The 56,185-nt window shown below is 69.1% G+C and carries 53 protein-coding genes and 1 pseudogene; 25 read left to right on the top strand and 29 right to left on the bottom strand.

The window, feature by feature from the left end:
- Positions 1-334: 334 nt before the first annotated feature.
- From OP79_RS37500 to OP79_RS37515, 4 genes are all read right to left on the bottom strand, one after another.
- Positions 335-2,443, bottom strand: a complete 2,109-nt coding sequence (locus tag OP79_RS37500) for a PTS fructose transporter subunit IIABC (protein ID WP_033326888.1) — start codon at positions 2,441-2,443, stop codon at positions 335-337.
- Positions 2,444-2,753: 310 nt separating this feature from the next.
- Positions 2,754-3,701, bottom strand: a complete 948-nt coding sequence (gene pfkB, locus OP79_RS37505) for a 1-phosphofructokinase (protein ID WP_033326889.1) — start codon at positions 3,699-3,701, stop codon at positions 2,754-2,756.
- Complete coding sequence (locus tag OP79_RS37510) at positions 3,698-4,459, bottom strand: DeoR/GlpR family DNA-binding transcription regulator (protein WP_033326890.1); 762 nt, start codon at positions 4,457-4,459, stop codon at positions 3,698-3,700. Before OP79_RS37510 ends, pfkB begins: the two co-directional genes overlap by 4 nt.
- A 242-nt stretch (positions 4,460-4,701) precedes the next feature.
- Complete coding sequence (locus OP79_RS37515) at positions 4,702-6,219, bottom strand: MFS transporter (RefSeq protein ID WP_033326891.1); 1,518 nt, start codon at positions 6,217-6,219, stop codon at positions 4,702-4,704.
- A 106-nt stretch (positions 6,220-6,325) separates the two neighbouring features.
- Between OP79_RS37515 and OP79_RS37520 the strand changes: the two genes are divergently transcribed.
- Positions 6,326-7,318, top strand: a complete 993-nt coding sequence (locus OP79_RS37520) for a helix-turn-helix transcriptional regulator (RefSeq protein WP_033326892.1) — start codon at positions 6,326-6,328, stop codon at positions 7,316-7,318.
- A 323-nt stretch (positions 7,319-7,641) separates the two neighbouring features.
- On the opposite strand, the gene OP79_RS37525 is transcribed toward OP79_RS37520, so the two are convergent.
- On the bottom strand, positions 7,642-8,634 hold the full coding sequence (locus OP79_RS37525; protein WP_033326893.1) for a sigma-70 family RNA polymerase sigma factor: 993 nt from the start codon (positions 8,632-8,634) through the stop codon (positions 7,642-7,644).
- Between the two features lie 167 nt (positions 8,635-8,801).
- Here OP79_RS37525 and OP79_RS37530 point away from each other — a divergent pair, with 167 nt between their 5' ends.
- Positions 8,802-9,320 carry a GNAT family N-acetyltransferase gene (locus OP79_RS37530; RefSeq protein WP_033326894.1) on the top strand — a complete coding sequence of 173 codons (519 nt, stop codon included), beginning with the start codon at positions 8,802-8,804 and terminating at the stop codon, positions 9,318-9,320.
- 27 nt (positions 9,321-9,347) lie between these two features.
- On the opposite strand, the gene OP79_RS37535 is transcribed toward OP79_RS37530, so the two are convergent.
- Entirely contained in the window at positions 9,348-10,154 is an 807-nt protein-coding gene (locus OP79_RS37535) for a dioxygenase family protein (protein WP_033326896.1), read from the bottom strand.
- A gap of 132 nt (positions 10,155-10,286) precedes the next feature.
- Here OP79_RS37535 and OP79_RS37540 point away from each other — a divergent pair, with 132 nt between their 5' ends.
- Complete coding sequence (locus tag OP79_RS37540) at positions 10,287-10,790, top strand: MarR family winged helix-turn-helix transcriptional regulator (protein WP_033326897.1); 504 nt, start codon at positions 10,287-10,289, stop codon at positions 10,788-10,790.
- A 138-nt stretch (positions 10,791-10,928) separates the two neighbouring features.
- Here the strand turns inward: OP79_RS37540 and OP79_RS37545 are convergent, their stop codons facing one another.
- Together OP79_RS37545 and OP79_RS37550 are read right to left on the bottom strand one after the other, a co-directional pair.
- Positions 10,929-12,470 carry an MFS transporter gene (locus OP79_RS37545; protein WP_033326899.1) on the bottom strand — a complete coding sequence of 514 codons (1,542 nt, stop codon included), beginning with the start codon at positions 12,468-12,470 and terminating at the stop codon, positions 10,929-10,931.
- Positions 12,471-12,646: 176 nt separating this feature from the next.
- Entirely contained in the window at positions 12,647-13,291 is a 645-nt protein-coding gene (locus OP79_RS37550; protein WP_033326900.1) for a TetR/AcrR family transcriptional regulator, read from the bottom strand.
- 266 nt (positions 13,292-13,557) lie between these two features.
- Between OP79_RS37550 and OP79_RS37555 the strand changes: the two genes are divergently transcribed.
- A complete protein-coding gene (locus tag OP79_RS37555) occupies positions 13,558-14,838 on the top strand; it encodes a M6 family metalloprotease domain-containing protein (protein ID WP_051745217.1) in 1,281 nt (426 codons plus the stop codon).
- Positions 14,839-14,969: 131 nt separating this feature from the next.
- The gene (locus tag OP79_RS37560) at positions 14,970-16,757 is read left to right on the top strand and encodes an IclR family transcriptional regulator domain-containing protein (RefSeq protein ID WP_033326902.1); all 1,788 of its coding nucleotides are present in this window, start codon (positions 14,970-14,972) and stop codon (positions 16,755-16,757) included.
- A gap of 96 nt (positions 16,758-16,853) precedes the next feature.
- Here OP79_RS37560 and OP79_RS52595 read toward each other — a convergent pair whose 3' ends face one another.
- Genes OP79_RS52595 through OP79_RS37570 form a run of 3 tightly spaced genes read right to left on the bottom strand, consistent with a single transcriptional unit; the run spans position 16,854 to position 19,888 of the window.
- Positions 16,854-17,777 carry a glycine betaine ABC transporter substrate-binding protein gene (locus OP79_RS52595; protein ID WP_051745220.1) on the bottom strand — a complete coding sequence of 308 codons (924 nt, stop codon included), beginning with the start codon at positions 17,775-17,777 and terminating at the stop codon, positions 16,854-16,856.
- A gap of 28 nt (positions 17,778-17,805) precedes the next feature.
- Positions 17,806-18,738, bottom strand: coding sequence for an ABC transporter permease (locus tag OP79_RS52600; protein ID WP_051745222.1), 933 nt, complete (start codon positions 18,736-18,738; stop codon positions 17,806-17,808).
- Positions 18,731-19,888 carry a quaternary amine ABC transporter ATP-binding protein gene (locus OP79_RS37570; protein ID WP_245685589.1) on the bottom strand — a complete coding sequence of 386 codons (1,158 nt, stop codon included), beginning with the start codon at positions 19,886-19,888 and terminating at the stop codon, positions 18,731-18,733. Before OP79_RS37570 ends, OP79_RS52600 begins: the two co-directional genes overlap by 8 nt.
- Positions 19,889-20,138: 250 nt before the next feature.
- Here OP79_RS37570 and OP79_RS37575 point away from each other — a divergent pair, with 250 nt between their 5' ends.
- The 6 genes from OP79_RS37575 (at position 20,139) to OP79_RS37600 (ending at position 26,948) form a co-directional block, all read left to right on the top strand.
- A complete protein-coding gene (locus OP79_RS37575; RefSeq protein WP_051745224.1) occupies positions 20,139-20,921 on the top strand; it encodes an IclR family transcriptional regulator in 783 nt (260 codons plus the stop codon).
- Positions 20,922-21,093: 172 nt separating this feature from the next.
- Positions 21,094-23,154 (top strand): NADH:flavin oxidoreductase, encoded by a 2,061-nt coding sequence (locus tag OP79_RS37580; protein WP_033326904.1) that lies wholly within the window; start codon positions 21,094-21,096, stop codon positions 23,152-23,154.
- 47 nt (positions 23,155-23,201) lie between these two features.
- On the top strand, positions 23,202-24,479 hold the full coding sequence (locus tag OP79_RS37585) for an aromatic ring-hydroxylating oxygenase subunit alpha (protein WP_051745225.1): 1,278 nt from the start codon (positions 23,202-23,204) through the stop codon (positions 24,477-24,479).
- A complete protein-coding gene (locus OP79_RS37590; RefSeq protein WP_033326906.1) occupies positions 24,476-25,510 on the top strand; it encodes an FAD-binding oxidoreductase in 1,035 nt (344 codons plus the stop codon). Before OP79_RS37585 ends, OP79_RS37590 begins: the two co-directional genes overlap by 4 nt.
- A gap of 214 nt (positions 25,511-25,724) precedes the next feature.
- Positions 25,725-26,192: a VOC family protein gene (locus tag OP79_RS37595; protein ID WP_051745227.1), complete on the top strand. Its 468-nt coding sequence runs from the start codon at positions 25,725-25,727 to the stop codon at positions 26,190-26,192.
- Positions 26,193-26,552: 360 nt separating this feature from the next.
- Entirely contained in the window at positions 26,553-26,948 is a 396-nt protein-coding gene (locus OP79_RS37600; protein WP_051745229.1) for a MerR family transcriptional regulator, read from the top strand.
- Positions 26,949-26,989: 41 nt separating this feature from the next.
- Here OP79_RS37600 and OP79_RS37605 read toward each other — a convergent pair whose 3' ends face one another.
- The gene (locus OP79_RS37605; RefSeq protein WP_033326908.1) at positions 26,990-27,925 is read right to left on the bottom strand and encodes an NADP-dependent oxidoreductase; all 936 of its coding nucleotides are present in this window, start codon (positions 27,923-27,925) and stop codon (positions 26,990-26,992) included.
- A gap of 352 nt (positions 27,926-28,277) precedes the next feature.
- Entirely contained in the window at positions 28,278-29,171 is an 894-nt protein-coding gene (locus tag OP79_RS37610) for a helix-turn-helix transcriptional regulator (protein ID WP_033326910.1), read from the bottom strand.
- A gap of 241 nt (positions 29,172-29,412) precedes the next feature.
- On the opposite strand from OP79_RS37610, the gene OP79_RS37615 reads away from it, so the two are divergent.
- Positions 29,413-30,408 (top strand): aldo/keto reductase, encoded by a 996-nt coding sequence (locus OP79_RS37615; RefSeq protein ID WP_425428664.1) that lies wholly within the window; start codon positions 29,413-29,415, stop codon positions 30,406-30,408.
- 105 nt (positions 30,409-30,513) lie between these two features.
- Here the strand turns inward: OP79_RS37615 and OP79_RS37620 are convergent, their stop codons facing one another.
- The gene (locus tag OP79_RS37620) at positions 30,514-31,437 is read right to left on the bottom strand and encodes a LysR family transcriptional regulator (protein ID WP_051745231.1); all 924 of its coding nucleotides are present in this window, start codon (positions 31,435-31,437) and stop codon (positions 30,514-30,516) included.
- A gap of 141 nt (positions 31,438-31,578) precedes the next feature.
- Here OP79_RS37620 and OP79_RS37625 point away from each other — a divergent pair, with 141 nt between their 5' ends.
- The 3 genes from OP79_RS37625 (at position 31,579) to OP79_RS37635 (ending at position 33,801) form a co-directional block, all read left to right on the top strand.
- Positions 31,579-32,514, top strand: a complete 936-nt coding sequence (locus OP79_RS37625; RefSeq protein WP_033326911.1) for an NADP-dependent oxidoreductase — start codon at positions 31,579-31,581, stop codon at positions 32,512-32,514.
- Between the two features lie 5 nt (positions 32,515-32,519).
- Complete coding sequence (locus tag OP79_RS37630; RefSeq protein WP_051745232.1) at positions 32,520-32,963, top strand: SRPBCC domain-containing protein; 444 nt, start codon at positions 32,520-32,522, stop codon at positions 32,961-32,963.
- Between the two features lie 145 nt (positions 32,964-33,108).
- Complete coding sequence (locus OP79_RS37635; RefSeq protein WP_033326912.1) at positions 33,109-33,801, top strand: NADPH-dependent F420 reductase; 693 nt, start codon at positions 33,109-33,111, stop codon at positions 33,799-33,801.
- Positions 33,802-33,881: 80 nt separating this feature from the next.
- Here the strand turns inward: OP79_RS37635 and OP79_RS37640 are convergent, their stop codons facing one another.
- Positions 33,882-34,490 (bottom strand): TetR/AcrR family transcriptional regulator, encoded by a 609-nt coding sequence (locus OP79_RS37640; RefSeq protein ID WP_033326913.1) that lies wholly within the window; start codon positions 34,488-34,490, stop codon positions 33,882-33,884.
- A 252-nt stretch (positions 34,491-34,742) separates the two neighbouring features.
- Here OP79_RS37640 and OP79_RS37645 point away from each other — a divergent pair, with 252 nt between their 5' ends.
- Both OP79_RS37645 and OP79_RS37650 read left to right on the top strand, forming a co-directional pair.
- On the top strand, positions 34,743-35,798 hold the full coding sequence (locus OP79_RS37645) for an aldo/keto reductase (RefSeq protein WP_033326914.1): 1,056 nt from the start codon (positions 34,743-34,745) through the stop codon (positions 35,796-35,798).
- 492 nt (positions 35,799-36,290) lie between these two features.
- Positions 36,291-36,989 (top strand): SDR family oxidoreductase, encoded by a 699-nt coding sequence (locus OP79_RS37650; protein WP_033326915.1) that lies wholly within the window; start codon positions 36,291-36,293, stop codon positions 36,987-36,989.
- 1 nt (position 36,990) lies between these two features.
- On the opposite strand, the gene OP79_RS37655 is transcribed toward OP79_RS37650, so the two are convergent.
- Positions 36,991-37,305, bottom strand: coding sequence for a hypothetical protein (locus tag OP79_RS37655; RefSeq protein WP_157857427.1), 315 nt, complete (start codon positions 37,303-37,305; stop codon positions 36,991-36,993).
- Between the two features lie 164 nt (positions 37,306-37,469).
- On the opposite strand from OP79_RS37655, the gene OP79_RS37660 reads away from it, so the two are divergent.
- A complete protein-coding gene (locus OP79_RS37660; protein ID WP_033326917.1) occupies positions 37,470-38,381 on the top strand; it encodes an alpha/beta hydrolase in 912 nt (303 codons plus the stop codon).
- A 256-nt stretch (positions 38,382-38,637) separates the two neighbouring features.
- A complete protein-coding gene (locus tag OP79_RS37665; protein ID WP_051745233.1) occupies positions 38,638-39,324 on the top strand; it encodes a hemerythrin domain-containing protein in 687 nt (228 codons plus the stop codon).
- A gap of 51 nt (positions 39,325-39,375) precedes the next feature.
- On the opposite strand, the gene OP79_RS37670 is transcribed toward OP79_RS37665, so the two are convergent.
- From OP79_RS37670 to OP79_RS37700, 7 genes are all read right to left on the bottom strand, one after another.
- Positions 39,376-39,885, bottom strand: coding sequence for a winged helix-turn-helix transcriptional regulator (locus OP79_RS37670; RefSeq protein ID WP_245685590.1), 510 nt, complete (start codon positions 39,883-39,885; stop codon positions 39,376-39,378).
- Between the two features lie 389 nt (positions 39,886-40,274).
- On the bottom strand, positions 40,275-40,625 hold the full coding sequence (locus tag OP79_RS37675) for a DoxX family protein (protein WP_033326919.1): 351 nt from the start codon (positions 40,623-40,625) through the stop codon (positions 40,275-40,277).
- Positions 40,626-40,829: 204 nt separating this feature from the next.
- A complete protein-coding gene (locus OP79_RS37680; protein ID WP_245685591.1) occupies positions 40,830-41,927 on the bottom strand; it encodes an SMP-30/gluconolactonase/LRE family protein in 1,098 nt (365 codons plus the stop codon).
- 135 nt (positions 41,928-42,062) lie between these two features.
- Entirely contained in the window at positions 42,063-42,878 is an 816-nt protein-coding gene (locus OP79_RS37685; protein WP_078492256.1) for an oxidoreductase, read from the bottom strand.
- Between the two features lie 126 nt (positions 42,879-43,004).
- Complete coding sequence (locus tag OP79_RS37690; protein WP_033326921.1) at positions 43,005-43,835, bottom strand: enoyl-CoA hydratase/isomerase family protein; 831 nt, start codon at positions 43,833-43,835, stop codon at positions 43,005-43,007.
- 123 nt (positions 43,836-43,958) lie between these two features.
- Positions 43,959-44,765 carry a strictosidine synthase gene (locus OP79_RS37695; protein WP_245685592.1) on the bottom strand — a complete coding sequence of 269 codons (807 nt, stop codon included), beginning with the start codon at positions 44,763-44,765 and terminating at the stop codon, positions 43,959-43,961.
- A gap of 33 nt (positions 44,766-44,798) precedes the next feature.
- Entirely contained in the window at positions 44,799-45,665 is an 867-nt protein-coding gene (locus OP79_RS37700) for an alpha/beta fold hydrolase (protein ID WP_033326948.1), read from the bottom strand.
- A gap of 108 nt (positions 45,666-45,773) precedes the next feature.
- On the opposite strand from OP79_RS37700, the gene OP79_RS58665 reads away from it, so the two are divergent.
- Positions 45,774-46,067, top strand: coding sequence for a hypothetical protein (locus OP79_RS58665; RefSeq protein ID WP_425428665.1), 294 nt, complete (start codon positions 45,774-45,776; stop codon positions 46,065-46,067).
- Here the strand turns inward: OP79_RS58665 and OP79_RS58880 are convergent.
- A pseudogene (locus tag OP79_RS58880) lies at positions 46,054-46,170 on the bottom strand (NADP-dependent oxidoreductase); the annotation flags it as partial. The gene OP79_RS58665 and the pseudogene OP79_RS58880 overlap by 14 nt on opposite strands.
- On the opposite strand from OP79_RS58880, the gene OP79_RS57395 reads away from it, so the two are divergent.
- On the top strand, positions 46,138-46,446 hold the full coding sequence (locus tag OP79_RS57395; protein WP_245685593.1) for a hypothetical protein: 309 nt from the start codon (positions 46,138-46,140) through the stop codon (positions 46,444-46,446). The pseudogene OP79_RS58880 and the gene OP79_RS57395 overlap by 33 nt on opposite strands.
- A gap of 75 nt (positions 46,447-46,521) precedes the next feature.
- Here OP79_RS57395 and OP79_RS50720 read toward each other — a convergent pair whose 3' ends face one another.
- The 5 genes from OP79_RS50720 to OP79_RS37730 form a co-directional block, all read right to left on the bottom strand.
- Positions 46,522-47,133 carry an ester cyclase gene (locus OP79_RS50720; protein ID WP_078492257.1) on the bottom strand — a complete coding sequence of 204 codons (612 nt, stop codon included), beginning with the start codon at positions 47,131-47,133 and terminating at the stop codon, positions 46,522-46,524.
- A gap of 243 nt (positions 47,134-47,376) precedes the next feature.
- Positions 47,377-48,654, bottom strand: coding sequence for a PQQ-dependent sugar dehydrogenase (locus tag OP79_RS37715; protein ID WP_211270936.1), 1,278 nt, complete (start codon positions 48,652-48,654; stop codon positions 47,377-47,379).
- A 316-nt stretch (positions 48,655-48,970) separates the two neighbouring features.
- Complete coding sequence (locus tag OP79_RS37720; RefSeq protein ID WP_051745238.1) at positions 48,971-49,906, bottom strand: alpha/beta hydrolase; 936 nt, start codon at positions 49,904-49,906, stop codon at positions 48,971-48,973.
- A 217-nt stretch (positions 49,907-50,123) separates the two neighbouring features.
- A complete protein-coding gene (locus OP79_RS37725; RefSeq protein ID WP_033326924.1) occupies positions 50,124-50,942 on the bottom strand; it encodes an oxidoreductase in 819 nt (272 codons plus the stop codon).
- A 432-nt stretch (positions 50,943-51,374) separates the two neighbouring features.
- Positions 51,375-51,920 (bottom strand): MarR family winged helix-turn-helix transcriptional regulator, encoded by a 546-nt coding sequence (locus OP79_RS37730; protein ID WP_211270937.1) that lies wholly within the window; start codon positions 51,918-51,920, stop codon positions 51,375-51,377.
- A gap of 343 nt (positions 51,921-52,263) precedes the next feature.
- Between OP79_RS37730 and OP79_RS37735 the strand changes: the two genes are divergently transcribed.
- From OP79_RS37735 to OP79_RS37750, 4 genes are all read left to right on the top strand, one after another.
- On the top strand, positions 52,264-52,767 hold the full coding sequence (locus OP79_RS37735; RefSeq protein WP_033326925.1) for a flavin reductase family protein: 504 nt from the start codon (positions 52,264-52,266) through the stop codon (positions 52,765-52,767).
- Positions 52,768-52,827: 60 nt separating this feature from the next.
- Positions 52,828-54,294 (top strand): 4-hydroxyphenylacetate 3-monooxygenase, oxygenase component, encoded by a 1,467-nt coding sequence (gene hpaB, locus OP79_RS37740; RefSeq protein WP_033326927.1) that lies wholly within the window; start codon positions 52,828-52,830, stop codon positions 54,292-54,294.
- Entirely contained in the window at positions 54,294-55,739 is a 1,446-nt protein-coding gene (locus OP79_RS37745) for a fumarylacetoacetate hydrolase family protein (protein ID WP_033326929.1), read from the top strand. Before hpaB ends, OP79_RS37745 begins: the two co-directional genes overlap by 1 nt.
- Positions 55,736-56,185: dihydrodipicolinate synthase family protein (locus tag OP79_RS37750; protein WP_033326930.1), on the top strand; the 450-nt coding region annotated here is incomplete at its 3' end. The genes OP79_RS37745 and OP79_RS37750, both read left to right, overlap by 4 nt.

Raw genomic sequence — 56,185 nt, forward strand, 5'->3', positions numbered from 1 at the left:
TGGGTGGGGGGTGCGGGGTCGTGGGCCGGTGCGTCAGCCCGTCGCAGGGCGGGCATACGGCCCTTAGCTGGTACAGGGTGCGGGTTCTCCGAGACCGGACCTAAGCGACGGGCATACGACGCACCGGCCCACGACCCCTCCCGCCGGAGGGCAAGTGCGGGCACGTCGTGGCTGGGGGTGAGTGGAGCCGCAGGCTTTTCAGGGGCGCGGGGCTGTGTCAATTTGCGGCTCCGCCGCGTGGGCGCGACCAGCCACGACGCACCGTCACCCGACATACGTCCGACGCGCTGTGGCCCAGGACTTGCGTCCTGGGCCACAGCGCGTCTCGTGGAGGTCAGGCAGCCACCGGCTCCTTGGCCTTTGAAGCCGCCACCTCCGGCGTCTCGGCTTCGCCCGCCGGCTTGGTCTTGCGCATGCCCTTCAGGGCGATCACCAGACCCGCCGTTACCGCCGTGCCGGCTGCGATGGCCAGGAGGTAGAGGAAGGGCCTGCCGATCAGGAAGGTGACCCAGATGCCGCCGTGCGGGGCGCGCAGGGTCGAGCCGAAGGCCATGGTCAGGGCGCCGGTGACCGCACCGCCCGCCATCGAGGCCGGGATGACCCGCAGCGGGTCCGCTGCCGCGAAGGGGATCGCTCCCTCGGAGATGAAGGAGGCGCCCAGTACCCAGGCCGCCTTGCCGTTCTCCTGCTCGGCCTTGGTGAACAGCCTCTTGCGGATCGTGGTGGCCAGGGCCATGCCCAGCGGGGGCACCATGCCGGCCGCCATGACCGCCGCCATGATCTTCATCGCCGAGTCGCTGGGGGCCGCCACGGAGATGCCGGCCGTCGCGAAGGTGTACGCGACCTTGTTGACCGGGCCGCCGAGGTCGAAGCACATCATCAGGCCGAGCAGCACGCCGAGGAGGATGGCGTTGGTGCCGGTGAGGCCGTTCAGCCAGTCGGTCAGGGCCTCCTGTGCCTCGGCGATCGGCTTGCCGATGACCACGAACATCAGGAATCCGACGACCGCCGAGGAGATCAGCGGGATCACCACCACCGGCATGATGCCGCGCAGTGGAGCCGGGATGTTCACGCGCTGGATGCCGAGGACGACACCACCGGCGATCAGACCGGCCACCAGACCGCCGAGGAAGCCCGCGCCGATCGTCACCGAGATCGCGCCGCCGACGAAGCCGGGCACGAGTCCTGGTCGGTCCGCCATGCCGTAGGCGATGTAGCCGGCGAGGACCGGGACGAGGAAGCCGAACGCCGCTCCACCGATCTGGAACAGCAGCGCGCCCCAGCTGTCGACCTGACCCCAGTCGAAGTGCTCGGTGACCGACTTGGCCTCGTTGATCTGGTAGCCGCCGATCGCGAAGCCGAGGGCGATGAGCAGACCGCCCGCCGCGACGAACGGGACCATGTAACTGACGCCGGACATCAGCCACTTGCGGAGCTTTGAGCCGTAGCCCTCGCCGGGCTCTCCGGTCCGCTCGACCGGCGTACCGCCGGGCCTCGCGGCCGCGGTGGCCTCGCCGCGCTCGGCCTTCGCCCGGACCTCGGCGATCAGCTCGGCGGGCCGGTTGATGCCCGCCTTCACGCCGACGTCCACGGTCGGCTTCCCGGCGAACCGGTCCTTCTCCCGTACGGGCACGTCGTGCGCGAAGATCACGCCGTCCGCGGCGGCGATGACGGCCGGGTCGAGCCGGTTGAAGCCCGCCGAGCCCTGCGGCTCGACGACGACCTCGACGTCGGCGTTCTCGCGGCCCGCGTTCTCCAGCGCCTCGGCCGCCATGTACGTATGCGCGATGCCGGTGGGGCAGGAGGTGACGGCGACTATACGGAACGGCCGGGCGCCCTCGCCCTCATCGGAGCCGCCGCTCTCCGGGGCCGGGCCGTCCTCGGTGGTCGTACCCGGTGCCGAGGTGTCCGCGGCGGCTTCGGTGGAGGCCGCTCCTGCCGGCGGGGCCGCGGAGTCTTCGGTGCTGCCCGCCGTGCCGGCGACCTGCGCCGCCACCGCGGGCTCGTTCCCGCGGATCAGGGCGGCTGCCCCCTCCGCGTCGTCCACTGCCCGCAGCGCGGAGGTGAACTCGGTGTTCATCAGCTGCCTGGCCAGCGACGACAGGATCGTGAGGTGGGCGTCGTCGGCACCGGCCGGAGCGGCGATCAGGAAGATCAGGTCGGCGGGCCCGTCGGGAGCGCCGAAGTCGATCCCGGCCGCACTGCGCCCGAAGGCCAGCGTCGGCTCGGTGACGTGTTCGCTGCGGCAGTGCGGGATGCCGATGCCGCCGTCTAGGCCGGTCGGCATCTGGGCCTCGCGGGCGGCCACGTCGGCGAGGAAGCCTTCGAGGTCGGTCACCCGGCCCTTGGTCACCATGCGCTCGGCGAGGGCGCGCGCCGCCGCTTCCTTCGTATCGGCGGACAGGTCGAGATCGACCAGATCCGCGGTGATCATCTCGCTCATCGCGGGCTCCTTCGCACGCGTATCGCCCGGGGAAAGTCATGGGCGGGGACGGGGGTGGTGCGTTCAGACCGGCTGGGTTCAGACGGGCTGGGTTCAGATGTGTCGCACTCAGCCGTGACTGAATTGCCGGAAGTGTCACATATGCCGAGGTCAGCGGGGAAGGCGGAGGCGGGGTCGGGGAAACCCCGCCTCCCCCCGGCTGCGGCGGGGAGGGGCAGGCCCCGCCGCTTCAGGGCCGATCCAGAGGTCGTACGAGACGCACGGGATGCACAGGTCGTACAGGCTGAACCAGCGGTGGCGGTACGGAAGTTCATGACACCGGCTCCGTCAGTACGCGATCCACCGGAACCTCCGACGTGACAGTCACGGCGGAGGGGTCCAGGTCGGCCGGGCCCGGCATCACGCTGCCGGGGAGCTGGACGGCCGCGGCGCCGTGCGCGACGGCGGAGGCGAGGGCGTCGGGGCCGCTGCCGCCGGCGATCAGGAAACCGGCGAGCGAGGAGTCGCCCGCGCCCACATTGCTGCGGACCACGTCGACCCGGGCGCTGCCGAACCACACGCCCGAGGCCTCGACGAGCAACTGCCCGTCCGCGCCGAGGCTGGCCAGCACCGCACCGGCGCCCTGTTCACGCAGGTCCTCGGCGGCCTTGACCGCGTCGCCGATGGTGGCGAGGGGGCGGCCGACCGCTTCCGCCAGCTCCTCGGCGTTCGGCTTGACGACGTCGGGGCGTTCCCGCAGGGCCGCGAGCAGTGCCGGCCCCGAGGTGTCCAGTGCGATCCGGGTGCCGGCGGCGTGCGCTCGGGCGACCAGTGCGGCGTACCAGGACGGGGCGAGGCCGCGCGGCAGGCTGCCGCAGCAGGCGATCCAGGAGGCGTCACGGGACTGGGTCCGTACCGTCTCCAGGAGCAACTCCTCCTCGGTGGAGGTGAGTTCGGGTCCCGGTGCGTTGATCTTCGTGAGTACCCCGTCGGCCTCCGCGAGCGCGATGTTGGAGCGCGTCGCCCCGGCGACCGGGACCGGCGCGACCTCGATGCCCTGCGCGTCGAGCAAGGTGGCGACGAGGGAGCCGGGGGCGCCGCCGAGCGGCAGTACGGCGACGGTGCGCCGGCCGGCCGCGGTGACCGCCCGCGAGACGTTGACGCCCTTGCCGCCCGGGTCCATGCGTTCGCCGGTGGCCCGGATGACCTCGCCGCGGTCGAGCGAGGGGATCTCGTAGGTCCGGTCGAGCGAGGGATTGGGGGTGACCGTGAGGATCATGTACGCACCACTTCCGTGCCGCCGCGCTTGAGAGCGGTCGCGTCTTCAGGGCTCAGCCCACTGTCGGTGATCAGAACGTCCACGTCGTCGAGGGCGCCGAAGCGCGCGAAGTGCTCCTGGCCGTGCTTGGCGGAGTCGGCGAGCAGCACCACACGGCGCGCGGCACCGAGGGCCGCGCGCTTCACGGCGGCCTCGGCGAGGTCGGGCGTGGTCAGTCCGTACTCGAGGGAGAAGCCGTTCGTGGCGAGGAAGACGACATCGGCACGGATCTCGCCGTACGCCCGCAGCGCCCAGGCGTCGACCGCGGCGCGCGTACGGTGCCGTACGCGCCCCCCGACGAGGTGGAGTTGAATGCCCGGATGGTCGGCGAGGCGGGCCGCGATGGGGAGGCTGTGTGTCACGACGGTGAGCGTCGCCTCCAGCGGGAGGGCCCCGGCGAGCCGGGCGATCGTCGTGCCCGCGTCGAGAATCATCGTGCCGTTGCTGGGCAGTTCGGCCAGCGCGGCCAGCGCGATGCGGTCCTTCTCGTCGGCCGCGGTGGTCTCCCGCTCGGCCAGATCGGGCTCGAAGTCGAGCCGGCCGGCCGGGATGGCACCGCCGTGCACCCGGCGCACGAGGCCCGCGCGGTCCAGCGCCTTCAGGTCCCGCCGGATCGTCTCGGCCGTGACCTGGAACTCCTCGGCCAACGACACCACGTCCACGCGGCCACCGTCACGCGCCAGCCGGAGGATCTCCTGCTGTCGCTCCGGTGCATACATGTCCGTTCACCTCCGTTCATGCCCGAACATGTGGTTTCACTCGTAGAGTACGCCCGGATTTCAGCCATGTAAACGGGCGCGGACGTAAAAGTGGGCATGAACGGACATCGACGAGAAGGCGCCGGGAGCTCGGGTGCAGGGAACGGACGGGGCATGGGCGGCACATGGGACAGCCGTCAGGCCCGGCCCCAGAGAGGGACCGGGCCTGACGGCTCGAGCAGGATCAGCTTGAACTGGCGGCGTCAGCCCACGAGTTCGGGCTCCTTGTCCACGGCGACGGCGGGCGTCGTCTCGTCGCCCTCCACATGCTGAGCCGGCCGCTTCGGCAGGGCGAACATCAGCAGGAAGATGGCCGTCATCACCGCGGCGACCCAGATCAGCGCGTTCTGGAAGGCATCGACGAAGGCCGCGCCCACCTCGGCCCGCGGCAGGTGGTCGGACATCGTGCCGAAGAAGACCACGGACACCAGGCCGAGCCCGAGCGCGTTGCCCATCTGCTGGACCGTGCTGATCAGGCCGGACGCCGAGCCGGCGTGCTCGCGCGGCACCTCGGAGAGGATCGCGTCCGTCAGCGGGGCGACGATCAGGCCCATGCCCACACCCATGACCACCAGGGGAAGCGCCATCTGCCAGGGGGCGATGGACAGGCCGTACCGCTCGGACTCCCAGATGTAGATCAGGACACCGATGGCCATGAGCAGCGCGCCCGCCTGGAGCACCTTGCGCCCGAACCGCGGCGTCAGCTTCTGCACCGAGAGCCCGGCCGCCATCGACACCGCGATCGAGAAGGGGACGCCCGTCAGGCCGGCACGCAACTCGCCCCAACCGAGGCCGGTCTGCATGTAGAACGTCCACACCAGGAAGAAGATGCCGAGCGCGATCCCGAAGACCGTCTGCACCGCGATGCCCGCCGCGAAGCTCTTGACCTTGAAGAGGGAGAGCTCGACCAACGGCGAACCGTCTCGCACGGTCTTCCTCTTCTCGTACGCCACCAGCGCCCCGAACACCACGAACGCGCCGACCATCGAGACGTAACCCCACATCGGCCAGCCCAGCTCACGGCCGCGGGTCAGCGGGTAGAGCAGCATCAGCAGGCCGAGGGTGACGAGGGCGACACCGACGAGGTCCAGCTTGAGGGCCTGCGGGGCCTTGGACTCCGTGATGTAGCGGCGGCCGAGGATCAGGCCCGCGATGCCCACCGGCAGGTTGATGAGGAAGATCGGCCGCCATTCAAGGCCGAACAGGTTCCACTCGGTCAGCAGCGCGCCCAGCAGCGGACCGGACACCGCCCCGAGCCCGACGACCGCACCGAACAGGCCGAACACCTTGCCGCGTTCATGCGCCGGGAAGGTGGCGTGCACGATCGACAGCACCTGCGGCACCATCAGCGCGGCCATACCGCCCTGGAGGATGCGGGAGGCGACCAGCATCTCGGGGTTCACGGCGAATCCGCAGAGTGCCGACGCGAGCGTGAATCCGCCGATGCCGATGAGGAAGAGGCGCTTACGGCCGTGGATGTCGCCGAGCCGCCCGCCGGTGATCAGGCCTGCGGCGAAGGCGAGCGCGTATCCGGCCGTGATCCACTGGATGTGGCTGACCGACGCGCCGGCGTCCCGCTGGATCGACGGGATCGCGATGTTGACGATCGTGACGTCGACCAGATCCATGAAGGCCGCGGTCATCACGATGGCGAGGGCGATCCATCGTCGCCGGTCGGCCGTGGTGGCCGGGCTGTTGAGAGGGGTCTCGGTTGAGGTCATGCTTCGAAGTTAGAGGCCCAGTAGGTCAGTTCATGTCCTAGTGGTCGGGCATCCTCGGAGAAGCCGAAAACACAGCCGAAGACCACAGCCGAGAGGGAGACATCCCATGACCACCGACACCCCGGCCCGGCTCCTCCAGCTCCTCTCCTTGCTCCAGACCCCGCGCGAATGGCCCGGCGGTGAGCTCGCCGACCGGCTCAGGGTCTCGCGGCGGACCGTACGGCGGGATGTCGACCGGCTGCGGGAGCTGGGGTATCCCGTGCAGGCGACGATGGGAGCGGACGGCGGGTATCGGCTGGTCGCGGGGAAGGCCATGCCGCCGCTCGTGCTCGACGACGAGGAGGCGGTGGCGATCGCGGTCGGGCTGCGGGCCGGTGCCGGGCACGCCGTCGAGGGCGTCGACGAGGCCTCCGTACGGGCGCTCGCCAAGCTGGAGCAGGTCCTGCCGAGCCGGCTGCGCCACCGGGTTTCCACGCTTCAGGCCGCCACCACTCCCCTGACCAGCGGCGACGGGGCGAGTATCGCGCCCGAGACGCTGACCGTGATGGCCTCGACGGTCGCGGGTCATGAGCGGCTGCGGTTCGCCTACCGCTCGGGGGACGGCACGCCCTCCAAGCGCCTGACCGAGCCGTACCGTCTGGTGTCGACCGGCCGCCGCTGGTATCTCGTCGCGTACGACCTCGACCGCGAGGACTGGCGTACGTTCCGCGTCGACCGGGTCTCCGAGCCCTTCGCGACGGGCGCCCGTTTCGCGCCGCGCGAGCTGCCGACGGGGAGCGCGGCCGAGTATCTGCGGCAGTCGATGTACCGGCGGCAGGAGACGTACGAGTTGGAGGTGACGTTCGCGGCGCCCGCGGAGTTCATCGCGGCCCGCCTGCCCAAGTGGCTCGGCACTCCCGAGCCCCTGGACGACCACAGCTGCCGGCTCCGGGCCGCCGTGGGCGACTCGGTGGAGTGGATGGCGGTGCGGCTTGCGATGGTGGACTGCGAGTTCACGGTCCATGAACCGGCGGAACTGGTGCAGTGTGTACGGGAGTTGGGGGGCCGCTTGAGCCGGGCGGCGGCCGGAGGTCAGAGGACTCCACCAGCCCCGAGGTGAGGGAGCTTCACCAGTCCCGCTCACTTGGTATGGGCCACAGAGACCGCCCTCGTGACACAATGTGTCCACAGGGTCACCCCGGGGTTCAGGTCCGGGGTGGCCCTTCGCTTGTCCCCGCCTCTCGCAGAGATCGAGCCGAGCCCCGGCGCCAGGGGGAGAGGCGCCGGAGGCTCGGCTCTGGGGAAGTCCCGGCGCCGGGGGGGATAGCGTCGGGACTTGGTCTGGGAGCTCTGGGCCCTGAAGGCTTGTGCCCAGGCTCAAGCGGTTGATGCAGGCGTATTCGGTCCGGTGTGCGAGCCATCGAGAAGCGTTGCCGTGAGGCGTTACGCCGCCGCGTCGAACCCGGTCTGCCGAGCCAGCTTCTTCAGCTCCAGCAGCGCGTGCTTCTCGATCTGGCGGATGCGCTCGCGGGTGAGGCCGTGCTCCTTGCCGACCTCGGTCAGCGTGCGCTCGCGGCCGTCCTCTATGCCGTACCGCATCTTGATGATCGAGGCCGTGCGCTGGTCGAGCCGCCCGATGAGGTCGTCGAGCTCCTCGCTGCGCAGCAGCGTGAGCACGGACTGCTCGGGCGAGACCGCCGAGGTGTCCTCGAGCAGGTCGCCGAACTGCGTGTCGCCCTCGTCGTCCACCGACATGTTCAGCGAGACCGGGTCGCGGGCCCAGTCCAGCACGTCGATGACGCGCTCCGGGTTCGAGCCCAGCTCCGCCGCGATCTCCGCAGGCTCCGGCTCCCGGCCGTGCTCGCGGTTGAACTCGCGCTGCACACGGCGGATCCGGCCCAGCTCCTCCACCAGGTGGACGGGGAGCCGGATGGTCCGCGACTGGTCGGCTATCGAGCGCGTGATGGCCTGACGGATCCACCAGGTCGCGTACGTCGAGAACTTGAAGCCCTTGCGGTAGTCGAACTTCTCGACCGCGCGCACCAGCCCGGCATTCCCCTCCTGGATCAGGTCGAGCAGGGGGAGGCCGCTGCGTGGATAGCGCCGCGCGACCGCGACGACCAGGCGCAGGTTGGACCGGATGAAGATGTCCTTGGCCCGCTCGCTGTCGGCCACCAGCGCCTCCAGCTCCTCACGGGAGGCCTCCGCCTTGGCGTCGGTCACCTCGCCGTCGAGGATCTGCTGGGCGAACACACCCGCCTCGATGATCTGGGACAGCTCGACCTCCTTGGCGGCGTCGAGCAGCGGCGTACGCGCGATCTCGTCGAGGTACATGCCGACCAGGTCGCGGTCGGCGATCTCGCCCGCGCGAGCGCTGCGTGCCACGTCGGTCTCGCCGGAGGCGGACTTGCGACGGGCGACGGCACGGGTTGCCATGCGTGCTCCCTTACGTGGTGGCTTGCGGGTCATCTGTGGGGTTCGGCCACCCTTCCGGGTGCCCTGCCTCCGATGGATTCAACGACTGGAATCCGGACAGAATTCCCAACCAGCCCCTCAAATTTTCTGATCTTGCAGTACCCTGTTCCGCCACAAAGGGAGGGCAGATGTCGTCGGAACGTACAGAGGTGCTGGTCAGGCCGGGAGTCGAGGCTGACCTCAAAGCCCTCACCGACCTTTACAACCACTACGTACGCGCGACGCCCATCACTTTCGATACCGCGGTCTTCACTCCGGAAGAACGCCGCTCTTGGCTGCTCTCCCACCCTGAAGACGGTCCGCACCGCCTGAAGGTTGCCGTAGAGGTGGACTCACAGCTGATTCTGGGTTACGCCACATCCAGCCTTTACAGGGTGAAGCCCGCCTACGGCACCTCCGTCGAGGTCACCATCTACCTCGCCCCCGACGCGGGCGGACGCGGCATCGGCACGCTGCTGTACAAGTCCCTGTTCGAGGATCTGGCTCTGGAGGACCTGCACCGGGCGTACGCGGGGATCACCCAGCCGAACGAGGCGTCCGTACGGCTCCACGAGCGCTTCGGCTTCCGGTACGTCGGCACGTATCGCGAGGTCGGGCGGAAGTTCGGACGGTACTGGGACGTGGCCTGGTACGAGAAAGAACTCTAGGGGCTCTCCCCGTACCAGGAACAGCCCTCAGCCGAACTGCACCGACCGCTTGGCCATGCCCACCCAGAAGCCCTCGATGACGGACTTCTGGTCCTTCAGTTCGCCCACCGCGTCCGCCGCGCCCATCGTCACGAAGAGCGGGGCGAAGTGTTCGGTGCGGGGGTGGGCGAGGCGGCCTGCCGGGGACTTGCGCTCGAAGTCGAGCAGCCCGTCGATGTCACCTGACTGAAGGGCCCTGCGCCCCCAGTCGTCGAACTCACTCGACCAGGAGGGGACTCCGCCGCCCGTGTGCCGCAGGGCCGCGAGGTTGTGCGTGAAGAAGCCGGAACCGACGATCAGGACGCCCTCGTCGCGCAGCGGTGCCAGCTTGCGGCCGATGTCCATCAGGCGGACCGGGTCGAGCGTGGGCATCGAGATCTGGAGTACGGGGATGTCGGCCGCCGGGAACATCTCGACGAGCGGGACGTACGCCCCGTGGTCGAGGCCACGGTCGGGGATGTCCTGCACCGGGATGCCGGGGGCGCGCAGCAACTTGCGTACGGACTCGGCGAGTTCGGGGGCGCCGGGAGCCTCATAGCGGACCCGGTAGTAGTGCTCGGGGAAGCCCCAGAAGTCGTAGACGAGCGGGACGGTCTCGACCGCGCCGAGGGCCAGCGGGGCTTCTTCCCAGTGGGCGGAGACCATGAGGATCGCCTTGGGGCGCGGCAGGTCGGCCGACCAGGCGGCCAGTTCGCCGGGCCAGACGGGGTCGTCGGCCAGCGGCGGGGCTCCGTGCGAGAGGTAGAGCGCGGGCATGCGCTCGGGGACGGCACGTTCCTCGGTGGCGGCGGACATGGCGGCGGCTCCCCTCCGGGATCTCATAGTTGATCTTGATTTGAGTCTCATACTTGAATGCTCAACTTATCTGAAAAGGACAATAGCTCTCTTTCGTTTAAAATTCAAGGAGGGGTCGTCTACAGTAGGTACATGGACACGGCACACACCGAAGAGCCGCGCTGGCTCAGCGAGGAGGAGCAGCGCGTCTGGCGTGCGTATGTGCACGCCACCGCACTCCTTGAGGACCATCTCGATCGTCAGCTCCAGCGCGACGCAAAGATGCCGCACATCTACTACGTTCTGCTCGCGTGTCTCAGTGAGGCACCGCACAGGCGGCTGCGGATGACCGAACTCGCGATGAAGATGAAGATCACGCGGTCCCGGCTCTCCCATGCCGTTGCCCGGCTGGAGAAGAACGGCTGGGTGCGGCGCGAGGACTGCCCCTCGGACAAGCGCGGACAGTTCGCGATCATCACCGACCAGGGCCTGAAGGTCCTGATGCAGGCCGCTCCGGGTCATGTCGACGCCGTCCGCCGGGCCGTCTTCAACCGGCTCTCCCCGGACCAGCAGAAGGCCTTCGGCGAGGCCCTGCAGATCATCGCCGAAGGCCTTCAGCCCAAGGACGCCGGCGCGGATCTGCCCTGGCTTCGTTGAGATCGCATTCGTTCAAGGCATGAATCTGCCCCGGCTCCACCGCTCATGGAGCCGGGGCAGATCCCGGATTCGTACGTACGAAGTCGTCCCCACCACTGCGTACGTACGAGGGTCAGTGGGTGACCCCGCGCCGTCCCGTCAGTGTGCGATCACCGGGACCGGCAGCTCGTCCTCGGCCTCGTCACCCGTTCCGGTGGCTGTCGCCGTCATGTCGGGCTTGCCTGCGTTGACGAGGGTGCCGACGATGACCGCGGCGAGCACCAGCATCCCGACGGCGAACCAGATCGCGTTGGTGTAGCCGTGCACCTGGCCCTGAAGCTGGACCAGCTGCTGCTGGGAGCGGGAGGTCGCGGAGCCGATGTGGTCCGCGATGTAGGAGGTCGTGGCCGACGCGGCGATCGTGTTCAGCAGGGCCGTACCGATCGCACCGCCCACCTGCTGCGAGGTGTTGACCATCGCGGAGGCGACACCGGCGTCCCGGGGCTCGACGCCCAGGGTGGCCAGGGACATGGCCGGCATGAACGCCGTACCCATGCCGAGACCGAGCAGGAGCATCGCCGGCAGGATGATCGAGGCGTACGACGAGCCGATCTCCAGCTGCGTCATCAGGAGCATGCCGACCGCGGCGACCAGGAAGCCGGGGCCCATCAGCAGCCGCGCGGGAACGCGGGTCATCAGACGCGTGCCGATCTGGGTCGAGCCGACCATCATGCCGACGATCATCGGCATGAAGGCGAAGCCGGTGCTGATCGGCGAGTAGCCCTTCACGATCTGCAGGTAGTAGGTCAGGAACAGGAACGTGCCAAACATCGCGATGATCGCGATACCGAGCGAGAGGTACACCCCGCCACGGTTGCGGTCGGTGATCACGCGCAGCGGCAGCAGCGGGGCCTTGACCTTGGCCTCGGTGACGACGAACGCGAGCAGCAGGACCGCGGACGCGACGAACATGCCGACGGTCACGGAGTCGCCCCAGCCGTCGGACTCGGCGCGGGTGAAGCCGTAGACCAGCGCGACCAGGCCCAGGGTGGACAGCAGCACGCCGGGGATGTCGAGCGGGTTGCGGTTGCGGCCGCCCTCCGGCTCACGGATGACGAAGTACGCGCCGAGCGCCGCGGCGATCGCGAACGGGATGTTGACGAAGAACGTCCAGCGCCAGTCCATGTACTCGGTCAGCACACCGCCGAGGATGAAGCCGACGGCGCCACCGCCACCGGCGATCGCACCGTAGATGCCGAACGCCTTGGCGCGCTCCTTGGCGTCCGTGAACATCACGGCGAGCAGGGAGAGCGCGGCGGGCGCGAGCAGCGCACCGAAGACACCCTGGAGGGCGCGGGCGCCGAACATCATCGCCTCGTTGGTGGCGGCGCCACCGAGCGCGGAGGCCGCGGCGAAGCCGATCAGGCCCACGACGAAGGCGTTCTTACGGCCCCACAGGTCGGCGATCCGGCCGCCGAAGAGGAGGAGACCGCCGAACGCGAGGGCGTAGGCCGTGACGACCCACTGCCGGTTGCCGTCCGATATCCCCAGGTCCTGCTGGGCGGAGGGAAGGGCGATGTTCACGATGGTCGCGTCGAGCACGACCATCAGCTGGGCGAGCGCGATGAAGGTCAGCGCTTTCCAGCGGTTGGGATCGGCTGCCGGCGCCTTGGCGGCGGTGGCCTGGTCTGTTTCAGACATGGGGATACCCACTCCGGGACTTCGTAGCGAAAAAAGGATGAGGTGAAGGGACGACCCGTCGGTGACGTCTTCGTCGGTGACGGCCGGAAGTTTTGTGCGCGTTGTCTCTGTGCGCGTTGCGCGCTGCGAGTGGTGACTGGCGCTGGGCGCCGAACTAATCGGTCATGACTGCTCGGTCATGCTTGTCGCAGGTCCTCCATGGTCGCGGCCGTGCCGGGCAGTTCGGAGCGGGCCGGTGCCCGCAGACCGTCCAGGAACAGCTGCAGATGACGGTGTACGAAGGGGTCGAGGCTCAGGCATCCGGCGCCGGCGGGCGGCCGGGAGAGCTGGGCCATGGTGATCAACACGTCTCCGACACCCACGTCGGTGCGGAGCTGCCCGGCCTTCTGGGCGCGCTCCATGAGCGACTCGACCAGCTGCTCGAGTCGCTCGCGCGCGGCGACCAGGTCCGGGTGGTGCTTGTCGAAAGTGCTGGAGATCATCGGGCAGAGCGCGCTGACCCGCTCGTCGGCGGAGACGTGCACGAAGCGAGACAGGGCCTCGAAGGCGTCGCCGCTCGCGGCGAGACTCTGCTCGGCCTGCTCGGAGACCCGGTCCATGACCGAGCAGACGACCTCCCGCACCAGGGCGTCGCGGTCCGGGAAGTTGCGGTACACCGTGGCGTTGCCGACGCCGGCCCGGCGGGCGATCTCGTCGAGCGGCACATCGGCCCCGAACTCGACGAACATCTCGCGGGCGGCGGTGACGATCCGCTCCCGGTTGCGCAGGGCGTCGGCGCGCGGCCGGGGCGCCTTGTGCTGTACGGGGGCGACGGTGGTCACGGCGTACTCCTCGGGAGTTGCTGTGCGATCCGGGGACTTGCTCCCCGTTTCGCTCGGACACATGGCTAAACGGGGAAACGATCCCCGGTTATTTCCCGCCCTTCCCTTTTCTTTCTGTGACCCGAGTCACATCGCTCACCGCGCCTCTCCGGACGGCCTCCCACGATCGGTCTCCTCCAGCGCGCGCCCCCTCAGCGGGCGACACAGGGTGATCGGACAGGGTGCAGCCAGACACGGCCGGCTGCCTGGAGCGAAAGGCCCCCTGCATGCAGCCCACCAGCCGTCGGATACGCCCGCGCAGCCGCGGCGTCGCCCTCGCCTCGGTGACGCTGCTGACGCTGGTGGTCAGCACCTCGGCGGGAAGCGGACGGCTGCCGGCCGGTTCGGCGACGGCGGCGGGACCGAGAACGACGGCACGCCCTGCGGCGCTCGGCCCCTGCATGATCAGCGGCTCGGTGGACGTACAGCTGTCGGAGGGCATCCCGACCCCGCCCGGCTACGCCCGCTCCACCGGCACCGTCCGGGCCCTGAACCTCATGGTCGACTTCTCCGACGCGCCCGGCCGGGGCAGCGCGCTCGACCGCTACCGGGAGTTCTTCCCGCAGACCACCCGCTGGTTCCGCACCAGTTCGTACGGCCGTCTCGTCTATCGCCCCGAGGCCCCCGTCGGCCACTGGCTGCGGATGCCCAAGCCCTTCAAGGAGTACGGGCTGGAACGCGGCGCCCCCTTCGATCCCGCGTACCGGGAGCTGGTCGAGGACCTCGTGGCCGTGGCCGATCCGAAGGTGGACTTCAAGGCGTACGACCTCCTGAACGTCCTGGTCACCCCGAACGCGGGCCCCTCCGCCCTGGACACCGTCCTGTCGGTGACCTTCTCGGGCAACGCGGAGGCGCCGGTCGCCGACGGCACGCCCCTCGCCAACGCGTCCTTCATCTACAGCCGCCAGGACGACGGCTCCGGCTCGTACGCCAAGACCGGTTATCGCGTACTCCCCCACGAGAACAGCCATGTCTTCGGCCTGCCCGACCTCTACACCCAGGACGGGGGCGGCGCGGTCGGGCACTGGGACATCATGAGCGAGGACTGGGGGGCCGGTAACGATCTGCTGGGCTGGCACAAGTGGAAGCTCGGCTGGCTCGACAACGACCAGGTCGCCTGCGTGGCCACGCCCGGCACGACCGAGCACGTCCTGACCCCGCTGCCGGAACGCGGCGGCGCCAAGCTGGTCTTCGTGCCGATCGACACGAAGCGGGGGTACGCGGTCGAGTTGCGTACCCCCGGGGGCAATGACGAGGAGGTCTGCAAGTCGGGCGTACTCGTCTACAAGGTGAACGCGGACGTCGACACCGGGCGCGGCCCCATCCACGTGGTCGACTCCACCAAGGACAGCGGAGGGTGCACGCGCAGCCCGAACGTGCATGCCGAGTTGTCGGACGCGACGTTCGGGCCGGGGCGGCAGTTCAAGGACGTGCGGGCGGGGATCCGGATCCGGGTCGGGGAGATGGACGGGGACGGGAAGCAGCGGGTGCGCGTCACGCGCCGGTGACGGGTGTACGGCGCGCGGCGGGGAGGTGGTGCGGCTCCGGCTGGGACGGGTGGCGGGTGGTCGGCGGTGGTTACGGTGTTCCGGACAGCGTCACGGAGAACCCGAGAGCCCGCCCGAGAACCCGAGAGCCCATGCCATCGACAGACCTCACGCCGGCGCCCGGCAACCCCGGCGCCGACGAGCCCGTGCCCGCGGAAGCCGTCGCCCCGCTGATGCGCGGGATCGCCGTGCTGCGCCGGCTCACCGAGGCGGGCGGGACGTCGAGTCTCAGTGGCCTGGAGCGGTCCACGGGCCTTGCCAGGTCCACCGTCGACCGGATCGCGGCGACGCTGGAGCGCATGGGGTACGTACGCCTCGACGGTCGGGACACCGTGCTCGCGCCGCGGCTGATGGAGCTGGGCAACGCGTATCTGGCCGCGCTGCGGCTGCCCCGGCTGCTGGACGCGCGGGCCGACGCGCTGGCGGACGAGCTGGACGAGTCGGTGTCGCTGGCGGTCGCCGACCGGGACGGGATCCGCTTCATCCACCAGGCGACCCGGCGGCGCACGATGTCGCTGAGCTTCCGGATCGGCGATCTGCTGCCGGCCGAACGCACCGCGCCCGGGCCGCTGTTCGCCACGGAGTGGACTGACGAGGACTGGGCGCGGTGGCGCGAGCGGCGGGCCGCGGATCCCGAGGACCGGGGTTTTCCGGCGTTGCCGCCGCGCGCTGTGTCTTCCCGGGGGGCGGCCCCCGGCCCCCCGGCAGGACAAGCGGGTCCGGCGGCCGGGCCGAAGAGGCCTCGCGAGGTGGATGCCGGTGAACACCCCCTGGGGGACGAGGACTTCGAGCGGCGGGTGGCCGAGGCGCGTACGCGGGGTTGGGCCCTCGACGACCAGTTGATCGAGCCGGGTCTGGTCGCCCTCTCCATGCCCGTGCGCGGCGTGCAGGGTCAGGGCGGTGGGCGTATCGCGTGTGTGGTGAGCGTGGTGAGTCACACCAGCCGGCACACCGCGGACTCGCTGCAAGCCACGTTGCTGCCTCGGCTGCGGGAGACGGTGCGGGCCATGGAACGGGATCTGCGGGCGGCCCCGGCCGTTCCTCCGGCCGTTTCTCCGGCCGCTCCGTCGGGCCTCGCGGTCTGGACGGGGGCGTCGAAGCAGGAGCTGGGCCGGGAGTTCGTCGAGTCGCTGGCGCGCGGGCTGACCGTGCTGACGTCGTTCGGCGAGGGGCGGGCCGAACTGACGCTCACGGAGGTCGCGCGGGCCACGGGGCTCGCGCGCGCGACGGCTCGCCGGGCGCTGATCACCCTGGAGCACCTGGGATACGTCACCTCGCACGGCCGGACGTACGCGCTGACGCCCCGTGTCCTGGGCCTCGGATTTCCGCCGCTGTCCCGCACGACGCTCCCGCAGATCGCGGCACCGCACCTGGCCGGACTGGCGGGCCGGCTCCACGACTCGGCGTCCCTGGCGGTCCTGGCGGGCGACGAGATCCAGTACACGGCGCGCGTCGCCACCAGTCGCATCATGAGCGCCAACATCACGATCGGCACACGTCTGCCCGCGTACGCGACGTCCCTGGGCCGCGTCATGCTCGCGGACCTGCCCCCCGCCGAACGCCCCACGCCCACCGTGCCCGCCCTGACCCCGCGCACACTCACGGACCCCTCCTCGCTGACGGCCGCCCTGGACCGCGTACGGGAGGACGGCTACGCCCTGGTCGACGAGGAACTGGAGGAGGGCCTGCGCTCCATCGCGGTCCCGGTCCGCGACCGCACGGGCAAGGTGGTGGCGGCGGTGAACGTCGCCATGCACAGCTCACGACGCACGCCGGAGCAGTGCGTCGCGGAGGTGCTGCCTCAGCTGCGTACGACGGTGGACGCGATCGAGGCGGACTTGCGGGTGGCGGGGCGGTTCACGCGCGTACCGGCGTCTTGAGGCGGGCTGGTCGAGCGACGAAGACCGTCCGTCCTGCACGCGCGTACCCCTGAGGAAGACCGGTCCGAACCACCCGTCACGGTCTTCCTGTGCGGCTCACTTCAGCCAGGAGTCGACCAGCGTCTTGTTCTCATCGATCCACTCCTTCGCGGCTTCCTGCTCATGGCCCGAGCCCTTCTTCTGGAGCAGCAGTTCGAGGCTGCCCAGTTGGGCCGAGGTGAGCTTGAAGTTCTTGAGCCAGCCGGCCAGTTCGGGGTGGTCGGCGGCGAAGCCCTTGGGGGCGATGGCCTGGACCTTGTCGGGGTCGCCGTATGCGCCCTCGGGGTCCTTGAGGACCTTCAGCGGCAGCTTGGCGTACGCCCAGTGCGGTCGCCACAGGGTGACCAGGATCGGCTTCTTCTTCGCGATGGCGTTCTGCAGCGCGGAGAGCATCGCGGAGCTGCTGCTCTCGGTGAGCTGGTAGTCGTCCTTGAGGCCGTAGGCGGGCATGACGCTCTCACGGGTGAGCCGCATCAGGCCGGAGCCCGCCTCGATGCCGACGATCTGGCCGCCGAACTCGGAGGCGTGCGTCTTGAGGTCGGCGATCGAGTTGACGTCCTTGACGTATGTGGGGACGCTCAGATTGAGGTCGGCCGGTTCGTACCAGGTGGAGGTGACCTCCAGCTTGGATCCGAGCTTCTTCCAGTACGACTCGTGGGTGCTGGGCAACCAGGCGTCGAGGTAGAGGTCGACCTGCTTGTTGGCGACGCCGGTGAAAGCGCTGGCGATGTCCAGTGACTGGACATCGACCTTGTAGCCCTTCTCTTCGAGGATCTCCTTCCACAGGTACGTGGCGGAGGTGCCCTCGTCCCAGCCCTCGACGACGGCGATCTTCACCGTTTTCGAGTCGCCGCTCCCCCCGCCGGAGCCGGAGTCCACGCTCGCCGTCTCTCCGCTGCACGCGGTGGTGACCAGGGTGAGTACGACGGCGATACAGCCGAGGAGGAGCGAGCCGCGGGAGCGGCGTGAGGTGCGGTTCATGAGCGGTTTTCCTGTTCTTGGGCAATCTTCACGCCGAAGCCGCGACGGCGGGTTCGGGGGCGGGGACGGGAGCGGATGTGGCGTCGGCGGCCGGGGTGGGCCGGGTGCTGTTCTTGCGGCGACGGCGTCGCCTCGGCGCGGCCAGGGCGCCGGTGACGCGGTCGAGGAAGATGGCGAGGAAGACGACGGCCAGTCCACCCTGGAAGCCGACGCCCACGTCGAGTTGGCTGATGCCGCGGACGACGACGGTGCCGAGGCCGGCGGCGCCGACCATGCCGGCGATGACCACCATGGACAGGGCCAGCATGATCACTTGGTTGACGCCGGCCATGATCGAGGGCAGGGCGAGCGGGAGTTGGACCTCGCGCAGGATCTGGCGGGGCTTGGCGCCGAAGGCGTGCGCGGCCTCGACGACTTCCTTGTCGACCTGCCGGATGCCCAGTTCGGTGAGGCGGACGGCGGGCGGTACGGCGAAGACGGTGGTCGCGACGACTCCGGGGACGAGGCCGATGCCGAAGAAGAAGACGGCCGGGATGAGGTAGACGAACACCGGGAGGGTCTGCATGAAGTCGAGCACCGGCCGGACTACGGCGCTGGCCACCGGGCCCCGGGCGGCCCATACGCCGATCGGCACTCCGATGGCCACGGCGAGGACGGACGCGACGAGGACGACGGCAAGGGACTGCATCGCCTCGGTCCACAGGCCCATGCCCTGGATGAGCAGGAAGGCGACGACGGTGAAGGCGGCGAAGCCCCACTTGCGGGCGAGGAACGCGAGCACCGTGAACACCGCTGTCACGACGAGCGCGTGCGGTGCGGTGAGTACGAAGAGCACGGCGTTGACCAGCTCCGTCATCACCGAGGAGACGGCGTCGAAGAGGCCGCCCATGTGCTGTGTGAGCCAGTCGACGGCGGAACTGACCGGCGTACCGAGGTCGATGGTGAACAAGGGGCTAGACATGGGCCGCCTCCTTCCGGGGGGCGGTCGCGTCCGACTTCCGGGGATCGGACAACGCCGTGAGGAGTGCCGCACGAGGGACGACGCCGAGGAGCCGGCCGTCGTCGTCGGTGACGGCAAGGGGCACGGTGTGCCGTCCGACCCGCGGGCACAGGTCGACGAGCAGGGTGTCGGGGCCGGTCCGCTCGTACTCCTCGACCAGGCATTCGCGCACGGACGTACGGCCGTCCCGGACGGCCTGGGCGAGCAGGTCGTCGCGCGCCACTCCGGCGATGCGCCCGTCGGAATCCCGTACGTAGACCCCCGCGGCCTCGACGTTCGACAGCCTCCTCAGGACGTCCTGGGGATCGTCGTCCGCGCTCGCCGTCATCAGCGGCTCGCGCATGATGGCGCTCGCGGTCAGCACGCGTGAACGGTCGACGTCGGAGACGAAGTCGCGGACGTAGTCGTCGGCGGGCGTGTGGAGAATGTCGGTCGCGGTTCCGAGCTGTACGACGCGCCCGTCCCGCATGACCATGATCCGGTCGCCCAGCCGCATCGCCTCGTTGAGGTCGTGGGTGACGAAGACGATCGTGCGGCGCAGGTCCCGCTGCAGCGTCAGCAGCAGGTCCTGCATGTCGCGGCGGATCAGCGGGTCGAGCGCGCTGAACGGCTCGTCCATGAGCAGGATCTCGGCGTCCGTGGCCAGCGCGCGGGCCAGACCCACACGCTGCCGCTGACCACCGGACAGTTCACCGGGGTAGGCGTCGCCCCGGTCACCGAGGCCGACTGTCCTGAGCGCCCAGTCGGCGCGATCGAGCCGCTCGGACTCGGCGACTCCCCGTAGACGCATGCCGTAGGCGGCGTTCTCTCGGACCGTGCGGTGCGGGAACAGCGCGAAGTGCTGGAAGACCATGTTGACCTTGCGGTTGCGCAGCTCCCGGAGGTCCGCGTCGCCCATCGCCGGCACATCGCGGCCGTCGATGCGCAGTTCACCGGAGGTCGGCTCCACCAGCCGGTTGAGCATGCGGAGCAGGGTCGACTTGCCGGAGCCCGACAGCCCCATGATCACGAAGAGCTCTCCTGGCGCCACGTCGAACGTCACGCCGTCGACCGCGTGCACTCCGTCGGATACCGAGCCGTACACCTTTTTCAGCCGAGATGCCTCAATCACCGTGCCCCACCTCCGGGGTCCGCGCGGGGCGGAAAGGTCGAGGTTGTTTCGCAATGCGAAACTAATGTGCAATGCGGTACGAACCATGTCCCCGCGCCGGGCGACCCGTCAAGGCCCTTGGAGGAAGGAAACGGCGAATTAACCCCGGACGACTGTCATGGGAAGGCGCACCATGCGGCCGTGACACCGGGGTGGAACCAGGTGGCCAGAGGCTCGCCGGCAGCTTCTGCCGCTCGACTACTCTTCCGCCATGACCAGCAACGGCAGCCGCCCACGTGATCACTCGGTGCAGTCCGTCGACCGGGCGGTGTCGATCCTGCAGGTGCTGGCCAAGCAGGGCCCCAGCGGCGTGACCGAGATCGCCGAGGAACTGGCCATCCACAAGTCGACCGTGTTCCGGCTGCTGGCGACCCTGGAGTCACGGGGCATGGTCGAGCAGGACACCGAGCGCGGGCGGTACCGCATCGGGTACACGATGGTCGAACTCGCGGGCGGCGCGAGCAAGGTGAACGACCTGGCCGTGCTGAGCCACCCCGTCTGCCAGGAGCTGGCCGCGGCCGTGGGCGACACCGTGAACGTCGCGATCCAGGACGGCGACGACGTGATCAGCATCGACCAGGCGATCGGTTCGGCGATCATGAGCATCGACTGGGTCGGCCGGCGCTCCCCGATGCACGCCACTTCGGCAGGCAAGCTCTTCATGGCACACATGACCCCCGACGAGATCGCGGAGATCTTCGCGAAGCGGCCGAAGCAGTACACCCCGCACACCATCGTCGACCCGGTGCGTCTCGCGGCGGAGCTCGAAGCGGTCCGCGAGCGCGGTTACGCCACCACCAGCGAGGAGCACGAGATAGGCCTTGCCGCCATCGCCGCTCCGATCCACTCCCTGAACGGCCAGGTCATCGCGGCCGTGACGCTGTCCGGGCCGACCTTCCGGATCAACGAGGACACCGTTCCCGACCTCGCGGAACAGGTGATGAAGGCCGGCACGAAGATCTCCTGGCGCCGGGGGTACGTGAAGCGCGGCTGAGCCGGGCGCCGATCCGGGCCACGCGGCGAGACAGACCGAGACGGACCGAGACAGACAGGGGGCTCTTGACGGCTGGGGATTCCCAGCTTCACTATCTGTCTCGTATCACGGTGTCGTTTCGCATAGCGAAACCAAGCGAAATCACCGTCCGGCGCGTCCCTGAGGAGCGGCTGTGCCCTCAACCACCCTGGATCCTCTGCTCCAGCCCTTCCAGCTCAAGCACCTCACCCTGCGCAACCGTGTGGTCAGCACCTCCCACGAACCGGCGTTCGGCGAGGAGGGCATGCCCAAGGACCGCTACCGGGCCTACCACCTGGAGAAGGCGCGGGGCGGGGTCGGCCTGACGATGATCGGCGGCTCGGCGGTGGTCTCCCCCGACAGTCCGCCCGCGTTCGGCAATCTGCTCCTGTACCGCGACGAGATCGTGCCGTGGCTGCGCCGGCTCGCCGACGACGTGCACGAGGCCGGGGCGGCGGTGATGTGCCAGGTCACCCATCTCGGGCGCCGCACCAGCAACTTCACCGGTGACTGGCTGCCGGTGGTCTCCGCCTCACCGCTGCGCGAACCCGCGCACCGTGCCTTCCCGAAGGCCGCCGAGGCCTGGGACCTGGACCGGATCGTCGCCGACTACGCCGCCGCGGCGCTTCGTTGCCGGGAGGGCGGCCTCGACGGCATCGAGCTGGAGGCGTACGGCCACTTCCTGGACAGCTTCCTGTCCCCCGCGACCAACCACCGCGACGACGAGTGGGGCGGCAGCCTGGAGAACCGCATGGCGTTCCCGCGCCGGGTGATCCGGGCCGTCCGCGAAGCCGTCGGCCCCGACTTCGTCGTCGGCATCCGGATGTCGCTCGACGAGGCGCACCTCAGCGGTCTCCACGGTCTCACCTTCGACGAGGCGCTCACCGCCGCCGAGCAGTACGCCGCCGACGGCATCGACTTCGTGAGCGCCATCCACGGCTCCATCGAGAGCGACGCGTCCCTGGCCAAGGCCATCCCATCCATCGGCACCCCGCTCGGGCCGTTCCTGGACTTCACCGGCGAGGTCAAGCGACGGCTCTCCATCCCCGTGATGCACGCGGCACGCATCGCCGACGTGGCCACTGCGCGGCACGCCCTGCGCGAAGGGCTGCTCGACCTGGTCGGCATGACCCGCGCGCAGATCGCCGATCCACACCTGATCGCCAAGGTGAAGGCCGGCCAGGAGGACCGCATCCGGCCCTGCGTCGGGGCGAGTTACTGCCTCGACGCGATCTACGACTCCGGCGACACCAAGTGCGTTCACAACCCGGCCGCCGGCCGCGAACTCCACGTACCGCACCTCATCTCCCCCACCATCGGCCGCCGCAGGAAGGCAGTGGTCGTCGGGGGCGGTCCGGCCGGTCTGGAAGCGGCGCGCGTGCTGGGTGAACGCGGCCACGACGTCGTCCTGTTCGAGGCGAGCGACCAGCCCGGCGGGCAGATCAGGCTCGCCGCGTCGAACCCGCGCCGGGGCGACCTGATCCAGATCGTCGACTGGCGTCTCGCCGAGTGCAAGCACCTCGGCGTCGACCTGCGCCTGGGAACGTATGCCGAGGCCGACGACGTCCTCGCCGAACACCCCGACCTCGTGATCGTCGCCACCGGCGGCATGCCCAACCGCAGCTTCCTCACCAAGGGCGAGGGGCTGGTCTTCGACACCTGGGACGTGATGACGGGCTCGTTGCGGCGCCCGCGGGGCGAGATCCTGGTCTACGACGACCACGGCGGCTACCCGGCCATGGACGCCGTGGAGGTCCTCACGACATCCGGCGCCTGGATCGAGTACGTCACTCCGGAGCGCACCCTCGCCCCCGACGTCGGCAGCATGAACTCCCCCGCCTACCTGCGGGTGTTCACCGCACACGACGTCATCACCACGCTCGCCCAGCGGCTGCGCTCCGTACGCCGCACCGAGGACGGACGGCTCGCCGCGACCCTCTACAGCGAGTACACCGAGGCCGAGACCGAACGGATCGTGGACCACGTGATCGTGGAGCACGGAACGCTTCCCATGGACGAGCTGTACTTCGAGCTGCTCCCCGACTCGACCAACCTCGGTGAGGTCGACCACCGCGCCCTGCTGGCGCACGAGGAACAGTCGGTGGTCCGCAACGAGGCGGGCCGCTACCAGCTGTTCCGCATCGGCGACGCCGTCGCAGCCCGCAACATCCACGCCGCGATCTACGACGCGCTGCGGCTGTGCCTGCCGGTCTGAGCACCTCTGACCCCACGTCAATTCCTGAGCGCTGCCGGAGAGATGAGATGAACCCAGTGACACCCGCCGCCGAGGTGCGCTCCCCCGCCGACCTCATTGCCCGGCGTCCCCTCGGACAGAGCCTCGAAGCCCCGTTCTACGTCAGTGAGGAGTTCTTCGGCCTCGACATCGAGGCGGTCTTCGCCCGGCACTGGCTGTTCGTCGCCGCCGAGGCGGAGCTTCCCGAGCCCGGCGACTACGTGACCGTCACCATCGGGCCGTACTCGGTCATCGTCGTCCGCGACGACGACGAGGACGTACGGGCCTTCCACAACGTCTGCCGCCACCGCGGCGCGCGCATCCTGAACGAGGAGCGCGGCTCGGTGGGCAACATCGTCTGCGGGTACCACCGGTGGACGTACGGCGTGGACGGCAGACTGCTGCACGCCGAGTCCCAGGTGCCCGGCTTCGACCCGAAATGCTTCTCGCTGCGGTCCGTGCACGCGCGCACGGTGGCCGGGCTGGTCTTCATCTGCCTGGCCGAGACGCCGCCCGACGACTTCGACGAGGTCGCCGCCCGCGTCGAGCCGTACCTCGCACCGCACAACCTGGCCAAGGCGAAGGTCGCCACGCAGATCGACCTGGTCGAGAACGGCAACTGGAAGCTGACCCTGGAGAACAACCGGGAGTGCTACCACTGCACTGGCCACCCGGAACTCCAGGCCTGCTACTTCCCGATCTACGGCTACCAGGAGCAGGACATCCCTCCTGCGCTGCGCCCTGCCTACGAGCGCTTCCAGCGGGCCGACGCCGACGCCCGCAGGACCTACGAATCCCTCGGCCTCCCCTACGCCGCGATCGAGGAACTGGACACCCGCACCACGGGTTTCCGTATCCAGCGCGAACCCCTCGACCAGGCCGGAGAGTCCTACACCCCGGACGGCACAGCCGCGTGCAAGCGCCTGCTGGCGGACTTCCCCACGGCCCGCCTGGGCCGGCTGTCCATGCACCTGCAGCCCAACTCCTGGTTCCATGTCATGGCCGATCACGCGATCACGTTCACGGCGGTCCCGCTCTCCCCGGACCGCACCCTCGTCCGCACCACCTGGCTCGTGCACGCCGACGCCGTCGAGGGGATCGACTACGACCTCGACACGCTGACGAAGGTGTGGAAGGCCACGAACGACCAGGACGCGGCGTTCGTCGCCCGCGCCCACCAGGGCATCAGCAGCCCGGCCTACCTGCCGGGCCCGTACGGCCCGACGGAGGAAGACGTCGAGGCGTTCGTCAACTGGTACGTGACCCGGCTCAAGGCACACCTGTCACACCTGGAGCGGCAGCGATGACCGAGACCGAAGAACTGCTGGTGTGCCGTCAGGTTCACCCGCTCACGCACGACGTCACCACGTTCGTGTTCGAGTACGCCGAACCCCGGCTGTTCCGGCACGAGCCGGGCCAGTTCCTGACACTGGCCCTCGACATCGACGGTCGACCGGTCCAGCGCTGCTACACCATCTCCTCACCGCCCACCCGCCCCTTCCTACTCTCGATCACGGTGAAGCGCGTACCGGGTGGACTCATGTCGAACTGGCTGCACGACCACCTCAAGCCCGGCGACACCGTGCGGGCGCACGGACCGCTCGGCGAGTTCTCCACGGCCCGGCATCCGGCGCCCAAGTACCTCTTCCTGTCCGGGGGCGTGGGAGTGACGCCGTCGATGGCGATGACCAGGACGCTGTACGACCTGGCCGACCCCGCCGACGTGGTGTTCGTGCACAGCGCCCGCACCCCGGCGGACATCGTCTTCCGCCACGAACTCGACCTCATCGCCGCGACAGCGCCGAACATCCGGGTGGTCCACATCTGCGAGGAGGACCGCCCGTACGCCCCCTGGGGCGGATACCGCGGCCGACTGACGATCGAGACGCTCCGACAGGTCGCGCCGGACCTCCACGAACGGGAGGTCTTCACCTGCGGACCCGCCCCCTACATGGCCGCCGTACGGCGCATGCTGTCGGACGCGGGCCTCGACATGGACCACTACCACGAGGAGAGCTTCACCTTCGAGACGCCGACCGCTGCGGCCGACGCCTCGACCGCCGCCGACACAAGTGCCGGATTCAAGGTCGAGTTCACCCGCAGCGGACGCACCATCGAGTGCGACGCCGACACCTCGCTCCTCGCCGCCGCGTCCCGAGCCGGCCTCAGCCTGCCGGCCTCGTGCGCGCAGGGCATGTGCGGCACCTGCAAGACGACCCTGCTCTCCGGCTCCGTCGACATGCAGCACAACGGAGGCATCCGGCCACGCGAGATCACCCAGAACAAGATCCTGCTCTGCTGCTCAAAACCGCTGGAAGACCTCGCGATCGACGCGTGAGGACAACACGGCGTCACCTGGCGTGTTGAATCCCGGCAATCCCTTAAAGGTGCAGCCGGGCCAAACTCGGACTTGCATCTGACATTAGCGTCAGGTTTTACCGTTGTGGCTGAAGTTGCAGGCCAGTGCTGGGAGTTGGCCGCCGACCGGTCTGCATCAGTATCGCCGGACCAGTGCCTGTGGCGACCGCTCCCCCAGTCCACAGAGGAAAATCGTGAGCTTCAATCACATCTGCATCATCGTGAGCGATCTGGACCGATCGTTGCCCTTCTATCAAGACCTCCTGGGGTTCAAGAACGTGATAGCGGAGAGTACCGAGCCCGGAAACTGGTTCGACGGCTCGACGCTCGACGACATTCTGGGCGTGAAGAACGCGGCGACCCGGATCGTGGTTGTCGCCGACGACTCCGGCGCGGCGCTGGAACTGCAGCAGGCGGCCAACCCGCTCTCCACCAAGGCTCCAGACGAGTACCTGCGCTACGGCAAGACAGGCATCAAGGAACTGGCGATCGACGTGCCCGACATCGATGACCTCTTTCAGCGCGTCAAGGCCGCTGGTCACGAGCTTCAGACCGACTACATCTGGTCCCCATACGCCGGGACTCGTTCTTTCCTGTTCTACGACCCCGACGGCGCGCTCATCCAGGCCATGGAGGTCTCGGACGAGCGATTTCCGCGGTAAGTGAGGTGATGCCCGACGCACTCGCTCATTGACCCGACTGGCCTTGACCAGCTTCGCGAGCATTCCGACGTCGTATCCGAGGAGGTCCCGGACCGCCTGGGCGCAACCTGGCCATCGGAGCCCTCCGCACCGCCGGAGTGAAGAACATCGCGGCAGGCCCCCGCCGCAACGCCCGCGACCCGCGCCGTGCCCTCGCACTCCTCGGCCTCGGGTGATCACGAAACGGACGTCACGCGACTACTCAGCACGCTGTCTACCGAAGGAGACAGGAGGTTCGTGATTTCGCCATCAGCTACGCTAAAACCTCACCCTGACGTCAGATGTAGCCCTGGCGTGACGCGAAGCCGGCAAGGAGCAGCCATGCGGATCGGAGAGGTCGCCGAACAGGCGGGAGTGAGCGTTCGGGCGCTGCGCTACTACGAAGAGCAGCGGCTGCTCGCCTCCACGCGCACCGGCGGGGGGCAGCGGCAGTACCCGGACGGCGCGGTCGAGCGGGTCAGGATGATCCAGCAGCTGTACGCCGCCGGCCTGTCGAGCAGGCTCGTTCGCGAGGTCCTGCCGCGGTGCATGAACGAGGGCGAAGTGACCTACGAGTTCGTCGAGAGCATCATCGCTGAGCGGGCCCGCGTCGACCGCCAGATCAACGACCTGACGGAAGTGCGTGCCCGCCTCGACGAGATCATCGCTGCGGCGACGGACCCCAACCACCCCCACCACTGCTATCCCGTACGCTCCGGCCTCCCCGATACCGTCTGAGGCGGCCTGCCGCGTCACAGCCGTACGAGAGGGCGTCGCACTCAGTCCATGGTGAGGACGACGCGCCCCTGGAGCCCACCCCTGGTCACGCGCGCGTAAGCCTGCGAGGCCTCCTGCAGCGGATAGGTCTCGGCCACGCGCAATGCCAGGTCTCCCGCCGCGGCCAGATCGGACAGCGTCGTGAGCATCGCTCCGTCCGGGCCGACCTGTGTCAGCAGCACCCGGATCCCCCGCTCGGTCTGGGGCAGAGCGTCGAGCCGCGTGGTCACGAACCTGCCGCCGTCCGCCACCGCCCCGATGACGGCCTGCCCCAGCATGGCTGTGTCCAGAACGGCGTCGACCCCTTCGGGACGCACCTTGCGGACGGCCTCGGCCGGCTCCTGCGACGCCGGTACGTACATGTCGGCCCCTGCCACCTTGGTCGCGAACTCGCCATCGGGCGACAGGTCACTCGCGATGACCACGGCCCCCCGGCGCTTCGCCAGCTGCACCGCGTAGCCACCGACCGCCCCCTCCGCACCGGTGATGAGCACGGTCTGGCCCGCCTGGATACCGAGCAGCTCGACGGACTGGGCCGCGGTCAGGCCGTTGAGAGGGATGGTGGCGGCGTGGACCGGGTCGACACCCGCGGGCGCCGCGGCGATCGAATGGGAAGGAACCACGACGTACTCGGCCTGCCCCCGGTTCAGCCCCAGGGGCACGCCGTAGCTCAACGCGATGACAGGCTGTCCGGGCGTCCAGTGGCTACCCGGGCCGACGGCGTCGACAACGCCGGCGATGTCCCAGCCGAGGCCATAGGCGCTCCCCTCCGGCGGAGCCGGGAAGAAGCCTCCGGCCCAGGCCCCCACATCGGTCGGGTTGAGCGCGGACGCCTGGACCTTGACGCGAATCTCGCTCAAGCCCGGAACCGGCTTGTCGACCTCGGCGACCTCGACGACGTCCGGGCCGCCGAGCGAACGGTAAACGACTGCACGCATGAGTCTTCCTCCGGTAAGCCGCACCTGCTCGCAGCAGGCGCGGAAGATCTTTGGTCCAGGGAGACGATGTCCGCAGTGAGCTGCGGAGCACCGACAGCCACCACGCTAAAACCTGACGCTAACGTCAGATGCAAGTTGGGTGGTCTGTCGTCCTCATCACCAGATGCGGTCAGTCGGCCATGCACTATGGCGACCCGGCCGGGCATCCGCCTGCTTGCTATAGGCGTCGGGGGCGCGGCCGCTGGGGGTGCCCGCCGTCATCGCATCGCGGAACGGGCTGCCGTGCGGGTCGTCATGGCAGCCACAGCAGCAGGCGTCGCCCTCCACCGCCTGACCGACGCCTCCGGCGAGATCAGCTATGTCGCCAGAGGCGGTCGGCAGGGGCGGCACCGTCCTGGGAGGCAGCCCAGGAGGCGAGGAGGCGCAGGGCTTCTTCGGAGGGTGAGCCGGGTTCGGCGGTGTAGATGAGGAGGGTGAGGCCGGGTTCGTCGTCCACGGCCGAGCCGTGCCAGGCGAGGGTGAGGTCGCCGACGACCGGGTGGTGGAAGCGTTTGACGCCGGTGCCGTGACGGCGCACGTTGTGGGCGCCCCAGCGGGTGCGGAAGGCGTCACTGCGGGTGGACAGCTCACCCACCAGGTGGTGGAGGTCCTTGTCGTGGGGGTTGCGGCCGGCCTCGGTGCGCAGCACGTCCACGGTCATGTCCGCGATGAGGTCCCAGTCCGGGTAGAAGCGGCGGGCCGCCGGGGCGAGGAACTGGAAGCGGGCCATGTTCGGCGGCTGGGTGTCGCTGTCGTAGATGTCGGCGAAGAAGGCGCGGGCCAGCTGGTTGGCGGCGAGCAGGTCCAGGCGGCCGTTCGTCACGAACGCGGGCCCGGCGGTGACGGCGTCCAAGGCCCACTGCAGGCTCTTGGGCAGGGCCCGCTGCCGGCTGGAACGTGACCGGGGGCGGGCGAGTGTGTCGGAGCCTTCTTGGGCCTGGGCCAGGTGGAGCAGATGAGCCCGTTCGACCTCGTCCAACTGGAGTGCGCGGGCTACCGATTCGAGCACCGTGGGGGAGACACCGGCCAGGTTGCCGCGCTCCAGCTTGCCGTAGTAGTCGACGCTGACGTCGGCCAGCGTGGCAACTTCGCTGCGGCGCAGACCGGGTACGCGGCGCCGGGAGCCGGCCGGCAGCCCGGCCTGCTCCGGGGTGATCTTGGCTCTCCGCGAGGTGAGGAACTCGCGGACTTCGTCACGGTTGTCCACGCTCCTGACCGTACGACGTCCTCGCGGCCGTAGGGATGTACTGCCAGTACATGGTTCATCAGCAACTGGTTGCCCGCGCGAAACGAGAGTTCCCTGGATGCCGTGGCACTCAGCCCGCCCGGCCGTACGACGCGGCCGGACCCCGTATGCCTGCGACGACCTCAGCCCTTTCGGGTGCTGCCGCCTCTTCTGCTCGTCCGTAGCCCGGACCGGGCATCCCTTGCGAAAGGACGGTACGTGCATGAGCGACGAGATGAGATACGGCCACCTGGGCCGCTCCGGCCTGCTGGTCAGCCGGATCGGCCTCGGGACGATGGACTTCGGCTTCACCGTGGACGAATCGACCAGTTTCGCGGTCATGGACACCGCGATCGAGGCGGGTATCAACCTCTTCGACACCGCCGACGTCTACGGCGGCCCGCAAACAGCGGACATGGCCAAGGGGTACGGCGTTTCCGAGGAGACCATCGGCCGGTGGCTGAAGCGCAGCGGGCGCCGCGACGACATCGTCCTGGCCACGAAGGTGTACCAGCCGATGGGACTGGGCCCCAACGACCGCCGACTGTCCGCCTACCACATCCGGCGCGCGTGCGAGGCGAGCCTGCGGCGACTCCAGACAGACCACATCGACCTCTACCAGATGCACCACATCGACCGGGCCACGCCCTGGGAGGAAATCTGGCAGGCGATGGAGCAGTTGGTACGCGAGGGCAAGGTCAGCTACGTCGGCAGCAGCAACTTCGCCGGCTGGGACGTGGCCCTCGCCCAGTCAGCCGCCACCGCACGGCACTTCATGGGCCTGGCCTCCGAACAGAGCCTGTACAACCTCGCCGTACGGGCCGTGGAACTCGAGCTCGTCCCCGCGCTGCGCCACCTCGGAATCGGACTGATCCCTTACAGCCCGCTGCACGCCGGCCTGCTCACCGGCGTCCTCGAATCCGCCGCCGAGGGACACGTCCAGGATGAATCGATGCTGGAGCGCATCGAAGCACACCGCGACCAGCTCGAAGCGTATGAGGGGCTGTGCCGGGAGCTGGGCGCGAACCCGGCGCATGTGGCGCTGGCCTGGCTGCTGCACAACCCTGCCGTCTCCACCACGGTCACCGGAGCGACGACGAGCGAGCAACTGCGGTCCAACCTCGGCGCACTGTCCGTGCAACTGGACGACGAGGTTGTGCAACGACTCGACCGCATCTGGCCGGGGCCGGGGGAAGCCCCACAGGCGTATGCCTGGTGAGCCGACCCTGGGCAGACCGGCATCCCGGGCGCCATCGAGACGTTGTGACGAAGCCGATGACCGCGTCGGCGGGGACATCCGCCGCGCCCGCACGGCCGTCGAGCACTACGGTGCCGTCGGCGCCGGAGCCGGCCACCCCGCCGACCGCTCGATCTCGCCGTCTCCACTCACTTCCACGTCGGCAGAACTCTCGGGGTCAGTGCTCGCCGACGCCGACGGTCCCGGTGTGCGCCCCGCCAGCACTGCGTGGGCGGTCGCGGTGAGGCGGGAGGTGGCCGGGCGGGCGTCCGGGAGCCAGGCCAGCACCAGTTGGGTGGGCGGGTACCCGTGGACGGGCACGGCTCGTACGGATTCGCCGAGGCGGCCGCGGACGCTGTCGCCGACGACGACAACGAGTTGTCCGAGTGCGACGCGGTCGACCATGGTGTCCAGTGCCTCGTTCGGCAGGTGAGCTTCGTAGCCCGGCAGTGCCTCCACCTCGATGAGTGTCAGGAACGGGCGCTCGGCCAGGGGGTGACCTGCCGGGAGCAGGACGACCGGCTTTTCCGGGCCGAGCTCGATCATTTCGAGGCCGGGGGTGGCAACCGTCTGGCACATGAGGGCGACGTCCGCGGTGCCGTCTTGAAGGGCGCCGATCTCGTCGTAGGTGAACACGACGTCGGTGAGCACGCCGTCCGGGCCCTGCGCCTCGGCGGCGAGCAGGGCGGGCAGGACGCCGGGGCCGGAGCCGGGGCGTGCCGCGATGGTGACCCGCTGCTGCTCGGCGGCCTTGCGCGCCTTGCGTACGGCGGTGTCCATGGCCGCCAGGAGCGTGCGGCACTCGGTCAGGAAGACCTCACCCGCGGCGGTCAGTCTCACCTTCCGCGTGGTGCGTTCCAGCAGTGGGACGCCCACGCGCCTCTCCAGATGGGCGATGGCCCGGGACAGGGGCGGCTGGGTGATGCCGAGGCGCTCCGCGGCCTGGCCGAAGTGCAGCGTCTCGGCCACGGCCACGAAGTAGGCGAGTTCCCGGGTCTCCAGCTGATTCATGCATCCAAGGTATTACCCGTTGCCCAGACAGTCATTGCTCCGCCGTAGAGGCCCTGGTCAGCTTGGTCGTGCGCCCCCGGCCCTCAGCCGGATGAGGTGCTTACGCCGTGCCGACCCGCACGCCACATGAAAGGCAGAGCTGTGAAAGCCGTTCAGTACCAGAGCTTCGGCGGACCCGAGGTCCTGGAAGTCGTCGATGTTCCGGATCCGAAGATGTTCTCCGATCTCGTGCTGGTGAGAATCGAGGCAGCCGCGCTCAACCCGGCGGATCTGGGATTCCAGAGCGGAGCCCCGGATCCCCTCGTGGACTCCCTCTTCCCGGTGACCCCCGGATGGGACCTGGCCGGGGTCATCGAGCAGGCCGGAGTGGCGACGACGGGATTCCGGCCGGGCGACGAAGTGATCGGCTTCGTCCGCGACAAGGCCATGCACTACGGCACCTACGCGGAGAAGATCTCGGCGGAACCGCGCCAGCTCGCGCGCAAGCCGAGGAACCTGAGCTGGGCCCAGGCCGCCGGACTGCCGGTCGCCGGGCTCACCGCCTACCAGGCCATCGTGCACAGCCTCGAGGTGAGTTCCGGCGACACCGTGCTGGTGCACGGGGCGGCGGGCGGCGTGGGACACCTCGCCGTCCAGATCGCCGCCGCGCGGGGCGCCCGGGTGATCGGGACGGGCTCCGAGGCCAGCCAGGCATTCATCGAGTCCCTGGGCGCGACGCCCGTACGGTACGGCGACGAACTCGTCGCGCAGGTGCGGAAGATCGCCCCGGACGGGGTCGACGCGGTCCTCGACACCGCCGGGCGTGGCTCCCTGGCCACGACGCACGCGATCGCCGCCCTCGGGGCGCGGGTCGCCTCCATCACCCTGTCCGCTGCCGACTACCCGGGCACCATCGACGTCTTCCTCCGCCTCGACGGCGATGACCTGACCCGGCTGGTGGAGCTCGCCGAAGAGGGCAAGCTCACCGTCCACGTCGGCCACACCTTCCCCCTCGCCCAGGCGGCCCGGGCCCAGCAGCTGCTGGCCGGTGGCCACGCCCGCGGCAAGATCATCCTCGAAAACCGTACGGAGGTCTGAGAAACATGGACAACAATCCCGTCATCAGCACGGTCACCGACATCGCCGCTTCCCCCGAGGAGGTGTGGAAGGTCCTGACCGACTTCGCCGGATACGCACAGTGGCACCCCGACCTGAGCTTCGTCGAAGTGCCCGCCGAAGTCCTGCCCGGAACCCTGCTGCGGGCCCGTCTGTCGAACGGATCCGAGATGGACGGGGAGTACGACTTCACGGTCCTCCACTACGAGGCACCGCGACGGCTTGCCTGGGAGGGCGGCGTCCCCGGGGTCGTCACGGGGGAACACTCCTTCCTCCTCGACCCGCATGACGGCGGAACGCGAGTCACGGATTCCGAGAAGTTCAGCGGCCCGGCCGCTGTGGATGCCGTGGAGCCCAACCGGGCCAAAATGGAGGAGAACGGCGCAAGCTACGGCAGGGCCCTGAAGGAACGACTCGAATCCGGCCACTGACCGCCCCGCGCAGCCCCCACACCGGACATCCGTCCGCGCACCGGAACACTTCCGCGCCCGCAGACCGCAGTTGCACACCCGCCACGGTCTGCGGGCGCCGACGGGTTACGCCCGAAAACGCGGGCCCTCACCACAAGGAACAGCGATGAACCACACCCTCGGCATCATCGGAAGCGGCAACATCGGCGGCGCGGTGGCGCGCCTGGCCGTCGACGCGGGCATCGACGTGGTGCTCAGCAACTCGCGCGGCCCCCAGACCCTGCGACATCTCACCGACCGCCTCGGCCCCCGGGTGCGTGCGGCCACTTCGACGGAGGCCGCCGCGGCCGGCGACTGGACGCTCGTCGCCGTCCCCTTCAGCGCCGTACCCCACCTGCCCGCGGACGCCCTCGCCGGGAAGACCGTCATCGACGCGAACAACTACTACCGACTCCGGGACGGCGTCATCGCCGAACTGGAGACGGGCAGCCTGACCGCGGGAGAGCTGTTCCAGCGGTACGTGCTGGGCGCACGGACGGTCAAGACGTTCAGCACCATCTACTTCGAGCACCTCATCTCCCTCGCCCGCCCCGCCGGGTCCCCCGACCGCAGCGCGCTCCCCATCTCCGGCGACGACGACACGGCCAAGAAGTCCGTCACCGCTCTGCTCGACCGTCTCGGCTACGACACCGCCGACGCCGGCACCACCACCGAGAGCTGGCGCGTCCAGGAGGGCAGCCCCGCCTACGTCCTCCCCTACCTGTCGGACCCCCGACTGCCCTGGCCCCGCGACCCGGGAAAGCCGGCCGACGCCAAGGAGATCCGTACGGCCCTGGAACAGGCACACCGCAGGTCCTGAACAGGAGAGAACCGGCTCGTCCACCGAGCCCTGGGAGGAACAGGCCGGCCAGTGACGTTGAGAAGACGTCACCGGCCTCATCACGGAGACGCCGGGCCGACGCCGACGAGGGCGGCATCGACCAACGACTCCGCGATGGATCGCGCGCACGCGGCGGTGTGGCTGCTGTTGAGTGCGGTACCGCGTGCGGCCGCGCCGTCGAAGAGCAGCGCCAGTTGCTCACCGAGGGTTTCCGGGTCGTCGACGCCGGCCTGCCGTGCGATGTCCGTGAGGCGGCGGGCGAACTCCCTCTTGTACGCCGCGGCCAGTTGGTGGGCGGAATGTCCGGGGTCGGGTACCTCGGCGCTGACGTTCAGGAACGGGCATCCCCGGAACGGAGCGGTGGTTTCCGGCCGCTTCCAGTCGAAGATGGCGAGGAGCTGCTCACGTGGGCTCGGTGTCGGCCGGTCGGGCGACGGGGGGACGGGCAGGAGAGCGTCCACCAGGGACTGCAGGTATGCCCCGACGAGCTCGTCCTTGCTCGGGAAGTGCGTGTAGAGGGTGCGTTTCGATACTTCGGCGACGGTCGACAGCTGGTCCATCCCGGTCGCGTTGACCCCCTGCGCCGTGAACAGCTGGGTCGCCGCTTTGAGGATCCGTTCCCGGGCGCCACGCCCACGACGCCGACGTACGGGGTGAGATTCGGTCACACCCTTAAGGATACCGATCGTTTTACATAAGCCGGTGAGCCAGCTACGGTGGAGACTTAAGTAGACCGATCGTCTTACTTAGCCACGCCCCGCATCACGCTGTACGCGGATGGGTGGTTCGCCGGCGCCGCACCCGTCCAGGGCGCACTCGGCGCCCCCTTCACGCCCCGGCCGGGCCAACGTCCGGACCTGCGCCTGACAGGCCACCGCCCGCCCCGACCGTCGATGCGAAATCAGCACCAAGGAGACCTGATGCGTTACACGACCTTCGGACGACGGACCGGACTGCGCGTCTCCGAGTACGCACTCGGCACGGGGAACTTCGGCACCGGCTGGGGTGCCGGTGCCGAGCCGGACGAGGCTCGCCGGATGTTCGACAGGTTCGCCGAGGCCGGCGGTACGTTTCTCGATACCGCGGACGGCTACCAGTTCGGCGAGTCCGAAGAACTGGTGGGGAAGTTCGTCGCCGCCGACCGGGACCACTTCGTCCTGGCCACCAAGTTCACCAACGGAGCCACTCCGCAGCCCGGCATCTCCAGGACGGGCAACAGCCGCAAGAACATGGTCACTTCGCTGGAGGCGAGCCTGAAGCGCCTTGGCACCGACTACATCGACCTGTACTGGGTCCACTTCCCCGACGACCTCACACCCATGGAGGAGATCCTGCGCGGACTGGACGACCTGGTCAGCTCCGGCAAGATCCTCCACGCCGCCCTGTCCAACTTCCCCGCATGGCGCGTCTCCCGTGCCGCCACCCTCGCGGACCTGAAGAACTGGGCACCGGTCACGGGCATCCAGATCGAGTACAGCCTCGTCGAGAGGACCCCCGACCGCGAACTGCTGCCGATGGCCGAGAGCCTGGGCCTCGGCGCCGCCCTGTGGTCCCCGCTCGGCGGTGGACTGCTCACCGGCAAGTACCGCCGCAGCGCCGAGGGACGGCTGAGCGATCTCAAGACACTCGTGCACACCGAGAGCACCGACCAGAAGACCGCCGTCGTCGACACCGTCCTGGCCATCGCCGAGGAGACCGGCGCGACGCCCGCCCAGGTGTCGGTGGCCTGGCTGCGTGAGCGTGCCGCTCAGGCGTCGACCTCGTTCGTGCCGATCATCGGTCCGCGCAACCTCACCCAGCTCGACGACTACCTGGGCGCCCTGGACGTCCAGCTCACCCCGAAGCAGTTCGCGCGCCTGTCGGACGTCAGCGCAATCCCCCTCGGAGTGCCCCACGAGGCGACCACCGGCGCCCGAGACGCCGTCCAGGGCGGTGACGCCTCCCTCGTCACCCAGCCCGCGGCGCCCGTGGCCTGAGCTGCGGATCCTGCCGCCGGCGACCCCATTCCGTCGACGCCGCTTCCGTCCCGCACCGTGCGCGCGGTTCGGGGCGGTGCCGTTGACCTGGCCACGCCACGTCCCGCCAGGTGTCACAGACCCCGTCGTGTCGACCGATCAACGTTCAAGGCGGCGGCCGGCTCGCCACCGGCAAGCTCCGCTACCGCGAGACCGTGAGGGAGGGCCTCGACAACACCTTGGACGCCTTCCTCGCGCTGATGCGGGGCGAGATACGTCGGAAAGGTGATCGTCAAGCTCTGGCTCCACCTTCGATGGACCGCGAAAGGGGCCTGCCGTGCGTACGGCAGGCCCCTTTCGCGTTGGTCGTTGGTCGTTGGTCGTTGGTCGTGGGCACGGTCGGCGCGCCAGAGGCGGGGCGCACCCTCTCTGCGCAGACCGCTTGCGCTCATCGACTCTTCCTGTTTAGGATTACGATCGTACTTCAATAAACCTACTTCACCAGGAACCCCCATGGACCTCTCCACCAGCACCGCCCTTGTCACCGGAGCCAACCGTGGCTTCGGCCGGGCCCTCGCCGCCGAGCTGCTCCGCCGCGGCGCCACCGTCTACGCCGGCGCCCGCAACCCCGACCAGGTGGACCTGCCGGGCGTCAGGCCGATCGCGCTCGACATCACCGACCCCGCCTCCGTCGCGGCCGCCGCCAAGGCCACCGGCGACGTGACCATCCTGGTCAACAACGCGGGATCGTCCACCGGCGCCGACCTGCTGACCGCCGACCTGGACGCCGTCCGCCTGGAGATGGACACCCACTACTTCGGCACCCTCTCGGTGACCCGCGCCTTCGCACCCCAGATCGCGGCCAACGGCGGCGGGGCGATACTGAACGTCCTGTCCGGCCTGTCCTGGGTCAGCTTCCCGGACTTCGGCGCCTACTGTGCCGCCAAGTCCGCCGAGTGGTCGCTCACCAACGCCCTGCGCCTCCAGCTCGCCGGCCAGGGCATCCGCGTGGCCGGCCTGCACGTCGGCTACATGGACACCGACATGGTCCGAGCCGTCGACGCGGCCAAGTCCGACCCGGCCGACATCGCGCAGATCGCCGTCGACGGCATCGCCGCCGGCGCCTACGAGATCGTCGCGGACGACGCCTCCCGCCAGGCGCAGGCCGCACTGGCCGGAGGCGTCTCCGTGCTCTACCCACAGCTCCCCTGAGTCACATCGCCTCCGGCGCCAACAACACCGGCCGCTTGTCGGCCAGCTCGCCGACAAGCGTCAGTACGGCCACGCCGATCAGAAACCGGTCCGCCACGTCGCCGCTCATCCCGAGCGCCCTGTTCAAGGCGTTGGCCTGCGGCTCCGGGAGCGCACTGATCCGCTCCGTCACCGGCCACAGCAACTCGTGCAGTGCGGCGAACGTCAGCCCCGACTCCAGCCGAGTACCCCGACACCTCAGGACGGTGAAGTCCGCGGCGGCGGACTCGGGTAATGGATTGCTGCCGCCCTGTTCAACCACGTTCGGCAATTCCATGACGGATGCGGTGACGGATGCGCTTCCAGCGCTCCGACTCGTAGCGTCGTGCGCGACCAGTGCACCCGCGAACTCAACCGGACGCCTGGCTGACGCCGCCCCCACACATCGACCTGACTGCGCGCGACAAGAGGGCGCAGCATGCCCTGAAAAGGAATATCACCATGGGAATCAGTCCAGAAGCACAGCAGTTCGTGGAGTTCCTCGCGAGCACGAACGCGAAGTTGGTCACACCCGGCCTCGACCTGGCCGTCGTCCGCGACATCGCCGACTCGCACCACAAGGCGTCGACCGAGCCGGAAGGCGTCACCTACGCCGAGGTCGACGCGGACGGCGTCCCCGCGCTGTGGGCCATCCCCGAGGGCGCCGACCCCGACAAGGCGCTGCTCCACTTCCACTTCGGCGGATCGGTCACCGCCTCGATGCACTCGGACCGCAAGGCCGCCGGCCACATCGCCAAGGCGGCCGGCGCCCGCTCCCTCGTCGTGGACTTCCGCCTCGCGCCCGAGCACCCCTACCCCGCGCAGCTCGACGACGCCGAGACCGCCTACCGGTGGCTGCTCTCCCAGGGCTACGAGCCGCGGAACATCGGCAGCACGGGCCACTCGATCGGCGGATCCCTCGCGGTGATGCTGCCGCTGCGCCTGCTCGCGAAGGGCGAGGCCACCCCGGGCGCGATCGTCAGCGTCTCACCGTGGACCGACCTCACCATCCAGAACCCGTCGGTGGACGCGAACGAAGACAACGACAAGATGCTCAGCCGGAACACCCTCGAGCTCTTCCGCGGAGCCTGGCTGCAGGACCCCGCGGTGGACTTCACCGACCCCGCGATCAGCCTCGTGAACGCCGATCTGACCGGCCTGCCCCCCACGACCGTCCACTACGGCGAGTACGAGACCCTCGCCGACGACGGCGCCCAGCTCGGCCGCCGCCTCACGGACTTCAAGGTCACCACCGAGGTCCACCCGATGCCCGAGGGCCAGCACTCCTTCGTCCTGGGCGCCGGACGCGTACCCGAGGTGGACCAGGCGATCCAGCAGATGGGCCAGTGGCTCCGTAAGCACCTCGGCGCCTGAACAGAAACACCCTCGTCACCGTCGGTGGTCCTCCGCACCGAGGACCACCGGCTTCCATCCCCAGACCAGATCCGACCCGACCCGACTCGGCGAGGACGGCCGGCCATGCGTAACGGTCCGCTCCGAGTCCTTCTGCATCGTCGTCGGCAGGCCGACCGCATCCAGATGGCGCCCATGAACCATCCGACGATGCGCGTCCACGGCGTGGCATCGGGAGGGCTGCCCGAGCGGCACAACCCGGCAAAGGAGACGACTGATGACTACGAACGCCACGTCCGGCGATGCCCTGCACGGCCCCGGCCTGACCGACGTTCGCGACATGGTCATGGCACATGACGCGTTCCGCCGCGCCCTGCGCTCCAGCGCGTCACTGGTGAGCGCGGTCAACGACGGTGACCGTAAACGGGCCGGCGTGCTCGCCGACCACCTGGAGTTGATGCTCGGCCTGCTCGTCCACCATCACGAGGGCGAGGACGCGTTGCTGTGGCCCATGCTGCTGCAGCGTGTGCCCGAGGAACTGGCTCCCCTGGTGCACCTGATGCAGTCCCAGCACGAGGCGGTGCACGGGATGCTCGCCGAGGTCACCGCCCTGATTCCGCCCTGGCGAGTCAACCCCACCAGCGCGGCCCGCAGCCGGCTGGCCGACCGCGTCGAGCACCTCCTCGTCCTGCTGGAGGAGCACCTGCATGACGAGGAGAAGCATCTCCTGCCGGTCGCCGCACGCACCGTCACCCAGCCCGAGTGGGACGCGGTCGCCGAACGCAACCTCAAAAGCCTGCCGCCCTCCAAGGCCCCCATGGTCTTCGGCCTCTTCATGGAGGTCGGTGACCCGGAGATCATCGCGCAGCAACTCGCCAAGGCGCCTGCGCCGATCCGTCTGCTGCTGCGCCTCACCGCCCGCCCCGCCTGGCGCCGCTATCAGGCCCGCGTTTTCGACGCCTGACGATCGCCCGGCCGCATCGGGTTACGGAAAGCTGACGGAGGAGTCCTCAACTCACTCGGGCGACCTCATACGAAAGGCCGGGCCGGGGACGCTCTCGATGTCCTTCGCCTGCACCGGGTGGCCTCGCTCGCAGCGAATCTCGACGTCGATGTGCGCGCCGCACTCACGGTGTCGCGCCAGCACCGCCGGCCCCTCCGGGTCGGCGCGGTAACGGTCACCCCACTGCAGCAGCCCCATCACGGCCGGCACCAGATCCATGCCCTTAGCGGTGATCACATACTTCGGCCGACTCCGCGAACCGGGCTCCTTGTACGTCTCCGTCGCCAGGATCCCTTCCTCCACCAGCATCCGAAGCCGCGTCGCCAGAAGGTTGCGAGGACAGCCCAGGACACGTTCGAAGTCACCGAACCGGGACGAGCCGTACCACACCTCACGCAGGATCAGGATCGTCCACTTCTCACCCACGATCTCAAGGGTCCGCGCGATCGAGCAGTTGGACGTGTCCCGGTCGAGTCGGGGGTCCATGCCGGTGTCTTGAAGAACTTCGGTCCACGCATCCATGGGAGCGATAGTAACCGCTTGGGTTTATTTTTAGATACTCAGCCTTCGATGCCACGATCGGCGTCGGCACCATCCTGTCGCTCTCGCCGTTGGCGATGAGCACGGGCTGATGGATGACGGAGAGGATCCCAGCGAGCACCAGGTACGTGCCGCGCCAGGAGAACTGGTTGCCCACCTGATCGGCACTGCTGGCGCCCCGCCCCGGACTGCGCGCCGTAGCCGCCCGCAAGTCCGAGACTGTCCGGGCGGCCGGCGTGGGTCGTCCCGGACACTGCCGGCGCCAGCCGTCCCGGAGCGACTTGCCTCCAACCCGGACGCTGGAGGCAAGTGCCCGGCAGTGGCTGCGCCGTGTGATCGTGAGCTGGTCCGATCGCGATCGTGGAGCACGATCAGACCGTCGCGAAGCCCAGCACCAGCGGAGCCACGGCAACGAGCATGATGACGGCCGGAATACTGGCCCCCTTCTTGTCGCCTCCACGGAGGTGTGTGATCACGGCGCCCAGGAAGTACAGGACGACACCGATCGCCGCCGCGATGCCCAACGGTCGGTAGGCGATACCGACGAGCAGCCCCAGAGCACCCGCGATCTTGACCAGGCCGAGCGGCAAGAACCAGCTGTCGGGCACCCCGAGCGCCTTGAGCCCTTCTGTGATCTTCGGATCGCGGGTGATGTCGGGAACGGCGGAGAAGACCAGCAGCAGGGACACCGCGACAGCGAGGACGACATAGGCGATGAACACGGAGAACTCCGGAGGGAGAAGGGGACCGTCGATCGGTCCGGGAATACAGGGCGGCAAGCGAGGAGCCAGCCCCGCGCCGAAAGCTTGGCGGAGAGCCGCCGACGGAAGGGCGGAGTCGGCCGGCCGCGTACCGCACGATGCGTTCCTCCATCGCGGCAGCCGGGGCGTGTGCCCCGGCTGCCGCCCTGATCAGGTCAGGTCGGGTCAGTGTGCCGCGTGGGCAAGGAGCGCCGTGAAGTTGATCCTTCCGGTCTGCAGTTTCGGGTCGTGGGGCTCGGGGACGCCGCCGTTGGTGACGTACAGCCTGTTGCCGCGAACCGCGGTCGCCGACGGTGAGGCGAGGCCGTCCGCGCTGGTCAGGACGGGCTTGTAGGTGCCGTTCGGGTAGACCACCACGACCCTGTCCGGACCGTTCTGCGAGGAGGAGCCGTTCTGCGCCACGAACACCACGTCGGAGCGGGGGGTCAGGAAGCTGAAATCGTCGATGTTGGGCAGGCCGTCCGCGACAGGGCGGATGGGACCGGCCGCGCCGGTCCCGGTGACCGGTACCCGCAGCAGTGTTCCCTTGTTGAAGTTGCTGGCCCACAGCGCGCCGTTGTGGAACCTGAGCCCGTTGACACCGATCGGCAGGGCTTCGGTCGGCACCGGCGCCAGAGCAGCATCGGTCAGCCACGGGGTCGCCGATCCGCCCGAGACCGGAACGGACCAGATGATGCCCTTCAGGCTGTCCGCGATATAGAGGGTGCGTCCGGCCGCATCGATGGCCAGCCCGTTGGGGCCCGAGTCGGCGGGCAGAGCGGCGATGCGCTGAGGGCTGCCGCCCGGACCAAGCGCGTACACGCCGTTCCTGGCCGCGTTGCCCGGGGCCCACACGCTGTAGTAGACGGTGCCGTCACTGCCACGGGTGTTGCCGCTGATCGCCTCACCCACCTGCCCGGTGACGAGCACGGTGCGCTCTCCGGACGCGGAGATACGCATCAGCTGCGGCCCGTGGGTGCGCTCGCACACCGCGCAACTGCCGAGCATGGACAGGGTCACCGAGCCGTCGGGGTTGGCGGTGATGTTCTCGGGGATCTCGCCGGCGGCGTAGTCGAACGTCGCCGCGGTGCGTACGTCGGTGACAACGGATCCACGATACGAGTGTCCCGAGGACCCCGAGTGTCCCGTTCCCGCGGACGCGGACGGCGCCGACCCCAGGACGGCCGCGGACGCGGTGACCGCCAGCGCGATGGAGACGTTCCTCTTCAGAAAACGTCTCGCGCTCGATGCACTGCGCCGGGCCGTTTGCTGGCGTTGCTGCATGACTCTCCTTGGCAAATTCAACGAGTGACTGATCAATGGACTTTCGGCGACATCACTGACGTCTCCGACCTCAGCGATGTCGGACACAGCGAGACATCCGGGCGGAGTCGGCGCCCGTGGAACCGGACCGTGATGTCAGCCGGGCAGGCGGTTGGTCTTGCGGATCTGCTTGTCGAACGTCCCGGCGGGGACGAGGCGGCGCGCCGTGGTGACGCGTGAGGCCAGCGGGCCGGCGGTGTAGCGCAGCTTCGGCTTCTTGTCCGTGGCCGCAGTGACGATCGCTTTGGCGACGACGGCGGGGTCGTCGCCGTCCTTCATCGCCTGCTCGATCATCGCGTCGAAGCCGCGCCGTCGCTCCGCGTACAGGGGCAGCGGGGTGTCGGGCTGTGCGGCGTTGGTGTCGAAGCTGGTCTTGGTGTAGGCGGGCTGGACGAGGAGGACCCTCACGCCGTGCTCGCGGACCTCGTGGTCCAGCGACTCGGAGTAGCCCTCGATGGCGTGCTTGGAAGCGACGTAGAGGGCCATGAAGGGCTGGGGGGCGACGCCGAGGACGGACGAGATGTTGATGACGCGTCCACCTCCCTGGGAGCGCATGTGCGGCAGGACGGCCTTCGTCATACGCATGACACCGAGGACGTTGATGTTGAAGATGCGCTGGGCCTGGGCGACGGAGTTCTCCTCGACGGCGCCCGCCGAGCCGATGCCCGCGTTGTTGACCAGGACGTCGATGCGTCCGAACCGGTCGACCACCTCTGCAACCGCGGTGGTGGCCGAGTCATCACTGGCCACGTCGAGATCGAGGTAGGTCACCCCGTCGGGCGGGATGAGTTGAGAGGTCTTGCGGCCGGTGCCGATCACCTCGAAACCCGCCGCGGCCAGGGCGCTGGCCGTCTCCTTGCCGATCCCCGATGTGGCACCTGTCACGAGCGCCACCGGCCGAGTTGTCGCCATCACGAGCTCCCTTGGTTTTTGAATTACGTTCGTACGCCTTACGTTCGTACGACCATATGGCGGTCGTCGACCGATGGCAAGTGGTCACGTCCGGCGATCCGAGAAAGACCCGGGAAACGCGAGGTGTCAGCGTTGCTGGTTGGCGATGCCGATGTAATGCCCGAGGCGGTACTCGAAGTCGATGCCGGCCTGCTCGACGACGGCCTGCGTTTCGGCGGCGCGAGCGAGGAACCCGGGGAGGGTGAGGGAGTGGGCGAACTCGCGGTAGGCGGCGACCAGATCCGCGTCCGGGGGCAGGGATGCCCGGTTGATCTGGGCTTTGGCCGAGGCGAGTGAGGTGCGGTCGAAGGAGGCGAGCCGGGCGACGATCGTGTCGACGAAGGCGTCGAGTTCGCTGTCGGGGAGAGCACGGGTGACCCAGCCCCAGCGTTCGGCGGTGTCGGCGTCGTAGTCGTCGCTGGTGAGGATGGCTTCCAGGGCGCGGTCGCGTCCGATGGCGCGCGGGAGGCGTTCGCTGCCGCCACCGCCGGGGAGCAGTCCGCTGCCGACCTCCGGCTGCCCGAAGATCGCTTCCTCCCGGCTGGCGTACCGCAGATCGAGGGCGAGGGCGAGTTCGTTCCCGCCGCCGCGGGTGCGTCCGCGAATGGCCGCGATGGTGATGTAGGGCGCTTTGGAAAGTTTCAGGACCAGATCCGTCCAGGCCGGCACCGCGTTCTCGTCCTCGGGGGCGGGGAAGTCGGCGGCGGCGGCCAGGTCGAAGTGGTTGTAGAAGAAGTCGGGGGTGGCGCTGTCGAACACCACGACCTGGATGTCCGGGTCGGTGGCCAGTTCCTCGACGATCTGGATGAGGCGCAGGACGGTCTCGCCGGCGATGAGGTTGACGGGCGGATTAGCGAAGGTGATCTTCGCGACCTGGGGTGAGGTGCGCTCGTAGTGGATGGTGCTGTGCTCGCTCATGATCTGGCTCCAGATGTGTGCGGGATAGCGGATGGCGACGGGGCGTCAGTGCGACGGGGGCGCCTGAGGCGGATGGGTTGCCGAGCAGGTCCGGCGGTCTTGCTCCCGGCCGTTGCCGCTCACTCACTCCTGGTAGTGCGGGAGGATCTCGCCGTTCTTGACGTAGGTGAGGGCGGCGGTGACGTCGTAGGCGTGGATCGCGGAGACCAGCGGTGCCAGCTGGTCGGACAGGTCCTGGACCACGTTGCCGGTGAAGAAGGCGTCCCGTGCCGCGGTGTCGGTGAACCCGAGCATGAGGGAGGCGTGGAAGTGCTGGTCGTGGGGGTTGTCGTGGGCGACGTTCGGGGTGTCCCAGAGCTTTTCGATCCAGGGCAGGAACGTCTGGGTGCGCAGCTCCTTCAGCACTCCGGTGCCGGCGAGTGCGGGCACGAACTGCTTCTTGACGAGCTTCCGGAACTCACCCGCACCGGCCCCGTCTCTGCGGCGCAGGTAGACCAGGACGCGGGCACCGACCTTCTCGCCCGGGTCTGCGACGTCGTACCAGCGGGATGAGTTCGGCGGGCCGGCGTAGAGCAGGGTGCGGCGGAACACGTTGATCTCGTCCTGGTAGGCCAGCTTCGTCTGCTTGCGCCCCTGTGAGGGCGAAAGCGCCGATTGGAAGGTGACTTCCGCGACGCCGTCGATCTTCCGGTCGACGGGGATCGAGGTCTCCACTCCCTCGGTCGCCGGCCACCGGCCCGGGTTGTGCTCGGCGAGGTGGATCTGGCGGTACTCCTCCATGCCCGGGGTTGCGGAGATGATCTCTGAGTGCGGGCCCTTCCAGTAGTCCATGCCGGTCTGGCGGGGCTGGTCGGTGCGCACCCACAACAGGATCGAGGAGGTGAAGTGCTTCTTCACGTCCAGTTGCGCGGCGGCCGGTGGCATGCTCATGGTGTTGCCTTTCTCTTCCTGGTCAGACGGTGGTCATCGGGCGAGGAACTCGACCGCGAGCGGGGAGAACTCCTCGTGGTACTGGAAGATGCCGCCGTGACCGGAGTCGGGGTAGATGATCAACTCGCTGCCCTTGATACGCCGGTGCAGGTCCTCGGAGAGGATCGAGGGGACCATGCGGTCGTTGTCGCCGTTGGCGATCAGCGTGGGATGGGTGATCTTCGATAGGTCGTCGGGGGTCGAGAGCCCCCACTTCTTGATCGCCTTCAGCTGCGTCTGGAACGCCTTGACCTTGATCTTCGCGTCGCGGTCGACGGTGCGTTCATTGAGCCGGTCGACGAACGCGCGCGCGGCGGCCTTGCCGACGGAGTCGCGGTTGAAGAACAGGAACTCCTTGGGGTCCGACCGGGTCAAGGTGGCGCGCAGCGTGTCCCAGTACGTGGTGGCGACAACCTTCTCGATGTCCTTGCCGCCCTTGGGACCGGTGCCGGTGAGAACGAGTTTGCGGACGAGTTCGGGGTGCTTCACCACCAGGGCCTGGGCGACGAAGCCGCCGAGGGAGAAGGAGAAGATGTCGATCTTGTCGAAGCCGAGCGCCGAGATGAAGGCGTAGGCGTCGTCGGCCATGGCCTCGACGCTGTCCGGCACCTGGCCGGTGGAGGCTCCGACACCGCGGTTGTCGAAGGCGATGACGTGACGGCCCTTGGCGATGGGGTCGATGATGCGCGGGTCCCAGTTGTCCAGGGTCGCGGCGAGGTGGACGAAGAAGACGACGGGGACGCCACCCCTGGGCCCCAGCTCGCGGTAGGCGTAGGTGACACCGCCGGCGGTGACGGTGCGGGCCGGGGCATTCGCGTAGGAGGTGATGACGGGTTCGTTCGGGGTGGCGTTGGTGCTCATGACGGCTTCTCCTTGCTTGTTCTGTGTCGGTGCGGTTCGGGCCGCCCGTCGCGGTCGCGGCGGGATCGGTAGTCGCCGGTGATGGCTTGCTTTGCTGCGGACGCCGCCATGGGACAGGGACTGCATCGCCTGCGGGGTCTGGTCGAAACCGGACACTTTTCCCGCGACCGGGCGCGCTACGCCCTGGTCGACGAGAGCGGTGATCTGGCGAAGCTGATCGCCGCCGACGTGTGTGAACAGGAACCCGTACATCTCGCCGCGCTTCTTCGCCTGCTTGCGGATCTTGTCGCTGATGTCGCTGAGGCCTGCGACGGCCAAGAGCATCAGCGGGTTCAGGCCGGCCTCGCGGGCGAACGCGGGGTTGGGGACCAGCGATCCCGATGGCTCTACCGCCGGGCTTGAGCACCCATAAGCACTTCTCCAGCTTCTCCCCGCCGAGGCTGCCCGGCACCAGGTCGTGGACCTCCAGGTGATGCTCGAAGTTCTGGGCGCGGTAGTCGATCACCGTGTCGGCCCCGACTCGCGCACGAAGCCCGTGTTCGAGCAGTCGGCGGTCGTGGCGACGGCCCCGAAACTGCCGGACCATCCGGCCTACCAGCAGATCATGGCGGTGTTCGCCGCGGCCGACGCGCCGCTGCGGGCGCGGCAGGTGTACAAGGCGACGGACATGGAGATCGCGCCCAACAACATCAACAACACCCGCCTCAAACTCAAGCGGCTGACCGAACGCGGAATCCTGGTCGAGACCGAGCAGGGCTTGTTCACCCAGCCGCGGTCGTAGCCACTCGGCGACGTCACGGCCGGCCCGCCTGCCCCTCCCGAAAGGGTGAAACAGGCACCAACTCACGCAACCCTCTCAGGACTGCAACTGGGCGAAGAGCGACGCCAGGTCGATGAGGCCCCAAGCCTCGGTGATCTTCCCGTCGACCACCTTGAACATACGGAACTCCAGCACCTTGAAGGATCGGCCGGTGGCGGGAGTGCCATTGAAGGGCCGGGTGCTCGTGCCGGCCCAGATGAAGCCGATCGCGAGCCAATCGTCCTCGGCGACGACACGGACCGGCGTGAAGGTGATGTCGGGGAACGCGTCGAAGACCGACGCCACCACCGCGCGGTTCTCCTCGACGCCGGTGGTGGTGCCGTCGGCGGCGTACAGGCGGGCGTCCGGCGCGAACAGGGCGAACGCGCCGTCGGTGTCCCGCAGGTTGAGTTGCCTGATCAACTCATCGGCAAACTGGTGCAAGTCGGCGGTCGACGTTCGGGTCTCGACGTTCGAGGAAGACATGTGCTTCTCCAATGCGGATGGACGGAGCGGCTCCGCCCCGGTGACGGACAGTGGAATCGGGTCGAACAGGCGGGTTGGACGAGCAGGGTCTGGCACGTTTTCGGCCTGCGCGAGCGCGACCGTCCCTTCCGAGCCCGGGACGCGCCGGTCACGAGCGTCATCGCCAGGAGGGCGATCACCCATTGCCTTACGATCGTAATTCTATCGGGGTGGCCGAGAGGCCGCAAGCGAGTTCCGAGGCGAGTGGGATCGTGTGGCGGCCTACCGGTCGAGCACCGGGGCACGCCGTCAGCCGTGAATGTCACTGCGGGGAACGGCACGGCGGGGAACGGGGCGCAGCGTGTGCGGCAGCGAGCGCGTCGCGTCGGCGATGACGAACACCTGACGATCACCCGGAAGACCGTCACTGCTCTCGCGGACCGTCTCTCAGTCGGTGGCGGTGGGCCGGTCCCAGCCTTCCCAGCGCAGGAGGCGGCCGGTCCCGGCCTTGGCCTCGACACCGTGGTCGGTCATCTCGAATGCGCCGAAGTCCAGGACGTACAGGGCCGGATCACCGGGCGCGAATCCGACATCGATCGGCCGGTGCAGGTCGGGCTCGGACGGCAGGCCACGGGTGGACCAGCCGTCCGGGTCGACCATCAGCAGGTGTCGGCCGAGTTTCGGTCCGCCCGGTGGGAGCGTCATCGGGGCCTCGTCCCCGAACAGCGTGATCACCAGCTGTCCGGCGAGCGGGGAACTCGGCGGGGCGACGGCGAACTTGGTCGCCGCGACGTGTGCCTCGAAGTCCAGCACGGCTTGCTCCGGGAGCGGAAGCCGGTCGTGGTTGGCGAGCAGGAACGTGGGCTGGGGGCCGCGCTGGGGCTTGAACCTGGGGTCGGTCACCGGGATCCCGCCGATGAAGTCCGGCCAGCCGTACCATGCGCCCTCGCGCACTTCGAACAGCAGGTCGGGCGCGTCTCCGATGGGACGACTGCCCCGGTCGTCCGCTCCCTGGTCCACCGCGAGGAGCCGGCCGTCCGGCAGGAACCCGAGCCCGAAGGCATTGCGCAGTCCCCAGGCCACCAGTTCCAGGTTGCCGCCGTCGAGGTCGCAGCGCATGACGGCCGCGGAGCAGGGCAGTGCGGCCCCGATCTGCTGACCGGGACGGGTGGCGGTGCCGAAGGGGACGAACGCGCCGGTGACGGCCTGCGCGCCGGGTGTGCTGGTCAGCGGGTCGTGGGTGGTGACGTTGACGCCGGTCAGCTCTATGTCGAGACCGGGAAGGTCGTACGAATGCGGGAGCCGGCCCAGCCAGCCGAGTTCGTAGGCGTCCAGGCCGATGATCCCCAGGTTGGACATCGCTCCCTGAGCGAAGTACAGCTTGTCGTCGGGGCCCGCCACCGCCATGTCGACGTGGTAGTTGCCGGGTCCGGGCAGGCCGTCGACGATGACGGTGCGCTGCCCGTCGGGACCGATCCGGGTGATCTGGCCGGCACCGCCCTCGGACACGTACAGGTAGCCCTGGTGCCACAGAAGCCCGGTCACCGGAGGGGCCAACTGATCGGCGATGAGCCGGCGGTCGGCGCCGTCCTTGCCGAGGCGCCAGATCCGGCCGCCCGGCGCGGCACCGCCGAACGGCAGCCCCGACTCGGCCACATAGACTCCGTGATCGTCGTCGAAGGCCAGGCTGGTCGGGAAATCCAGCCCGTCGGCCACTGCGGTCATGCCGTATCTCCATCTTTGGTGGGGGGACGTTTTCGTGGGTTCGGCCTTCCCACAAGTAGTCGCAGGAGCCGAAACGGCCTGCCGGAGAAATCCGACGGACCGTCATGTCCGGCGGAGGCTCATGGACGCCAGGGCGTCACGCCCTGGCGGGCCCTGTCATTGCCTGCGTCCCCGACGTTAGGGATGAAGGGCTGGAAGCGGATCCGTCACCGTATCCGTCATGGAGCTGCCGATGCGGTCGAGCTGTCTGCGTCGAGGTCCCTGTGGCGTCTGACTGACTCGACCCCGACGCCCCACGTGTGGACTCGGTCTGCCTTCACTTACGGTCGGCCCACAGTGCGCCCTTCAGCGCCCGTGCCTGCCGGCGCCAGAACTCCCGCGAGACCTCGGCCTTGGGAAACACCAGGTCGAAGCCGTGGAAGGCGCCGGGGATGATGTCGAGGTCACAGGGGACGCCGCTGTCACTCAGCCGACGCGCGTACTCGACGTCTTCGTCGTGGAAGAGATCGAGGGTGCCGACGCCGATCCAGGCCGGAGGAAGACCGGTGAGATCCTCGCGGCGGGCTGCGGCCGCGTATGGGGAGACGTCCGGGCCCGCGACGGCGTCGCCGAGGTAGGACGACCAGGCGTACCGGTTGCTCTTGGGCGTCCAGAGGCGCACCTTGAGGGTGTCTAGGTCGGTTCTCGTCGTCGTGCGGTCGTCCAGCATGGGATAGAGCAGCAGTTGGAACACCGGCCGGATCTCGGCCCGGTCATGGGCGAGCAGCGCGAGGGCCGCGGCGATTCCGCCGCCTGCGCTGGCCCCGCCGATCGCGATGCGATCGATGTCGATGTGCAGGTCGCCCGCGCGCTCGGCCAGTCCGCGCAGTGCGGCGTAGGTGTCCTCGACCGCGGCGGGTGCGGGATGGTCCGGCGCCAGTCGATAACGGACCGCGGCGACGGTGATGCCGAGCTCGCGGGCGAAGGCGATGTTCGTACGGTCGTCCAGCTCGGGTGCGCCCATGATCGTCCCGCCTCCGTGTATCCAGAGCAGCGCCGGAGCCGCTGCCTTCAGGCCGGTCGGCTGGAAGACGCGAAGCGAGACGGGCGGTGCGTCCTTCGGCCCGGGCACGACCAGCTCTTGAACCGTGACGCCCGTCCCTGGATCGGTCGGGCGTATCTTCCGGCTCCGCACGATGCGCGACGACAGGCGTCCGACGGACACATTGGGGATGAAGCGACCTCGTGCGAGATCGGGGTGGAAGGTACTCATCGGGTCCTCGTTTCTTCCCCTCATGGAGGGTGTACGGAATCGTCCGGCCGCCCGGCCGGTGGTCGGCCTCGAGAGTGGGGACGGTCATCAAGCCGGTGCGACGGATGCCGTCGCGCAGTTGCTCGCCGGCCAACGTGCATCGTGATCGTTCTCAGGCGCGAGATCGTTCTCAGGCGCGAGCCGATCGAGTCGCACGCTGGTCCCCGGCCCGCGGCCGTCAGGCGGCGGTCATCCGGTTGAATTTGCGCACGGACTTGTCGAAGGTCCGGGCGGGGAGGATGCGGCGCAGCACTTTGAGGCGTGGGGCGAGCGAGCCGGCGGGATAGCTCAGTTTCGGCTTCCGGTCGGTCGCTGCCGCGACGACCACCTTGGCGATGACGGCGGGATCGTCGCCGCCCCTCAGCTGCTCCTGTGTCACCTCGTCGTAGATGGCCCGTTGGCGGGCGTATACCGGCACAGGGGTGTCGGCTTGCACCGAGTTCGCGTCGAACGGGGTGTTGAAGGGGCCGGGCTGGACGCGCAGGACCCGAACGCCATGCTCGCGGATCTCGTGGTCCAGGGACTCGGTATAGCCCTCGACCGCGTGCTTGGTCGCGATGTAGACGGACATGAAGGGGTTGCCGACGAACCCGCCCAGGGAGGAGATGTTGATGACGCGTCCGCGGCCCCGGCCGCGCATGTGCGGCAGGACGGCCTTGGTCATGCGCATGAGGCCGAAGACGTTCACGTCGAACACGCGCTGCGCCTGAGCGACGGAGATTTCCTCGGCGGCGCCGTCGATGCCGAGCCCGGCGTTGTTGACCAGGACGTCGATCCGCCCGAACCGCTCGATCACCTGCTGGACGACGCTGCTCACCGAGTCGTCGCTGGTCACGTCGAGGGCGAGGAACGTCACACCGCCACTGGAAGCGCTCCCCGACGTCTTCCGGCTCGTCCCGACCACGTCGAACCCCGCCTCGACGAGTGCGTGCGCTGTCGCCTTGCCGAGCCCCGAGGACGCGCCCGTCACGAGTGCTACCGGCCGATTTGATGCCATGACTGCCTCCCGAAGTCTTTATATTACGATCATAATTACATGGAGGTCCGCTCGGCACAACCCTGGATCGCGATCGCCGACATCCCCGCACCTGCGTCAGTCGTGTACGCCCCTGGCCGCCGCGCACTCACACCCACGGCCGTCGACCCCGTGTCGACCCCGTACTCGCCCTGGGCCGCACTCCCGCCATTCACCCGGGCTGGAGCCGTTCACGGACATCGCACTGCGCCAGGTCACGCTCTTGGAGTGAGTCGGCGCCGCCGGCCGACGGTTTCGAGCGCCCGTGCCGCAAGCGCGGTCGGCTCGGGCAGGCGGCTCGGGCAGGCGGCTCGGGCAGGCGGCTCGGGCGGCGAAGCAGTCGCCGTCCGCCAGGCAGGACGCCTGCCATGGGCTCGTACAGCCGCCCTTGGCTCGTTGCCCTGGGAGAACCCCTCAGTTCCGATGCCGTACGTCGAAGTGCGCGGAGTGCGCGGTCAGCTTGCCGAGCAAATCGATGAGGGTCCGCTGCTCGTCCTCACTGAGGGCGCCCGCCCACTCCTGTTCACGTGCGTTGTGCGCCTGGAAGGCAGCGGTGATCGCATGCAGGCCGGCCTCGGTGAGGCCCAGCTGGACCGCGCGCCCGTCGTAGGAGGCGCGCTCCTTGCTCACCAGGCCGTCCCGTTCCAGCGTGTTCACCAGCGCCGACACGGCGGCTCGGCTCATGCCGGACAGCTCCGCGACCTTCTTCGCCTCGACCGGGCCCGACAGCCAGATGGCGAACAGCACTCGGAAGCCGGGCCATGACCAGCCGCGAGGCCGGTGTACGGCGGATTCGAGGTCGTAGACGAGCATGTTGGCCGCGCGGTGGAAGGTGAGCACCAGCCGCATGGCGAGCGGGTCGATGCCGGGGAGTTCTCGCGAGACCCGGTCGACGGCGTGGTCGATGAACGACCAGAAGTGCAGGTGGTCGGCATCCAGCGGTTCCGGTTCCTGGGTCACAGTCGGAGTCTAGGTCGGCCAGGTCGGGCGGCATCACGGACCGCACTCGGGAAGCGGGCACGCGTCGGCACCCCGTCCAGGTTTCCGGATCGTGAAAAACCTTCGCCCGAGGGCTTCCCCAGAGATGCCGACGGGGGTACGGTCCCCAATTAATCAAAGCATTGATTACATGCGCTGAGCAGTAGTTGAGCAATAGTTGTTGTGTTTTGTCCCCTAGGCCTTCAGGGGACAGGTCTCCTCCCGGCCGTGCGTCCCGATGCACGGCCTGGTAGCCCCGGCCGTTCCGCCTCCGCCTCCGTCGACGGGGATGGTGTGGGGGGCGATCGATCCGAAGGAACCTCGTATGCCCGAAGCACTCGCTCCCCCCAGTCCCGGCGCGCTGCGTGCCTGCATGTCCCGTTTTGCCACCGGCGTCACGGTGGTGTCGTACGCGACCGACAGCGGTCCGCGGGGCGCCACCATGAACTCCTTCACGTCCGTGTCCGCCGAACCGCCGCTGGTCCTGGTCAGCGTCGCCCGCCGGGCCCGCTGCCACGACCAGCTGGCCGACGGGCCCTTCTGCGTGAACATCCTCGGCGCCGAACAGGAGCAGTTGGCCCGGCTGTTCGCCGGGGCCCCGAGCACCGCGGAGCCCCGCTGGGCAGAGGGCGCGCGCGTCCCCCGGCTGGCCGACCCGCTCGCCTGGGTGGAGTGCGAGCCCTGGCGCGCGTACGACGGCGGCGACCACACCCTGGTCCTCGGCCGCGTCACCGACCTCGGTCACCGCGACGGCGACGCCCTGACCTACGCCTGGAGCCGTTTCGCGTCCACGACCGAGTCGACCGACGGCATCGAGCACCTCTTCTGAAGCCCTTCCGCCCGGCCCACCGCCCTCTCGAGCCCCACCCCACTCCCCAGGAGAACCTCCATGGCCGCACGCACCGGCAAGGAATTCCTCGAGCGCCTCTCCCAGTCCCGCCCCACCGTGCACATCCAGGGTGAGACGCTCACCGGAGGAATCCAGGAGCACCCCGCTTTCCGCAACGTGGTGCGGACCTACGCCGAGCTGTACGACCTCCAGCACAGCGACGAACACAAGGACGTCCTCACGTACGCCTCCCCCACCTCCGGTGAGCCGGTCGGCACGTCCTTCCTCACTCCGCGCACACCCGACGATCTCGTCAAGCGCCGTAAGGCGTTCAAGGTGTGGGCCGACCACAGCAACGGCATGCTGGGCCGCACCGGCGACTACATGAACAGCTCCCTGATGGCGCTCGCCTCGGCCGCCGACTGGTTCGCCCAGGCCAACCCCGCCTTCGGCGAGAACATCCGCCGCTACTACGAGAAGGCCCGCGAAGAGGATCTGCTGTGCACGCACACGCTGATCCCGCCGCAGGTCAACCGGGCCGTGGCGGGCACCCAGCAGGCGGGCGGCAAGCTCGCGGCACGCATCGTGAAGGAGGACGACAACGGCGTGGTGATCCGCGGGGCGCGCATGCTCGCCACCATCGCCCCCTTCGCCGACGAGATGCTCGTCTTCCCCTCGACCGTGCTCCGCGGCACCCCCGAGGACAAGCCGTACTCGTACGCCTTCGCCATCCCCAACGACACCCCCGGCCTGCGCTACATCGCCCGCGAGCCCCTCGACTACGACCGCCCGCGCCACGACCACCCCCTCGCCTCCCGCTTCGAGGAATCGGACTGCGTGGTCGTCTTCGACGATGTGCACGTGCCCTTCGAGCGCTGCTTCGCGCTCGGTGACGCCGAGCTGTGCAACGGCTTCTACTCCCAGACGTCCTCCGTGGTGCACATGACTCACCAGGTCGTCACCCGCACCACCGCCAAGACCGAGTACATCCTCGGACTGGTGACACTGCTCACGGAGGCCATCGGCATCGAGCAGTTCCAGCACGTCCAGGAGGACATCGCCGAGATCATCACCACCCTGGAGACGCTGCGCGCCTTCCTGCGCGCGGCGGAAGCCGACGCCGAGGTCAACGAGTACGGGGTGCTGACCCCGGCCTGGGCCCCCCTCAACGCCGCCCGCAACCTCTATCCCAAGCTCTACCAGCGCTTCCCGCAGATCCTGCGCAAGCTCGGCGCCTCCGGCCTGATGGCCACCCCGACCGAACTCGACATCACCGGCCCGGCGGCCGCCGACATCGAGGCCTACCTCCAGTCGGCCACCCTCACCGGCCCCGAGCGCGTGAAGCTCTTCCGTCTCGTCTGGGACACCTGTATCTCGGCCTTCTCCAGCCGCCAGGCCCTGTACGAGTACTACTTCTTCGGCGACCCCGTCCGCATGGCCGGCGCGTACGTGAAGTCGTACGACCGCGAGCCGTACAAGGCGAAGGTCCAGGACTTCTTGGATCAGCACAGCCTGGAGCGCTCCTGATGACGCACCCCCTGGGGAACCCTCCGTCGAAGATCATCGCTGTCCATCTCAACTACCCCAGCCGGGCCAAGGAGCGCGGCCGGATCCCGGCCCAGCCCTCCTACTTCCTCAAGCCCCCCTCGTCGCTGGCAGGCACCAAGGAGGCCATCGTCCGCCCGGAGGGGTGTGAACTGCTCGGGTTCGAAGGCGAGATCGCCCTGGTCGTCGGCAGCCGGGCCCAGCGGGTGCGGCCGGAGGACGGCTGGTCCCACGTGCGGTGGGTGACCGCCGCGAACGACGCCGGGGTCTACGACCTGCGGTATGCCGACCGCGGCTCCAACCTCCGCTCCAAGGGCGCGGACGGCTTCACCCCGATCGGGCCGCGGCTGCTCGATGCCCGCCAACTCGACCCGGCCGCACTCCAGCTGCGTACCTGGGTCAACGGCGAACTCGTGCAGGACGACACCACCGACACGCTCCTCTTTCCCTTCGGACAGCTCGTCGCCGATCTGTCGAGACTGGTCACGCTGGAGCCCGGGGACGTGATCCTTACGGGCACTCCGGCCGGCGCGTCCGTCGTCTCCCCCGGCGACACGGTGGAGGTCGAGGTCACCGGCAGCGGACAGTCCACCGGGCGGCTGCGCAACCCCATCGCCTCCGGGCCCGCCCTGGAGACGTACGGAGCGATGCCGAGGACGGACGCGGCCGAACGCGAGGCCGCCCACGGAGCCGCGTTCACCCCCGAGCCACTGCTCGACAAACGCATCGAGCAAGGACTGCGTTCGGTCGCGGTCGCCACGCTCAGCGCGCAGTTGCGGGGTCGCGGGCTGCCGCACATGTCCATCGACGGAGTACGTCCCACACAGCCGGACGTGAAGATGGTCGGCGTCGCCCACACGCTGCGCTACCTGCCGCTGCGCGAGGACCTGTTCAAGCGGTACGGCAACGGCATGAACGCCCAGAAGCGGGCCATCGAGCAGCTGCGACCCGGCCATGTGCTGGTCATGGACGCCCGCCGGGACACCTCCGCCGGCACCCTCGGCGACATCCTCGCCCTGCGTGCCCAACAGCGCGGCGCGGCCGGGGTGGTCACCGACGGGGGCCTGCGCGACAGCGTCGCCGTCACCGAACTGGGGCTGCCCGTCTACCACGGCGGAGCCCACCCCTCCGTCCTCGGCCGCCGCCATGTGCCGTGGGACACGGGAGTGCCGATCGCCTGCGGCGGAGCCCTCGTGCAGCCCGGCGACCTGCTGGTGGGAGACGCGGACGGCGTGGTCGTCGTGCCGCCCGAACTGGCCGAGGACCTGATCACCGACTGCCGGGAGCAGGAACAGCGGGAGCACTTCATCACCGAGCAGGTGCGCGCCGGACACGACATCGACGGCCTGTATCCCCTCGGTCCCGACTGGCACGAGATGTACGAGCGGTGGCGCAAGCAGCGCAGCACGCAAGGAGAGCACACATGAAATTCCGCAGCGACCCGTCCGCCATCCGCGGATCCATCGCTCCCGCCATCACCCCCTTCACCGCGGACGGAGCCGTCGACCACGACAGCCTGCGCGCGCTGATCCGCTTCCAGCTGGAGTCCGGTTCGCACGGCATCTCGCTGGGCGGCTCCACCGGCGAGCCCAGCGCGCAGAGCGTCAGCGAGCGGATCGCGGGGATGCGGACGGCGGTCGAGGAGATCGGCGACCGCGTCCCGTTCCTGCCCGGCACCGGATCCCACAAGCTTGACGAGACCCTCGAACTCACCGCCGCCGCGGCGGAGTTGGGCGCGGACGCCGCGCTCGTCATCACGCCGTACTACGCGCGCCCCACGCAGGAGGCGCTGTATCAGTGGTACGCGACGGTGGCCCGGGAGTTCCCGGATCTGCCGATCGTCGCGTACAACGTGCCCTCGCGCACGGCCGTC

The sequence above is a fragment of the Streptomyces yerevanensis genome (assembly GCF_000716805.1).
Lineage (GTDB): Bacteria > Actinomycetota > Actinomycetes > Streptomycetales > Streptomycetaceae > Streptomyces > Streptomyces flaveus.

Excerpts from the sequence above, each read along its gene's own strand:
- OP79_RS37500 (WP_033326888.1), bottom strand. The coding sequence starts at position 2,443 with ATGAGCGAGATGATCACCGCGGATCTGGTCGATCTCGACCTGTCCGCC.
- pfkB (WP_033326889.1), bottom strand. The coding sequence starts at position 3,701 with ATGATCCTCACGGTCACCCCCAATCCCTCGCTCGACCGGACCTACGAG.
- OP79_RS37510 (WP_033326890.1), bottom strand. The coding sequence starts at position 4,459 with ATGTATGCACCGGAGCGACAGCAGGAGATCCTCCGGCTGGCGCGTGAC.
- OP79_RS37515 (WP_033326891.1), bottom strand. The coding sequence starts at position 6,219 with ATGACCTCAACCGAGACCCCTCTCAACAGCCCGGCCACCACGGCCGAC.
- OP79_RS37520 (WP_033326892.1), top strand. The coding sequence starts at position 6,326 with ATGACCACCGACACCCCGGCCCGGCTCCTCCAGCTCCTCTCCTTGCTC.
- OP79_RS37525 (WP_033326893.1), bottom strand. The coding sequence starts at position 8,634 with ATGGCAACCCGTGCCGTCGCCCGTCGCAAGTCCGCCTCCGGCGAGACC.
- OP79_RS37530 (WP_033326894.1), top strand. The coding sequence starts at position 8,802 with ATGTCGTCGGAACGTACAGAGGTGCTGGTCAGGCCGGGAGTCGAGGCT.
- OP79_RS37535 (WP_033326896.1), bottom strand. The coding sequence starts at position 10,154 with ATGTCCGCCGCCACCGAGGAACGTGCCGTCCCCGAGCGCATGCCCGCG.
- OP79_RS37540 (WP_033326897.1), top strand. The coding sequence starts at position 10,287 with ATGGACACGGCACACACCGAAGAGCCGCGCTGGCTCAGCGAGGAGGAG.
- OP79_RS37545 (WP_033326899.1), bottom strand. The coding sequence starts at position 12,470 with ATGTCTGAAACAGACCAGGCCACCGCCGCCAAGGCGCCGGCAGCCGAT.
- OP79_RS37555 (WP_051745217.1), top strand. The coding sequence starts at position 13,558 with ATGCAGCCCACCAGCCGTCGGATACGCCCGCGCAGCCGCGGCGTCGCC.
- OP79_RS37560 (WP_033326902.1), top strand. The coding sequence starts at position 14,970 with ATGCCATCGACAGACCTCACGCCGGCGCCCGGCAACCCCGGCGCCGAC.
- OP79_RS52595 (WP_051745220.1), bottom strand. The coding sequence starts at position 17,777 with ATGAACCGCACCTCACGCCGCTCCCGCGGCTCGCTCCTCCTCGGCTGT.
- OP79_RS52600 (WP_051745222.1), bottom strand. The coding sequence starts at position 18,738 with ATGTCTAGCCCCTTGTTCACCATCGACCTCGGTACGCCGGTCAGTTCC.
- OP79_RS37575 (WP_051745224.1), top strand. The coding sequence starts at position 20,139 with ATGACCAGCAACGGCAGCCGCCCACGTGATCACTCGGTGCAGTCCGTC.
- OP79_RS37585 (WP_051745225.1), top strand. The coding sequence starts at position 23,202 with ATGAACCCAGTGACACCCGCCGCCGAGGTGCGCTCCCCCGCCGACCTC.
- OP79_RS37590 (WP_033326906.1), top strand. The coding sequence starts at position 24,476 with ATGACCGAGACCGAAGAACTGCTGGTGTGCCGTCAGGTTCACCCGCTC.
- OP79_RS37600 (WP_051745229.1), top strand. The coding sequence starts at position 26,553 with ATGCGGATCGGAGAGGTCGCCGAACAGGCGGGAGTGAGCGTTCGGGCG.
- OP79_RS37605 (WP_033326908.1), bottom strand. The coding sequence starts at position 27,925 with ATGCGTGCAGTCGTTTACCGTTCGCTCGGCGGCCCGGACGTCGTCGAG.
- OP79_RS37615 (WP_425428664.1), top strand. The coding sequence starts at position 29,413 with ATGAGCGACGAGATGAGATACGGCCACCTGGGCCGCTCCGGCCTGCTG.
- OP79_RS37620 (WP_051745231.1), bottom strand. The coding sequence starts at position 31,437 with ATGAATCAGCTGGAGACCCGGGAACTCGCCTACTTCGTGGCCGTGGCC.
- OP79_RS37630 (WP_051745232.1), top strand. The coding sequence starts at position 32,520 with ATGGACAACAATCCCGTCATCAGCACGGTCACCGACATCGCCGCTTCC.
- OP79_RS37635 (WP_033326912.1), top strand. The coding sequence starts at position 33,109 with ATGAACCACACCCTCGGCATCATCGGAAGCGGCAACATCGGCGGCGCG.
- OP79_RS37645 (WP_033326914.1), top strand. The coding sequence starts at position 34,743 with ATGCGTTACACGACCTTCGGACGACGGACCGGACTGCGCGTCTCCGAG.
- OP79_RS37650 (WP_033326915.1), top strand. The coding sequence starts at position 36,291 with ATGGACCTCTCCACCAGCACCGCCCTTGTCACCGGAGCCAACCGTGGC.
- OP79_RS37655 (WP_157857427.1), bottom strand. The coding sequence starts at position 37,305 with ATGGAATTGCCGAACGTGGTTGAACAGGGCGGCAGCAATCCATTACCC.
- OP79_RS37660 (WP_033326917.1), top strand. The coding sequence starts at position 37,470 with ATGGGAATCAGTCCAGAAGCACAGCAGTTCGTGGAGTTCCTCGCGAGC.
- OP79_RS37665 (WP_051745233.1), top strand. The coding sequence starts at position 38,638 with ATGACTACGAACGCCACGTCCGGCGATGCCCTGCACGGCCCCGGCCTG.
- OP79_RS37670 (WP_245685590.1), bottom strand. The coding sequence starts at position 39,885 with ATGGATGCGTGGACCGAAGTTCTTCAAGACACCGGCATGGACCCCCGA.
- OP79_RS37680 (WP_245685591.1), bottom strand. The coding sequence starts at position 41,927 with ATGCAGCAACGCCAGCAAACGGCCCGGCGCAGTGCATCGAGCGCGAGA.
- OP79_RS37685 (WP_078492256.1), bottom strand. The coding sequence starts at position 42,878 with ATGGCGACAACTCGGCCGGTGGCGCTCGTGACAGGTGCCACATCGGGG.
- OP79_RS37690 (WP_033326921.1), bottom strand. The coding sequence starts at position 43,835 with ATGAGCGAGCACAGCACCATCCACTACGAGCGCACCTCACCCCAGGTC.
- OP79_RS37695 (WP_245685592.1), bottom strand. The coding sequence starts at position 44,765 with ATGAGCATGCCACCGGCCGCCGCGCAACTGGACGTGAAGAAGCACTTC.
- OP79_RS37700 (WP_033326948.1), bottom strand. The coding sequence starts at position 45,665 with ATGAGCACCAACGCCACCCCGAACGAACCCGTCATCACCTCCTACGCG.
- OP79_RS58665 (WP_425428665.1), top strand. The coding sequence starts at position 45,774 with ATGGGACAGGGACTGCATCGCCTGCGGGGTCTGGTCGAAACCGGACAC.
- OP79_RS57395 (WP_245685593.1), top strand. The coding sequence starts at position 46,138 with ATGCTCGAAGTTCTGGGCGCGGTAGTCGATCACCGTGTCGGCCCCGAC.
- OP79_RS50720 (WP_078492257.1), bottom strand. The coding sequence starts at position 47,133 with ATGGGTGATCGCCCTCCTGGCGATGACGCTCGTGACCGGCGCGTCCCG.
- OP79_RS37715 (WP_211270936.1), bottom strand. The coding sequence starts at position 48,654 with ATGACCGCAGTGGCCGACGGGCTGGATTTCCCGACCAGCCTGGCCTTC.
- OP79_RS37720 (WP_051745238.1), bottom strand. The coding sequence starts at position 49,906 with ATGAGTACCTTCCACCCCGATCTCGCACGAGGTCGCTTCATCCCCAAT.
- OP79_RS37725 (WP_033326924.1), bottom strand. The coding sequence starts at position 50,942 with ATGGCATCAAATCGGCCGGTAGCACTCGTGACGGGCGCGTCCTCGGGG.
- OP79_RS37735 (WP_033326925.1), top strand. The coding sequence starts at position 52,264 with ATGCCCGAAGCACTCGCTCCCCCCAGTCCCGGCGCGCTGCGTGCCTGC.
- hpaB (WP_033326927.1), top strand. The coding sequence starts at position 52,828 with ATGGCCGCACGCACCGGCAAGGAATTCCTCGAGCGCCTCTCCCAGTCC.
- OP79_RS37745 (WP_033326929.1), top strand. The coding sequence starts at position 54,294 with ATGACGCACCCCCTGGGGAACCCTCCGTCGAAGATCATCGCTGTCCAT.